Genomic DNA, 57671 nt, shown 5'->3' with positions numbered 1-57671 from the left:
CACGCTTGCGATAAAGTAAATGAATTACGAGCAGCAGATCCGGCGTTTGACAAGGATTATAAGACGCTAGCGTTGATGTTACAGGCAGGTTAGTAGAGTAAGTCTTCACTGTATTTTAGGGAGAAAATATCGTTTATAATATTGAAAATATAAGCAGATAGATGCTCTGTAGATTATAGTCGGTAGACAAGGTATTATTAGACGATTACGTCAAATTTTTATAAAAAATCATTCAAATAAGAGTAACTAAGCATGCAATTATCGATCAATCGAGAATCGTTACTAAAAGCTATCAACTTGATCGCCAAAGCCGCTGATAAACGCCATAATATGGTGATATTGGGTAATATTAAGCTGCAGTTATCAGAGTCCGAGCTTATCTTGACAGCCTCAGATTTAGAAGTGGAGCTGACATCGACCTTGAAATTGCCTGCTGGTGCTTGTGTTGAAGCAGGAACAACGACGCTACCTGCAACAAAACTAAAAGATATTTGTAAGTCTTTACCTGCACAAGCCCAAGTTAACCTAGCGACTCAAGCGAATGAGCGTTGTTTGCTTACCAGTGGCAAGAGCCGTTTCACGCTAGGCACCTTACCAAGTGAAGATTATCCAAGCTTGGGCAATCCTGAAAATATCACGCCGTTGAACATCAGCCGTAGTCGATTGACAGATTTGATTCACAAAACTCAGTTTGCGATGGCAATTCAAGATGTACGTTATTATTTGACGGGTATGCTGTTTGATGTTTCACAGCAGCAGCTGACGACCGTTGCGACTGACGGACATAGATTGGCCTTGGCACGTAGCGTTATAGATGTGAGTGCTGATCTGAGCATGCAGGCTATCTTGCCACGTAAGGCAGTGATCGAGCTTGAGCGTTTGGCGACTGAGCTTGGCAAAATGCTAGGGGATAAGGACAATGCAGTGACGCTGAGTTTTGGGCGTGAGTTTTTGCAAGTGAGCTTACCATTTGGCGATGTAGATAGTGCAGGGCAAGTCAGCCAAAACCTAATGGTGACGTTTACTGCCCGTTTGATTGATGGCAAATTCCCTGATTATCGCCGCGTCATGCCAAGCAATACAGATAAGCTCGCGTTATTTAATCAAGAAAAAATGACTGACGTATTACGCCGGGTTGCGATTTTGAGTAACGAGAAGTCGCGCGGTGTGGTCTTTAATTTTGCCAGTGATGGTATGGTAGAGGTACGTGCCAACAATGCTGAGCAAGATGAAGCCGTGGAGATGATCCAAGCCAAATATCAGGGCGAACCAATGGAGTTATCATTCAATGCTGCGTATCTACAAGATGTGCTAAGTGTTATTCAAGGTGATTTGCAGATGCATATGAGCCAATCGAATGCTTCAGTGTTGGTCAATCAGCTTAATGATGAGTTCCATCAATACGTCATCATGCCGATGCGTATATAGTCTGATTTTTTGCACATCATACAGCATTGAACCGCGCTAGCATCTTTTAAGTATTTACGCGGACAGCTTAAATTTAAATAAACTTTTGCTTGCTTTGAAAGCTGAAAATAATGGGCGGCTATCGATATCATGATTGAACGTCTACAAATATCAAATCTGCGCAACCTCACACAAGTCAACATACATTCTACTGTTTGCAACGTTGTCATCGGTGCAAATGGTAGCGGCAAGACCTCATTACTTGAAGCGATATTCTTATTATCGAGAGGCAAAAGCTTTCGCCATCACCAGCCAAAACGTTATATACAGCATCATCAAAACCATGCAACGGTCTATGCTAAGCTCAATGATAGTCGTACGTTAGCCATTCAAAAACAAGCAGATGCGACAACCATTCTGCGTCTTAATCAAGCGACTGTCTACAATCAAAGTATATTGACTGAGCAGCTGCCCACGCTCCTGATAGATCCTTCAACGATGGATATGTTAGAGCAGGGTAGTGCCAGTCGTCGCCAGCTATTAGATTGGTTGGTGTTTCACATGAAACAAGGTTTTCATCCACAATGGGTCGCCTATCAACGCCTGTTAAAACAGCGCAATAGTTTACTAAAAAAGACTCGTCAATTGACTCAAGTCCAGCTAGCTGAGCTAAAGTCTTGGGATAAAGGACTAAGTAATCATGCGGCATTGATACATCATTATCGTGAGCAAGTATTTACTGAGTGGCAGCCTTATTTTGCCAAAAGTGTTCTGCAATTGTTGCCGTCTTATGCTGAGAAATTGAGTCTAAGTTATAACGCTGGCTATGACACTAATGTCGCGCTTGATGTACAGCTTAATGAGCGATTAGAGCAGGATTTACAGTTAGGATATACCCGTATAGGCAATCATCGGGCTGATATCCACGTACATTGGCGCTCTGATAATACTGTACGGTCTGATGATGTTATAAATAGTCAGGCGACAAATACAAATACAGCGTCCTCAAACCATGAGGTAAATGCTAAATTACCAACTCTAAAAGAGCAGGCAGCAAATGTATTGTCCCGCGGTGAAAAGAAGCTGCTTATTACTGCGCTACGCTTATCACAACTACCATTACTACTCAATGATAATAAAGATAGCGCTTCGTTCGATAATAACTCAACATCGAGAGCGACCCCTGTCGTGCTACTAGATGACATCACCGCAGAGCTAGACGATAGGGCGATAGGTATTCTTTTATCAACATTAGCGCAGCTGCCTTGTCAGGTGTTCATGACCAGCTTGACGGATGATATCGTACCTCTGGTTAATGAGTTGTGGTCAAAACCTAGATTGTTTCACGTGAAACAAGGCCAGATATGGTCTGTTGATTAAATCTGCTGATTAATTCTTAGTCGCTTATCATCACTTTAAGCATTTTCCTGCCTACTTATAACGCCTTTTATGCGTCCTTTACTGAGTATCACAGTCACGACTATTACTTATACTAGCTATTAGGTAGAGACACTGACTCATAAGTCGTAAAACTCCCAGTAAACAGTGACTTACAGACAAAAAAATGCTAAAATAACCCTTTATTTTTGTCCTGTTCTCAGCAATTTATTCGATAGCATCATATAATAGACTTCTATTTTTTATTTCTTTATAAGTAGTTGATAATTAAGTATTTTATTTATTTCAATAGTTTTAACAATGGCTAGAAAAACAAAGACTATTACTAATAAGTAATTTGCCAATTTTATCTCTATGCAGCCTTTTTTAGGCTAACGGTGGTTAGTAGTTTAGCCGCTCATATGCACTCTAAGTGATGAATAATAGAAGTTGGTTTTAAGATGCCATCATGAGGTGCATTTTTATAAGTGCGCTGATAAAAACGGCTGATTATGGCTAGATTAAGGAATGTACATGAGTGATTCATTACCTATTGACCACGAGCAATTGATAGACGACAGTGCTACTGAAGCCGCTGTATCTACTGTAGTTTCAGAAGTATTACCTTCTGATTATAGTTCTAAGGATATCCGTGTACTACGTGGGCTAGAGGCTGTACGCGTGCGCCCTGGTATGTATATTGGTGACACTGACGATGGCACAGGCTTGCATCATATGGTCTTTGAGGTCGTGGATAACTCTATTGATGAGGCGCTGGCCGGTCACTGTGATCAGATTGATATCATCATTCACGAAGACGAGTCTGTCAGTGTGATGGATAATGGCCGCGGTGTACCAGTCGATATCCATCCAGAGGAAGGGGTGTCAGCGGCGCAGGTCATCATGACAGTCCTGCATGCAGGCGGTAAGTTCGATGATAATAGCTATAAAGTCTCAGGCGGTCTGCATGGTGTTGGGGTATCGGTCGTCAATGCGTTGTCTAAAAAGCTTGAGATGAATATCTGGCGTGAAGGCTATCATTACCGTCAGACCTATACTGATGGTGTACCTGACGCTGATATTCAGCAGATGGAAGCGACCGATCAAACCGGTACGCAAATCCGCTTTTATCCAAGCAGCGACGTATTCACCGGCACAGTCTTTGAATATGATATTTTGGCAAAACGCCTACGCGAGCTGTCATTTTTGAACTCCGGTGTGCGTATCGTTCTGACCGATGAGCGTATTGATAAGCGTCGTGAGTTTGAGCATAAAGGCGGCTTACTAGAGTTTGTCAGCTATATCAATGCAGGTAAAGACGGTATCAATGAAGTATTCCATTTTACCAGTCAGCAAGACGATGGTATCAGTGTCGAAGTCGCGCTGCAGTGGACCGATACGTATAACGAAAAAGTATTGTGTTTCACCAATAACATTCCGCAAAAAGATGGCGGTACGCATTTATCAGGTTTCCGCTCAGCCCTGACACGCGGCTTAAACAGCTACATGGATCGTGAGAATTTATTCAAAAAAGAAAAAGTCGCGGCGACTGGCGATGATGCTCGTGAAGGTCTAACGGCTATTGTCTCGGTGAAAGTGCCTGATCCAAAATTCTCAAGCCAGACCAAAGACAAGCTGGTCTCAAGTGAAGTGAAATCTGCTGTCGAATCAGCGATGCATGATAAGTTCAATGATTATCTGCTAGAAAACCCAAGCGCTGGTAAAGCCATTGCTAATAAAATCATGGAAGCTGCTCGTGCGCGTGATGCGGCCCGTAAAGCGCGAGAGATGACTCGCCGAAAGACGACTCTGGATATTGCAGGTCTGCCGGGTAAGTTGGCTGACTGCCAAGAAAAAGATCCAGTACTATCTGAGCTATATATTGTGGAGGGTGACTCTGCAGGTGGCTCAGCGAAGCAAGGTCGTAGCCGTAAGACTCAAGCGATTTTGCCGCTAAAAGGTAAAATTTTGAACGTTGAGCGTGCACGTTTTGACAAAATGCTATCGTCCGCTGAAGTGGGTAACCTGATCACGGCACTTGGCTGTGGTATCGGCCCTGATGAGTATAATCCAGATAAAGTACGCTACCATAAAATCATCATCATGACCGATGCCGATGTGGATGGCTCACACATTCGTACCCTGCTGCTGACATTCTTTTTCCGTCAAACGCCTGAGCTGATCGAGCGTGGCTATGTATATATCGCCCAGCCGCCGCTATATAAAGTGAAAAAGGGTCGTCAAGAGCTTTATCTCAAAGATGATGAGGCGCTAAAAGCGTATCTATTGTCATCAACCATTGATAGTACCAAGCTACATGTTAGTGCGGATGCGCCTGCTATTACAGGGCAAGCGCTTGAATCATTGCTGAATGATTATAACCAAACTCAGCTGATCAAAGCGCGTTTGCAGATTCGCTTCCCAGCGGTCATCTTGGATGCGTTGACGCATACGCCAAAGCTATCCGTTGATATGACTTATGATGAGTCTGCGATGCAGGACTGGCAAAAAGCCATGCAGGCTCAGCTTGACGTCTTTGGTAGTGAGTTAAATCCTGAGATTGAGTTGGTCAATATTCATGCACCGCAGTCACAAGATATGGATTCAGCGGCTGCCGATCTATTGGGTATGACACCTGCAATTGGCACTGAGGCCACAAGCACCGCAGAAGGCGAAGCATCAGACAATGAGGCTTTATCTACTAAGGCGCAGTGGCTACCACGTGTCACAGTCTATGTGCATCAACTGGCACACCATTATCTGTTAGATGCTAGCTTTATCAACTCAAGTGAGTATGGCAAACTGTTACGTCTATCAAGCGAATGGAACACCCTGCTTGAGAGTGATGCCTTTATCCGCCGTGAAGCAAGTGCGGGCACGACTAAAGATATCCCAGTACGTGACTTCGATTATCTCTGGCAGCAAATGATGCTCGACGCGCGTCGTGGTCTGGCTATCCAGCGCTACAAAGGTCTAGGTGAGATGAACGCCGACCAGCTATGGGATACCACGATGGATCCAGAAAACCGTCGTATGCTACGTGTCACTATCGAAGATGCGATTGCCGCTGATCATATGTTTACCTGCTTGATGGGTGATCATGTCGAGCCGCGTCGTGTCTTCATCGAAGAAAATGCGTTAACCGTCTCAAATCTAGATATCTAATTTTGAAACTGATCAGTAACAATGTATAAAAATACCGCTTCGATAGACGAAGCGGTATTTTTGTTTCACATGAAACCTTTTTTATAAAGCTAATCATACCTACTATTCGAGTTAAGAGAAAATACCATGATTGAAGTAGTGCTGCTCGCGATTGCACTCGCGATGGATGCGTTTGCTGTATCGATAGGACTGGGCGCAAAGTCACAGAAACAAAGCCAGCAATATGTACGTCATCTCGCTATTTATGCCGCATTATATTTCGGTATCGCGCAGGGTGTGATGCCGTTCATTGGCTATTTATTGGGTGCAGCGCTACTGGGTTGGTTGGCGGCGGCCGCGCCTTGGATCGGCGGTATCATCTTAATTGCGCTGGGTGGCAAGATGCTGTACGAAGTGCTCAGTGGTGAGGATGACGAAGACGATATTGACGTGGGTAGTAGTGTCATTAATCATCGCACGATGTTTACGCTAGCGATTGCCACTAGTATCGATGCCATGACAGCTGGATTTACGCTAAATTTATTGGCCTTGAACGCGTGGTTCGCTTGCTTGATTATCGCGGTCGTAACGGCTGTGTTTGGCTGGCTTGGGGTTTATTTGGGACGTCGCTCAGGCACATGGCTAGAGGATAAAGCCGAAGTATTGGGCGGTGTGGTACTGATTGCGATTGGTATCAAAGTCATGTTCTTTGGCTAGTCTATTTATAGTCAATCAATATTAAAAGTGGTACAAGGCAGACGAGTGCAAGTACTACAGTAGTAGGCTAAACGAGTCTAACGCTGTAACACTTTAATAGTGGTTCGACTATAGAGTTTCACTTAGCCTTTATGCAAAAAGCACCGCCTTGAATATCAAAGCGGTGCTTTTTTGTTTCACGTGAAACTTAGGCGTATTATGTATTCAACGACTATTCTTCGTCGGTATCAAAGCGCCACGCGAGTACACGAGTGCTCTTTTGACCTTGGCTCATCTCAATGATACGCATTTGCGCGACATTAAGCTGCTTTAATAGTAGTTGTAAAGGTTTCACGTTTTCAGATTTTGATACTAACGTCGTGAACCAGCCGACATGCTCAGCATAGCTTTGGCTCTCTTTTGCCATCTTGGTCAAAAACGCAATCTCGCCACCTTCACTCCACAGCTCTTTATGCTGACCACCGAAGTTTAGGTTTTGCGCCGCGTTACCTGACTTGGTTGAATGACGGCTGATTTGCTCGCTTTCATTTTTGCCGCGATGACGTTGCAGGTTGTGCTGCTTACGACTGTTGGCTTCCATCGCTTCTTCTAATGAGGCGTGAAACGGAGGGTTACACACCACCACATCGAAATAATCTTGACGATCAATGATGTTTTTAAAGATGAACTTAGGCTCAGGCTGTAGCTTTACTTTGACCGCGCTTTTTAGCTTAGGATTGGCGTCACAAATGAGGGCGGCAGTATTGACCGAAACCGGATCAATATCGCTTGCGGTAAAGCGCCAGCCGTAGCTTTGGCTACCGACAATCGGATAGATCGCACTGGCACCCGTACCGATATCAAGGGCGTAAATCTCTTTACCGATCGGCGGTGTGTTGTCGGCATTCACGTGCGTGGTCTGCGCGAGTAAATCCGCAATATAGTGAATATAATCGGCACGCCCAGGGATTGGCGGACACAGATAGCCGTCAGGAATATCCCAAAACTTCACGCCGTAATAGTGCGCCAGTAGTGCTTTGTTGAGAGTACGAACCGCCTGATGATCCGAGAAATTAATCGTCGGCTCGCCTTTAGGGTTAGTGATGGTATGCTCAGCAAGCTCAGGCAACGCGCGAGTCAATACGGCAAAGTCGTAACGACCTTGATGTGGATTGCGCGGATGCAATTGGCCGAGTTTTTTGGCGGTCGCAGGCGATCGGTTTCTGTGTTTACTATTGGCAGGATTACGGGTCATGGGCTTACTTGTCATAATGTCAGGCTACGATATATGGATATAAGTCAGCAGTGTAGCAGATTTCACCGCTCGCAAATAAGTTATCGATGGCCTATCGATGACGCAAGATCAGGTTGAGCCCCAATACGATCATCGCAGACCCCAACACACGGTCGATCCAATGCTCAAAACGCTGAAATCGTCGATGAATTGCAGGGACAGAGAGTAGCATCACCACGGTGCTAAACCATGCCATCTGTAAGACCATCATCCAGACGCCATAAATCGCCAATTGCCAAAGTGGGATGTCTGGCGATAGCACAAGGGTAAAAATCGCCACAAAATAGACAGGCGCTTTTGGGTTGAAGACATTGCAGAAAAATCCACGGCGCAATGTGGTAAAAGTATCGTTAGGCGTTGTAAATTTGGTATGAGTAGAGGCGTCTTGCTTTGCTTGTAAATGCTCAATAGGTGCGTTTTCCTGCGTTACTGACGCTGTTAGTTCTACTGGCTTTTTAGGTTTGGCCTGAATACCTTGCCACCCCAGATAGATCAGATAGCCACCGCCCAGCCATTTGATCGCGGTCAATAGCGGCTGCGAGTGGGCAATCACCGTTGCCAATCCCAGCACCGAATAAATGATATGCACCGACAGCCCCAAGGTAATACCCAGACTACAAATCAAACCAGTACGCCGACCCTTAGCTAAGGTCTGTTGTGAGACCAACACAAAATCAGGCCCTGGTGAGGCGGCCGCCAGCAAGTGAACGCTAGTGATTAGCAAAAACCCATGCCAAAACTCCATAAAACCCTCTATACCTTGATATTTTACCCAACCTAGTCTGAATCATAGTTGCACTTATCACAAATGAGTTCAACTTTTATCTATTATCGCGCCATTCGAGTCATTGCTATCGCTTGTGTTATGGTTATATGCTGTCTATATTAAATGAAGTATTAAAAATAGTCCTATCGACAAATCGCTATAAATAAGCGAGCAAGATTCGACGATATAACTAGGGCGTGTTGAACATTCGCAAATAGGCACTGCTGATCGCTAAAATGGTTCCAGACAAGGCACAAAGCGACGATAATGCAGAGATGCCTTAGCGAGATTTGTAACGCAGTATGGGGCAATTTTAGCATCAGCCCCAACGATAAAAGCAGGGGACAGGACTATTTTTTGCCGCTTCATCGTTAAAAATAAGCGTTTAGAATGACTAAACTTATTATTTTTAACATCGAATCGCCTAAAAAATAGTCGCTGTCAGTGCCATGGTCGAATGTTCAACACGCCCTACTCACTTCATAAAAAAGAACTTTGACAAGGACATCACCATGACGACGGACAGTACTACGCAAGACAACCGCATTACTTATGATACAGACGGCACTATTTGCCTGATTGGGCTAAATCGCGCCAATAAACGCAATGCTTTTGACAGTCATATGATTACCCAGCTATCTGACGCATTGACTCGATATGAAGACGATGAGCATCTACGCTGTGCGCTTATCTTTGCGTATGGCGATCACTTCACCGCTGGGCTCGATCTGGTCGAGCTACAAGATAAGCTAAACGATGGTGTGTTTGAGTTTGATGATAATCAAATTGACCCGTGGGGCATTAGTGGACGCTTACGCACCAAACCTGTGGTGGTGGCGGTCAAAGGCACGTGCTTTACCGTGGCTATCGAGTTGATGCTCAATTGTGATGTGGTCATCGCAAGCGACAACTGTAACTTTGCTCAAATGGAAGTCCAGCGCGGCATCATGCCATTTGGCGGAGCGACGGTACGCTTTGTCGCGGCGGCAGGCTGGCAAAAAGCCATGCCATATCTACTCACGGGCAAAACGTTCGATGCGCAAACGGCTGATCGACTGAACTTGGTCAGTGAAGTGGTGGCAAATGGGACTGAGTACGAGCGCGCATTAACACTGGCGCAAGAGATCAGCAAAGCTGCGCCGCTGGGCGTTAGAGGCGCGCTATCCTCCGCGCAAGATGCGAGCCGCAATGGTGCCGCGACGGCACTGGCTAATATCCACAGCTATTTGCCGCCGCTCTTTCATTCAGAGGATGCCAAAGAGGGCGTGATGGCGATGGTTGAGAGAAGGGAAGCTGAGTTTAAGGGGCGATAGGGAATTTTTAAATGGACATTGAACAAAGAATGTAATCAATTACTTGATGCCAAAAAAGAACATTCTCTTATTTGCTGAGCCGATATCTTCAAAATCTATATTTAGATTATCGGTAATCAGCTTCTTTCTGACATTTTTGGATGCTATTATTAAATCTCGCTCAAATTTGGCACCATTAATAGCTAAGTCTTCACTATAAAAGTTCGTATATCCTGAGATAAGTATTCTAAGATATAAACTAAAATCAACATAATTACCGCATTCTCGTTTAACCTTAGTCATCGATTGAAAACTATTTATTCGTCCTATAGCCTTATGAAAAACTGGTTCAGGAATGTATCGTTGATAAGATTGTAGTCTGGAGTTATAAACTATATCAAAGCCTAGGTATGTGAAATTGTCTTTAGCACCACATATTTTGGTTTTCGGATCTCCAACTTCCTTTTCAATATCTAAACCAATATTTTTAAGGTTTTCTTGAACGTGGTCTTTTAGTTCTTTAGCTCTATCATAAGAGTTACTAAAGATTAGAAAGTCGTCTGCGTAACGTATATACGGTGTGCTGTTCTTAATCATTAAATTGTCAAACTCGTATAAATACATTGAAGAGCACAATGATGCTATAGGCATACCTTGACGAACACCTTTACCACTAAGTTTTTTTAGGTATGCTTCTATCAGTTTTTTGTGCTTTAGATCGCCATAATCTAATTTAGCATCGCAGTATACGAAACTTTTAAGAATAGCAGTTAACTCTTTATCGTCATTTAATCCAATAAACTCTTTTTCAAACTTTTTTACAGCGATTTCTCTATTTATATTGTCAAAAAATTTGACAATATCTGCTTTAATAACGTATCTATACTTGCTCCGATACTCTATAACGTCATCTAAAGCTTTGCGAATACCATGTATGGTTTTCTTGTTTGGTGTTCCTTTATCATCAATATATTCTACTTCTTTGTCGTTATAACCTTTATTCAAGGCATGATCATATTCACAAAATACTTTGTATATTTCTTCATAATGGTCTTTTAAGTATTTAATAAATAGCTTTTGAACGATTCTATCTTGTACTGAGGGAACACAGACCAAACGAGTATTGTCTAATGTCATTACATCGCGTTTAAGACAGTTAGTTTTAGGCAAAATAACAGGGGTGAGATGGTCACAGTTATACTTGAAATCTGATATTTTTTTACAAATACTATCTAAAGCTTTGTCACTAAAATCATTTAAATAATCATTAACGGTGATGTATTGAGTATGGTAGGAGTTGTCGGCTTTCGACTTGTTTTTAGCGAGTTGATTAAGAGTGGATTTAAAATTTTCTTTCACATAAGATGAGAAGTTAACCTTATCTGTCATGATTATCTCCCTTGCTTCTACTTAACAAACCTTTTGCAAAAATTCATATATCAAGTTCTATTAACAAAATAAAGAATTTATGCAAAAGGTCTATTCACTAGATAATCATGACGAAGGTCGAGTGCTCCACGCAAATTATGAGCAAGCTTTCTTAAGCGTTGAACAATGTCGCCACTTAAATATAGCGCACGTTTGGAACGGTACGTCATATAGCTGTCATATGGAATGATAAGCTCATCTACAACAACCTTACAATCAGTTAAATTGTTAACGTCATTTGGAGCCATACCCATCAGTTTTGCGATTTTCTTACGGATTATTTCACTGTTATATATTAACACATACGAGTGTGCAATCGTTATCAATACTGCCACAAATATGTATGCCTTTGTCGCAAATGGTGCTGTTGGCGATAGTGCGCCGTTTATCAGTACCGCTCTTTCAAGCCATAATAGCGGCTCAATAAGTTTATTTAACAGGAAAGCTATTTTCGATATGTTCACCATGTCATCACCATTTGATATTGTTTCATCCTCTTGAGTAGTAGGTAGCAAGGGCAAGAGTGCTCCACGCAAATTATGAGCAAGCTTTCTTAAGCGTTGAACAATGTCGCCACTTAAATATAGCGCACGTTTGAAACTGTACGTCATATAGCTGTCATATGGTGTGACAAGCTCATCAATAACCAGCTTACAATTTGTTAAATTGTTTACGTTATTTAGAGCTAAATAGATAATAGCATTAATATTTACAAATTAGCAAACACTTGTTAATGAAATCGTTATTATTCAAATCTTACCCTCAAACCTCACCTAAATCTTCCAAATCCACATACTCCTTTTTACCATGAATCTTATACATCTTACGGTCGATCTCTGGATACAGGGTAATATCGATCGGTGGTCGGCTGCCACCCATCAGGTAAGTGGCATCGGCATCGCTCTCATTGCGCATCGAATGCGCCGCGCCATGTGCAGGGAAACCGACAAAATCTCCAGCACTCAGCTCATAATGCTCATCACCATAGCGCAGCGACAGCTCACCTGACAGTACATAAATGAACTCATCCGACTCCTCGTGATAGTGATGGGTCGTCGTCTCATCTCCCGCTTCCACCCGTACGAGGTGCAAGCCAAACTTGGTCAGACCAACGATATCACTGAGCGATACCGTATGGCGGATAGCGTGCTCATTGAACTGGTGAATATGCTTAGTCTCAGGCGTGTTATCGATATCGGATTTGGTCAAGACGTATGCTTGCGTGTCCTTAGGCGGCTTTTGTTCTGGTGTCGTCATCATCGGTCTCCTTGATTGATGCTTTGAGTGTATACCACTATTAGCCAATAGTAACAGGTTTTAAAAGGGACGAGATAGGCGTGATGTTGATAATCAGATAGCGGCTTTATATATCCTGCATAAAGCGATTGTTGATGACGCCATTCCTGTTGTACCCTGAACCATTATTTTAAATGAAGGGGAATGCGGGTGTTGTATAACTTTGATGAAGTCATCGATAGACGTGGTACGGGATCGCTTAAATGGCACTATAGCGATGATACGATTCCGCTGTGGGTGGCGGATATGGATTTTAAGGCCGCACCGCCTATCTTAAACGCGATTGAGCAAGCCGTACAGCATGGCATATTGGGCTATACCAAACCTACTGAGGCGCTATATGACGCCATTATCGAGTGGCATGGCAGTCGCTATGAGTTACCACTTGCTAAAGAAAATATTTTGTTTTCCCCGGGTGTCGTGCCAAGCTTAGCGCTGATGATGAACGTCTTTACCGAGGTAGGGGATGCGGTGCTGGTCAATGATCCTGTGTACACGCCCTTTATGAGTAAGGTTGAGCAAAATGGTCGCACGCTCATCACCTCATCGTTACAAGAGAGCGAGGGTAAATATCACTTAAATTTAGCTGATATCGAAGCCAAGATTATCGATCATGATGTGAAGCTATATTTAGTCTGCAATCCGCACAATCCGGGCGGGCGCGTATGGATGAGAGAGGAGCTTGAGGCGCTACTGACGATTTGCAAAAAGCATGATGTAGCGATTGTCAGTGATGAGATTCATCAGGATTTGACCTTGCGCGAGCATACCTTTACACCGTTTTTAACGCTGGCACAAGGCTATGAGCATAAGGTGGTCAGTCTGACCTCAATGACCAAGACCTTTAATATTGCGGGGATTAAAGGCTCGCTGATTTTTTCTAAGGATGCCGCACTGATAGAAAAAATTGACGCCCAGCAGCATCTAAACGATGAGTATGAGCTCAACATGTTCGCCTATGCCGCGATGCACAGCGCCTATCGTGACGGCGGTGAATGGTTGGCACAGCTGCTTGCCTATATTGAGGACAATATTGAGTTTACCTTGCAGTTTTTCGCTGAACATCTACCCAATATCAAGGTAATGCGACCAGAAGTGTCCTATCTGATTTGGCTGGATTGCTCAGCATATAGTCAAGACGACGAGCAGCTTTATGATATTTTACGTGCGGCGAAAGTGGAGCTGAGCGCAGGCTATAAGTATGGCAGTGAGGGGCATTCAAAAATGCGTATCAATGTTGCCTGTCCGCGTATGCTGTTAGAAGCGGGCTTGGCGCGGATGGTGGTGGCGTTTGAGGGGTTGGGGAATTAAGACATTATTGAGAAAATGGGCAATGCCTTATTGCTGACCTAGTGAAACAAGCAAACTATTGATTCTATTAATCGAGATCAAACATGGATGAAAAAGTTAAAGCATCATGGGAGCGTGTACTTCACCCCACGACGCTTAAAAAAAATATCATTACAGCCTCTATATTTTCGATGGGCTTCGAGATGCTCAAGAATAGTATTGTTGAAAAGATAAAAGGCTTTTTTACTAATGGGTTCGATGAAAATGGAATGATTGTTAGCGCTGAGTATAAAGAAAAGGTGCTTGTCTTGAATAGAAGCCGACTCTATGCATCTTTAACGTGGCTACGAGATATGGGTGCCATTGATGATGAAGATTTAGAGAAATTTGAGTATATCGAAAGGTGCCGCAACACCTTAGCTCATGAAATGTTAACATTTGCTTCGTCTGGGATTGACTTTGATGTCACAGAAACTTTTGAAGAAATGGTCGGTTTATTGAGAAAGATAGAGATTTGGTGGTTTGTAAACCTAGATATGGCAATAGACCCAGATGCTTATCCTGAAGATCTAGATTTAGAGCAGGTTACTCCAGGTCCAGTATGGGGTCTTCAAATGCTTATTGACGTTGCGTTAGGTTCAGAGGATGAGGCGCAAAAATACTATAATTACTTTGTCGCAAACTCGGACAAAGTTTAAGATGTGCATTTCCTCGGAATTTTTCAACTCTCCTACAACTAGCTGCGAATGTATGTTGAATTGTACAAAATAGTATGGTCTAAATTTTCAACCACTTCCCAAAGCTCAATCGGTCATAACCATTGAGCCTTAATATCTATACAGTTACTCTATCGGAGATAGCTTACCATGCGGGCTTGAGCGCAGGTACTGTTTGGGCGCTTTCACTTTTGCGGCAAGCTCACCTGCCACGCATCAACAAAACCACCTCTAAACAAACGGTGCATCAGGACAATGCGACGCTTCCAGTTCTTTTTCTGTAGGTGCGCGCAGCAACGTAATCGGCGCTGTCTGCGCCGCTTGCCACTCAATCAAGCCGAGCTCAGCAAACTCACCCAGCCAGCCTGCCATTGCCCAATGTTGCCACTGATCATAAAAGCGATTGGCATTGATAACGATACTGTCCAAGTGATTTAGCGGCGGACGGCAGACGCTGTGCTGCTGATGGTAGACGATTTCGGCAGTCAGATAAAACGGCATGCCGCACGCGCGTGCGCGAAACGCAAAGTCAGTGTCCTCCGCGCCGTAGCCGACATAAGCGGTGTCAAAGCCCCCAAGCGCATCAAACTGCTGGCGCGTGATGGCAAAGCACAAGCTCCAAAACGCCCCGAAGTCCTCGGTCTGCGTCATCGCGGCGGGCGCGAGTGAGTCTGTGGGCGCAAAGTTGGGACGATAAGGGTTGTATACGGAGAGCGCATCTAGCGCGGCATTATTTAGCATCCCAGCTGACAGCGCTGCTGACTCGGCGGCTGACAGCGGGCGCGTCAGATATTTGGGCTGCCCCATCAGCAGCGCGTTAGGATGCGCCGTGAGCTTGCTATACAGTCCAGCGATGCTGTCCGCCGCAACCAGACAATCGACATCTAAGAATATCAGCGCATCGAAGCTCGCGTGCGTGGCGCCGATATTGCGATTGTGCCCGATATCAAAGCGCGCTTGCTTATCGTTGCCATCTTTCGTGGTCGGAATCTGTACGATGTTCAGCGCGTATTCGTTTAGGCGCTTGGGGTCGGCGTCGTCATTGACGATGATGACTTCGGCAGGTGGCGTACTGCTGTTGGCAAGGGCGGCAAGCAGATTGTATAAGTGCGTGTTACGCCCATAGCAGGTAGTGATGACGCTCACAGGCGCGGTCGGTCGCTTCGGGGAGGCTTTGTCGTGATGCATCATAGGCTTAGTTTTTCTTATTATTAAAAGATGATTATTCGGGACGCAGCGCAAGTTTGGGCAACAGCCACTCATTAAACCATGCCTTGGTATCGCTATAGTCGCCAAAGCTATGCATCAATGCGGCAGCTGAGGTGTCCGAGTCAGGCGCTGTCTGCGTAATGGCTGTCGGCGTAGGCAGCTGCCCGTTATTGTTTTGCACCGTTTTACAAAAGTCATTCCAGCTGAGCGCCCGACCTTGCGCAATCAAAGCATTGGCGGTGGCAACTTGCTCGTCATGCGGGCGCGCGTCAGGTTGTACGATAAGCGGCGTCTGCTCGTAATAGACCTGCGCGATGCTGTTCAGCCCGCACGCCATAAACAAGGCATCGCTATGAATGATAAACGGGCGCACGTCTTTGACCTGTGTGGCAATATCGACCAAGTGACGCATGTTGTCACTAATAGGACCGAGCGAGATGATAAAGGCATCGGGCAATAGCTCACGCAATGTGGGCAGGCGCGCATCAATCGCTTGGTGTCCGCCATAGCCTTTTATCACCGTGATGATGGGCGCGCCCTCACGATGCGGCGTAGCATCGTCTGCTAAATCATTGAGTAATGTCAAAAACTCGGAACGGGTTAAATCCGTACTGAGCGCTGTACCGATAAAGTCCAAATGCAGGCTTTTCTTTGGCATCCATGCAGGCGTGTCTATCGCTTCAAGCGCGCGCGGATACGGGGCAAGCATTGCCAGCGCACCTTTAAAAGCCTCTATGTGCGGCGTATCGTCCCGCACGCCAGTCAAACGCACGTACAGATAGGGCATGCTGATCGTGCGGCATAGCATGGCAATTTCCACACTGACATCAATAATCATTAGAGCAATCTGCCGCGCGTGTAGCGCCTGTATCAGCTGATGGCTACGCGTTTGAATGTCGCGATTGCTGACAGGGGAATAGTGTAAGCTCTCAGGCTGCCAGTATTGTCCCGCACGCCCTTTGAGCACATCGTCTGCGCGCTCATCTTCAGGCGCGAGGCGGACGACTTGCGCTTCACTGATATTGCTAAAGCTATAGTCCGCCGCAGACACGCTGGTAAAAACCGTGAACTGCGCGCGCACAGGCTCAGGCAGTAGCGCCGCCAGCTTGTCCGCCTGCCGACAATGCCCCGAGCCGTGATGATGGGCGTAATAGCCGATGCGCATCCCTTAACCCTCAGCGTGCTGGGGCAAGGTGTCGAGACTTGGCGTCGCTTGTGGTGGTGGCATCGAAGGTAAGCGCTTGGTCATGGCAGCACTGGGCTTTTGCGCTGTGGATAGCGATTGTTGTTCTGGTGTCAGCGTTTGATAATACAAATCCAAATAGCCATCGACCATCGTGGTATCGGCACAAAATAACTTGGCACGCGCACGGCACGCCGCCCGTGAGATGTTTTTGATGCTATCAAACGCTTTAATAAAGGCGGCTTTGTCTTCTTTAGCGACCACAATGCCCGTTTCAGACGTGACAATCTCCGCGCACGCACCCACATCAAAGCCAATCACAGGCGTGCCGCAGGCGAGACTCTCTGCCAATATCAGACCATACGGCTCATCCCACGTACTGGTAAACAGCATCGCCGTCGCTTGACTCAAGTAGCGGTTAATCTCTGCTTTGGTTTTGTGACCGACATAGTCGAGCAAATCGCTGCCCTGCTGCTTGTCTTGGAGTAATAACGGCGCGACAGATTGCTCAAAATACTGTGCATTGCTTTTGGGGCCTGCGATAATCAGGCGCTTGCCCGCCGCCAAGCAATATTGCATTGCCAAATGCGTGCCTTTTTCAGGGCAAATACGTCCGTACCACAGATACACTTCGTCATCGATAGGTGTCAGCTGCGCGTCAAAAGAGTCCACATCAATACCGTTATACACCACTTTAGATGGCACAAATTCGGCAAACAGTTTTTGCTGATAGGTACTAATCGAGGTGAATTGCGTATCGGTGCCCAGTTGTAGGGTCAATAATGCCAAGCGCAGCTGCGGAAAAATCGGCGTATGAAAAGTGGTAAAAAAGCGCTTGCCAAAGACCTGACCCATCATCATCGGAATATGATGCAAGCTGTGATTGTGTACCACATCAATCTCGCCGCGTTCGTCACGCTCGATGATATCGCGAAGCGCATGTTGATAGGTGATGTATTGGTACATCTCCTCGCGCCCCATCGCCACCGACTCATGCTCGTTTGGATAGACCATCGCCTCAAATTCTTGACGCGACAATAGCGGTACAAGGGTCGCCTCCGTCTGACTGTCAGCATGCGCGTAAAGCAGCACCTCGTGCCCCGCCGCAACCAGCTTATCACATAGCAAATGCGTAATCATCTCAAGCCCGCCTGCGTAAGGCTCAGCAATCGGGTATAAAGAATGCGCAATGATAGCAATGCGTAAGGGTCGCTTCTGCGGCGTGACAGAAGCAGTGGGTAAAGATAAAAGGGTCATAATATTTCCTATGGCGGCGCTTATTCATCATCGTTATGGCCGCCGCTGTTATGGTTGTTGTTATTGAAAATAAAGGTAAAAGTCAGGATAAAAATGTGCGCAAAATAAAAAGTAAAATAAAGGTTAAAAGTTGATGGTCTGCTTATCTTGTACGCGATCAGTCGTCTTGATAAAGGGCATTTTTTGAATGTTTAGTGGCTTTACATATTCTGTATTTAATAAGGGAAAAGGTGCTGATGGTTCTGATAAAGAACGCAGGTACTCGGCCTCGCTGGCAGTGCTGTAATTGGCTAAGGCAAGTCTTGCGGCAATGAGTTTTAAACCAAAGACGGTGAGCGCACAGACAAATAGTATCGGGGAATAAGCCGCAGACAGCGGTGATACCAACAGGGCAGTGAGTGCATTTAATATCAATAGTAATTTGGGTAAGGCACGGCGATTGGCGTGCTTTAGCGCTGATTGCGTGGCATCAGGAGCGATTTTTGGGGTACACACAAAGGGCTTTTGCCGTCCCCACAATACAGGCAACCAGCACAGCGCACCCACTTCCCAAAAGTTTAAATGCATCAGCCATGTACGTAAGCGTTTAGGAATAGAATGTCGATAGCCGCGCTGCATTTGCTGGGTGAGTGGCGCTTGGTCGTGCAAATACGCCCATAAACGGCGCAGTAAAAATACGCCGTAACCTGCATAGATGACAGCCAAAATCGGTAACGCCCATGTGCTGTCGTGCCCCACTATCAAGGTGAGCGCCATCAGCATCACGGTGATAAGCTGAAGCAAGATTAAAATCCCTGTGCCGTTGACCCATGCACTGAGCTGCGACAAGTGCGCGCGCTGATAGCGGCGCTGCTCAGCTTTGCTGTGTTTGGTTGTCGCCATACTCGCGGCATACGTCGGATGCAGACGACGTAACAATGGCGCGGCAAGATAGCGACAAAAAATCTGCATATTGCCATATACCCAGCGCTGACGCTGTGCCAATAAATCACACAAGGTTGCGGGCAGCAGTCCCGTTGCAATCACTGTAGGAATAAAGGCGCTACGCATATCATGCTGATGCATGAGCACCCCCATCTGCGCGTCTTCGGTGATTGATGCGCCCGACCAGCCGCCCAGCTGCTGCAAATCACGACGGCGAATGACCGCATAGGTGCCTGTCGATAAGGCGCGTATACGATTGCGCGGCTGATATAGGTGATGGTTAAAGTAATGATTCAGCTCGCTGTGAATGTCCTCAAGATGGGCGCTGCGATAAAACTGCGGAAACTGTAATAGTGTGTGCTCAGGATAGTCGTTAATGGCTTGTACCATCGCCTCACGGGCATGCGGCAATGCTTCATAATCGCTATCCACCACCACGATATGACTACAGCGTCTGTCCATCCACGCCAGCGCCAAGTTAAGTGCACCCGCTTTGTAGCCTGCAATCTCATCAATATGATAAAAGCGCACGTTGAGCGCGGCATCTAGCGATTCACAAAAGGCGGCCAGTGGTTGATAAAGAGATTTATCCGTATGGTTATTATCAATAATTAAGATTTCATCCACTGCCTGTTTGACAGCCAATAACGACTTAATGGTTGCAATCACAATCTCAGGTGGCTCCGCTCGTGTCATTAGCTGGAAGCTAAAGGCAATCGTGGCAGTAGTCGACTGAGATGATACGGGCGCAAAAACTGTATCTTGCACACCGTGCATCATACGAGACGCAGACGTTAAAGGAGTCATAATCTTTTATTCTTATCGTTATCGAGCTGTGGACGTTGGAAACAGGGGCAGCAAATAGCGCTTTGGTTTTAATGAAATATTTAATTGGCGCTTGAGAGAACAAATTCATAGTAATACAAAGCTTGGTAACATATTGATTATTAAGTGTTAGTTTCTGCACTATCTCGTAATGTTACGTAAGTTTTTCAGTCATTAACTTAAGAAATTTAGTGAAGCATCGAAAATATAGAGATACACACCTATAAAATAAGGTTTTATAAAAGGTTTATAGCGATAGGCGTCAAAAATCTGTCTTAGTCATGTCCTTATGTTGAGTGCGTCAACGCTTGAAAAAAATAGTTAAGAATAAACCGCATATCAACCGCCATTCATGGCGCTAAACTTGTTAAAATAGGGCACCAATTTTTTATTGATGGATACTCACCTTATGACGACCGCATCATCGACGCCAACTATCAAGCAAGACCGCATTTTAATCCTCGATTTTGGCTCGCAATACAGTCAGTTAATCGCCCGCCGTGTGCGCGATTCTGGGGTATTTTGTGAGATGTTCCCTTATGACATCGACACTCAGCGTATCATCGATTTTGGCGCAAAAGGCGTCATCTTATCGGGTGGCCCTGAGAGTGTGCATGCGGACAATAGCCCGCGTATCAATGACGCGGTGTTTGAGCTCGGTGTACCAGTACTTGGCATTTGCTATGGTATGCAGGCGATGGCAGATCGCTTCGGCGGGCAAGTTCATGCCAGTGATATTCATGAGTTTGGTGCGGCGACCATCGAAGTAAATGGTCACTCGCAGCTGACTGACGGTATCGAAGACAGCAAGACTGACGGCGCGGCTGCCAAGCTAAACGTTTGGATGAGTCATGGTGATAAAGTCATCAAAGCGCCTGAAGGCTTTGACATCGTTGCTAGTACGCCAAGCTGCCCGATTGCGATTATGGCTAATGATGACAAGAAATACTACGGTCTACAGTTCCACCCAGAAGTGACGCACACCCTACAAGGTCAAGCGCTGCTAGGTCGTTTTGTCCATCAGATTTGCGATTGTGCTGGTGAGTGGACGCCAGACAATATCGCTGATATGCGTATTGCACAGCTCAAAGAGCAAATCGGTGACAAGCAAGTATTGCTCGGACTATCGGGCGGCGTGGACAGCTCAGTCGTTGCAGCACTACTGCACAAAGCCATTGGCGATCAGCTGACTTGTGTGTTTGTGGATAATGGTCTCTTGCGTCTGCATGAAGGCGATCAGGTCATGCAAGTTTTTGCAGAAAACATGGGCGTCAAAGTCGTCCGCGTCGATGCCGAAGAGCGCTTCTTAACCGCGCTGGCTGGCGAGAGCGACCCAGAGAAAAAGCGTAAAATCATTGGTAAAACCTTCATCGACGTATTCGCTGATAGTGCGCGTCAAGTGAGCGAGCAGAGCGATGGTAAAGTTGTTGAGTTCTTAGCACAGGGTACGATTTACCCAGACGTGATCGAATCTGCTAAGTCACATCAAGGTAAAGCACACGTCATTAAGAGCCATCATAACGTTGGCGGTTTGCCAGATGACTTGGCGTTTGAATTGGTTGAGCCGTTACGCGATCTATTTAAAGATGAAGTGCGTAAACTTGGTATCACCCTTGGTCTACCAGAGAAGATGATTTACCGTCATCCATTCCCAGGGCCAGGTCTAGGCGTACGAATCCTTGGCGAAGTGAAAAAAGAATACGCTGATGTCTTGCGTTTGGCAGATGCTATCTTTATGCAGGAGCTGGAGCGCTCTGGCTGGTATGACAAAACCGCGCAAGCCTTTGCGGTATTCCAACCAATCAAATCAGTTGGCGTGGTCGGTGATGGCCGCCGCTATGCGTGGGTGATTGCGCTACGTGCCGTTGAGACGGTGGACTTTATGACCGCGCGCTTTGCCCATCTACCGTATGATTTGATTGAGACAGTATCGAATCGCATCATGAATGAAATCGCTGAGGTCTCACGCGTGACGTATGATGTATCGAGCAAGCCGCCGGCGACGATTGAGTGGGAATAATCTCTACTCAGTATTTAGCTGAAATAAAAAACACTCAACTTGGTTGGGTGTTTTTTGTCTAAATTCCTGTATCAGGTGGTATAGGGTTATTTTCTTCGTACGAAAGATAGTCAAAATCGATACGTTGATATTGGCGTAAAGTACCTACAGAAATTTTAAATTCAGTGCCTACTTTAGGAACAGAGACGTCCATTCCTGCATCTTTTAATATATCGGCATATTCATTAAGTGCATCAGTAGCAGAAGCAATAGACTGATCATTAGAAGCTATACCTAACAAATTAACTGAATAAGTTTCTTCATCCTTAATATCTCGATTTGGATAAATATCAACATATATACCAGTTAGATATTCATTAGCTCGCTTAGCAATCTTTTTTCTTTTACCTTTTTTATCAGAAGACGCGATTAGCTGATCGAATTTAGTAGGTAATGCTGGTCTTTTATAACGACCAGCTAGCCAATCAATATACTGATTTAGGTTCCCTTCTAAAAAGTTAATTGAAGAATCAGGTTTAAATTCTTCAAGAAGTGACTTTTTTATTTGAATTTTTTCGTGAGCTTTTAGCTCTAAAATAACCTTCTCATCAGAGCTGTTTGAGTTGGCTTCTATATGCAATATTCTAGGATGACGATTATGGCTATACTGTTTATTAAACGCTTCAGCTGATAAAGGCCGGACAATAGAGAGCTCGATGTATTCTTCTTGCGAGGAGGCAACGTCGCATGATTGCGAGGCAACAACCAACAAGTTGTTAGCAGATATAGTGAACGTACTATCTATATCACCTATTAGCTTTGCAACTGTTTCAGGTTTGACAAAGCTGCCTTGTCGCCATCCTAATGCTTCGAGTATACGCTGCATTTAAACCTCTAAATTAAACCTAATTCAGGCGTCAGTGATTGATGAGCAAGACGTCGACCTGCAAAAATTATTTTTTCTCTATCAAGCTTTTCGTCTGTTAACATTTGCATCACGCTAGTAGAACCTAGGATAGGGGTAAACAGCTTTTCTTTATCAGTAGGAAGCTTGTTATAACTCCAGTCTTCTGCGATAACGCTTAACTCAAACACTCTTTGTCTATCTTTTTCTTTACTAATCCCTTGCTTCTCCCAGTTGTACAGTGTTTTTCTTGAGACACCAACAAGCTTAGCAAGCTCTTCATCACTCAAATCAAAATACTCTTTTATTGTCGAAAGCTGAGACTGGCGAGTATTGTACTTAACATTAATACTTGATCCGCTTGCTTGGCTCATTTTGTCAATTATATAACGACTGTTATCGTAACTGGTTGATTTCTTAAAAGCATAGGCTGGAGTAGTGGCAAGAATAGAAGCGCCTATAAAAGCGGTAGTAATGTTCTTATTTATCCAGCTATTTGCTCCATAACTGTTTTGTCTCATTTCCATGCCTCCTTGGCTTGTTCTGTTGTTACATTCCAAAATGCTTTTCGACTGATTTTATGCATGTGTGATAGCTTACTAAGTATTAATCCTTTATTAAAATCTAGTGGACCGGACTCTTCTTCCTGAGCATTCCATACATGGTCGATATCCAATAGTAGTCTTTTGACAGGCTTATCAGAAGATTTTTCTATTGCAATGGGTAAATTCTCTGCATCAGGCCAAACTAAAACTTTATCCTCACCGTATATCGAACGAATAAAAATAGCCCCTTCTGTGGTTCTCCATAAAGTTTCATTAGTCTGTCTTAGTAAGCTCCCTGACAGTTTTAAATCATCGTTGTTGTATAGTCTAGGCTGAACAAAATCTTCTATTGAGCCTTTGCCTTCAATGTTAAAAATGGTATCGCTATAACGTAAGCCAAGACCTAAACAGAGGCTTGGGTTAATAACATCTATAATAGTTTGTAATAAGAAATCACAGTTCTCTTCAAATCCATTAAAGCGTTCATATTCACTAGTCATAAACAATAAACGATTCTGGTTAACCGAAGCTGCGGTATGACTATTTTTAGAGATAAACTCCCAGTTGGCTTGAGCCTCTAAGCTTATACCGTTAGGCGACACCGTAATTTCTTGGGTCTCAGTGTTCCTTAGAATTGGTAGCTTATTTCTCAAAGCATCTTGAATCTTAGGTATGTATTCCTTTATACCTAGTATAGGAGAAAATCTAAATTCTGCTAATACAAAGACCAAAGGTTGATTTGATAACTTTTTATAGTCACACATGTTGAACTCTCAGTAAGCTGATAAGTCTATTTAAAGTTATTATATAATACACACTATGTGTAATTAGTTGTGTAATTTTTGGAAAACAATTGAGAATTCCAAAAAAAAGCAGCACCCCGAAAGAGCACTGCCATCATCTAAAAACTCATTTCTCTAAACCAATAACTTAACCCCGCACATTCACCACATAACGCCCAACCACCTTACTCGAAATAAAGCGATCTAAGTATTCAGGCGTTTGCTCAAGGGTAATTTCTTCAGCATAACCCTCAAGGTCAGGCAATTTCATATCGGTTGAAACGCGCTGCCAAATCGCTTTTTTGTCCTCAAGGGGGATAAGTACCGAGTCGACACCCAATAATGACACTGCTCTGGTGATAAATGGCATGACCGTCATCGAAAACTCCGCACCGCCCGCTAGGCCGCAACTGGTCACTGCGCCGCCCGCTTTGGTTTGCTTGAGCAAATTAGCTAGATAATCGCCACCGAGTGTATCAATGGCATTGGCCCACAGCTCACGGCCGATAGGTTTGCTACCGATTTCATTGATCGTATCGCGATGACGGACTTCGCTTGCGCCAAGATTTTTTAGATAATCGCTTTGTTCAGGCTTACCTGAGAAGGCGATAACCTCGTAGCCCAATTGACTTAATATAGCGATACTGATACTACCGACGCCGCCCGTTGCGCCCGTGACGGCGACTGGTCCGTCTTCAGGTTTTGCGCCCATTTTCTCAAGCTTTTGCACGCTTAAGGCTGCGGTTAGGCCGCCAGTACCATAAATCATTGCTTCTTTTAATGTTAATGATTTTGGACATTCTATCGCCCAATCAGCGGGTATCGAGATTATCTGGCCAAGCCCGCCTGCGGTGTCCATGCCGAGATCATAGCCGAATACCAACACTTCTTGCCCTGCGCTAAACGTGCCTGATTTGTCACTGACGACGACACCTGCCGCGTCAATACCAGGGGTATGCGGATAGTTTCTGGTGATTCTTTTATTGCCCGTGGCTGACATGGCATCTTTGTAGTTCAATGATGAATAATGCACTTCGATGAGCAAGTCATTCTCTGGTAAGTCACTGACTTTGCGCTCGTGAATGCTTTTTTTGAATTCACCGTCGTTAGTTTCTTCAACGACTAAGGCTTTAAACGTTTTCTCGTTTGACATAGTGATATCCCTATTACGTTTTATTGTTTATGTTCATGAGTCATGGCTTAACTATCGCATGCTTCATTATCTCATGACTGCAAAGCCATTAAAGCAAAAAAATCCCACTGTACTTTAGGATAAATACAAACGGGCTTCTTGTTATTTTATGCTACCTCTGATGATAATAGTCGTTGAAAGGTTAGTGTGTAAATTATAGTTTTGACAATACTTTAAAGTTACTAAGGTTTTAATAGTACCTTACCTTTTTTGCCAGATTGCACATCACCTGAGACGGCTTTGGTAATCTCATCAAGCCCATAAACCGCTTCAATTGGTAATTTTAGATTGCCGTTGGTCGCGCGCTCTAGTAGTTCATCAATCAGACGCTGTTTGTTGTCCAGATCCATTTCTTGGCTAGTTTTGCTGCCCCAGAAGCCTTTGACGATAGCTTGCTTAAAGATCAGGCTGCCAGCGTCTAGTTGCATTGGTTTACCTGACATAATACCAAACGAGACCAACGTGCCGTTGCTACCGAGTAGCGATAGCAGCTCATTGCTTGATTCGCCACCGACGGAGTCCACAGCAGCGGTGATCTTGTCCTCACCGATGATAGCGCGGACTTGGTCTTGCCAGTCATCATCAGTAGTGACGACATTGTTTTTGATATCTAGCGCGGTCAGCTCTTCTAACGAGTCTTTGCTACGCACGAGATTAATGGTGTTCACACCGCGTGCCGCTGCCAGCATGGCTAGTGTTTTACCAACAGCACCATTAGCCGCATTATGGATGATCCATTGTCCACTATCTACTTCTAGGAATTCAAGAAGCATCAAGGCGGATAATGGCATAGCAATCAGCTGCGCGGCCAGTTCGTCTTCGATGCTATCAGGGATGACAAACACCATAGTGGCAGGGGCGACAAAATACTCTGCCCACGTTTCGTGCACACTGGCACAGGCCACGCGCTGACCGATGCTTAAGTCTGTGACCTCATCACCGACCGCATCAATAATTCCTAACGCTTCACTACCGCCAACCGCTGGCATTTCTGGCTTGTAGCCGTATTGCCCGCTGACCGTTAGCATGTCGTGGTTATGAATGGGGGAAAGGATGGTTTTGATACGTACTTCGTTGGCAGCAGGCTGCGGCATAGGACGCTCGCCCACGCTCAGTACGTCGGAAGGTTTGCCAAAGTGATCATAAGTAGCAACGCGCATAAATTATCCTTAATCAATTATTTGTTATTATGTGTGTGGGTCCCAGACCAGCACGTTATGGTGTAGCTATCGTACTGTGTGATCTGGTTTAAATATAATCAGTATGGATCATACTATAGATAACAATAGACTGGTCGTCTAGTAAATAGATGATAACGTTATGTATGGTTTTGTTTCAGGTGGATTAAATGCTCAGTCATTGTCTTGACAGCATAGATATGGATTGCTGCATTTGATAAAGATGAGCAGTCGCCATACTGATCATGTACAGACATAGTGCTTGAGCCGTCAATGACACGGCGCTATATGGAAAGAGATTGACTATATAGAATAGAGGCTTAATAAAATAGCGGCTTAATAAAACTCAATGCGACTAAGGATGTGCTCCTGCACCATATAAGCACAAAAATACGCGCTGGGCCACGCCACGATAAAGACCAATCCCCACGAGTGCATCAGCTCGGTAAAAAAACCGTCAATATAGCCCACCTTTATAAGCAATAATACGGTTGAGATGATGAGTGACATCATCATCGCCATAAGACCAGTAAAGATCAGGCGATAGTATTTGCGGCGGGTGCGTATTCTGATGGTGGGGAAGTTGGCCATAGTTTCGATTATCCTACAAGTGATAGCAGTGCTCATGATACTCCGTGATGACGGACTGGTAAAATCGTTATTATCAATCGTCAGGTTTGCTATAGATTCATAACCATCTTTTTATCTTGAGAAAAACAATATCTCTAGATAATGCGCTCTTCTAGAGAGCAACTTTTGCTACGATAATCTATGATAAGTAAGACTAAACGATAAATAGGAAAATAGCGCTATTGGATACGCAGTTTACGATGACCCAAGATTTTTATAAGCAGCGTCTGACAGATAGCGGTTTGCAAATGGTGATACCTCAAGAAGACGCAAGGGTAGAGGTGCACCGAATTATCTATGAGGAGCTGTGCCAAGGGCAGTTATTGGATAGCTCAAGAGAATATTATCAAAGGATCATTGAGCAGTTAGCTGATGCAGGCTGCGAGGGCGCGATCTTGGGCTGTACTGAGATTGGCATGCTGATTAAGCAAGCTGACAGCCCCATCCCTGTGTTTGATACCACCGCTATCCATGCGCGAGCTGCGGTAAGGTTTTTAGTGGATAAGGCAGTCGGCTAAATACTGCAAAGATAGCATAAAGCCTGCTGCGACCGTTTAGCCTTTATCGTAAGTTGGTTAATGGCTATCATGAACCTTTTTGTGCACTTTGACGATACGGCGCAGCGGTAACCGTCTCCATGGTGTCGTTGGTAGGGCAAATAGCAGCATGGTTTTGGCGATAGACCCTTTGGTAAGGTCACGCGATTTATTAGAGGGCGTACTCGTGTCGCTTAAGGTGCATCCTTATATGCCACTTTGATTGGGCTTTGATGAGTGTCAGTTGGGTTTAATTGAGAATAGATAGTGAGCTTAGGGTTGTAGTTATAACCACTACTGCTATAAAGCGCTCCTATTATAAATGACAATGCTTAAGCTATCTTGGCTAGAAAGGTAAACAAGAGCTAACGATAGTCTTGTTTATAGGCATAAGAAATAAGGGTTTGACTAGAAAGTTATAAATTAAAAAATCTAGGCACAAGTTTAGCGCTAAAATCAAAGTCAGATTTTGTTTCCACCTTAATTCTAAACAAGGATGTCTTTATGCTATTTAAACGCTTAGGCCTTGCCGCACTATTTAGTCTCTCTATCGTAGGCTGTACCACAGCGCCCAATACGCTTGCCGTTAACACTACCCAAAAAATTATCCAATATGAGCGCAATAAGTCTGATCTGGATGTCAAATCATTTACGCTAACTTCTGGCGACAAGTTAGTTTATGCCGAAAACGCCAACCTAACAGGCGAGCCCTTACTCCTTATTCACGGTTTTGGTGGTAATAAAGACAACTTCACCCGTATCGCTGATGAGTTAGAGGACTATCATCTGATCATTCCTGATCTGCTGGGTTTTGGTGAATCGAGCAAACCTATGAGCGCAGACTATCGCTCACAGGCACAGGCCACGCGCTTACATGAGCTGTTGCAAGCTAAAGGATTGGCAAGCAATATTCACATCGGCGGTAACTCGATGGGCGGCGCGATCAGTGTCGCGTATGCTGCACAGTACCCAAAAGACGTCAAAAGTCTGTGGCTTGTCGATAGCGCAGGGTTTTGGTCAGCAGGCGTGCCAAAATCGCTTGAGGGCGCAACCCTTGAGAACAACCCATTGCTGATCAATAGCAAAGAAGACTTCTACAAGATGTACGATTTTGTCATGTATAAGCCGCCTTATTTGCCCAAGTCAGTCAAAGCGGTATTCGCGCAAGAGCGTATCAATAATAAGGAGTTGGACGCCAAAATCCTTGAGCAAATCGTCACTGATAGTGTCGAGGAGCGCGCTCAAATCATCGCGAACTATCATATTCCAACGCTCGTGGTTTGGGGTGATAAAGATCAAGTCATCAAACCTGAAACGGTCAATGTGATCAAAGACATCATCCCGCAAGCGCAAGTCATTATGATGGAAGATATCGGTCATGTGCCGATGATAGAGGCAGTAGAGCAAACGGCTGATGACTATGAAGGGTTTCGTGCAACGCTGAAGGGTCAGTAATTCACAAACCTTTTATTAATCGTGTCAGTAAGGCGTCTGTACTTTCGTTTTTGACTAACGTGACGCCTTGCCCTGCCCATAACGACAGATGCTCGGCGTCCAAACGCTTGGCTGCATCCGCCCGCATAAACTTGGTCATGGCATTGAGTTGCGGGTAGGGCGGTAGCGTATCTGCACACTCAAACTGAGCAAAATCACGCAAATAGTTGTTTAATAATCCACGTGCAAGCTTACCTGAGAACAATCTGGTTAAGCGCGTCTCAGTACTGCGTAACCCTTGACTGGCATCAATAAGCGCTTGTTTATACGTATCATTAATACCGCATTGATCTGTGGTCAAAAACGCCGTTCCCATTTGCGCAAGCTCAGCACCTGCCGCTTGTACTGCCTTAATATCCTGTCCCGTCATGATGCCGCCCGCGGCGATCATTGGAATATCCGTGCAAGCGCGCGTTTGACCAATCAATGTCAGCAGCCCCATGGGGTCATTTGCGCTTTGTGGCAGCCAGCCACCGCGATGGCCGCCCGCTTCGACGCCTTGTACGCAGACGGCGTCCGCGCCAATATCCGCCCATGCTTTTGCCTCGTGAGGATGATTGGCCGTACCGACGACACGTGTGCCTAGACTCTGTAAGTGCTGCACTTGCTCGGCACTGATAATACCAAAGGTAAAGCTAGCGACAGGCACGGGGTTGTCATAGAGCACTTGTAACTGGTCTGCAAACCTAAGCGCTGGTCGCTCAGGCAATGAGGTGTCTATCTGGTTTTTTTGATAATATTCGTCTAACCAAGCAGGGATGTCGCTAGTAAAGGTATTAGACTCATGCTCAGACAACACCATTAAATTAATCATAAAAGGACGGTCGGTGCGCGATTTGATGGTATTGATTTGCTCGTTTAACACCTCAGGCGATGTGGTGCCAGCACCCAATGAGCCAAGCCCACCAAAATCACTCACTGTCAGCGCCAGCTCAGGCGTAGTCGCTCCTGCCATTGGTGCTTGGACGATGGGGTAGGTGAGGTTAAGCGTATTGAGTAAGCTCATGAATGGCTCCTTTTTATTAGGATATTTGCATGACTTACTGTAGCAGAGGTAGGCGGTGCGCGTGTTGGATAGTGTTTATTTAGTTGATGAATAGGGTGGTGGGTTTTGGTCATGCTTTTGCATTTGAGATAACTATATAAAGATTAATTCTAAAGTCTAAGAAACTTCAAGTATATTTTTTAAGAAAAATAATACTTCAGGGTATTCAACATTCATTTCGTTAATATCAGATTGTTCAATTATAGTCAATTCCACCTAAAAGTGTTATAAATTAATTATCAAATCCAATTGTTATTATAAAGACCATGACTTACTCACTAGATTTTCGCAAACAGGTACTAAAAAGCTTAGACGAGGGTATGACCTTTGCCGAGGCGGCTGAGTCTTATAATCTGAGCCCAACCACCATACAGAACTGGAAGCGGCGTGTTCATAGTAAAACAACCAGGCAAACCAAGCCCTATAAAATACCAGATGATGTGCTACTTAATGATGTCAAAGAGTATCCCGATGATTACCAGTATGAGCGAGCTCGTCGTCTAAACTGTAGTAAAACAGGCATTCATCATGCCCTAAAGCGCCTAGGCATCAGTCAAAAAAAAGACTTTAGAACATCCAAAAGCCTGTCCAATCAAAAGAGCGGCGTATCAGAATAAGCTTGAGCACTTTAAGCAGCAAGGCTACCCCATTGTATATATGGACGAAAGCGGCTTTGAGGCTGAAACCATTCGCTCTCATGGTTATGCACCGATTGGTAAACCCTGTATCGATAGCTACAACTGGCAAGGTAAAAAGCGAACCAACGTTATCGGTGCTCTCTATGAAAAGATGCTGTTTGCACTAGATTACTTTAAGCACAACATTAACAGCAGCATATTCTACAACTGGTGCAAACAAACCCTAATCCCAAGTCTTAAAACCAAATGCGTGATTGTGATGGATAACGCTCGATTTCATAAGAAGAAGCGCATTCAAAAGCTACTGAATAGGCATGGTCATCGTATTCTATGGCTGCCACCGTACAGCCCTGATTTGAACCCTATTGAAAAGAAATGGGCACAAGTAAAGTTTCTACGCCAAGGCTGGTTGGAAAACGACTTATCCAAGTTGTTTTATGATGTTTGTCCTAACCATAACAATTTTATTTTGAACTGACTATACTAGTTGGTATTTCATTACTTATGACTTCCATAGATATTATTTTAAATAAGTGAATGTAGCTGTATTATGTCCTAATCTTTTCAAATAGACCTCTTGCATAAGTCGTCGCTAGCCCCTACCGCCTCGTTGATAAAGTTTAGTAAATTGGTACTTTTGCAAGAGGCCTAATGTAAATAGAAAGTTATGACCATCTCTCCCTTAGTGTGCCATAAAAGCTTATTATAAATAATCTATATACTGAATTTTTACACAAAAAAAGAGCCAATCATCCAAGCTACCCAAAAGATGACTAAGAAAATTGACACATTTTTATAACTTTACTTCTTAACTTTTGCTATTAATTCAACTGCAACAATACTTTCGCACTCATCAGCAGCTTAACCATATCATCACCGCTAATCGGCAAATTCCAATGACACGCCCTAAACAGACTGACTCTAGCTTTTTACTTCAACGGACTTATCGTTAGTATGACGCCGAATCCATCTGGATCAGTCAACTCGATGCCGTTTTCATTCCAATAAGGATTTTGTGAGGTGATTGGTAGTATATCTGCCTGTTTTGCTCTATCTATAATGGTTTGGATTTCTTCTTCGTTGTCTAAGTAAAACACGATCAAATCATCCCTGTCAGGATGATGGTTTGCTTTATCAGCGGAATAGGTAAACTCCATATGCCAATCCTGATCGGGAAATCCTAAAAAAACACCATCGTAACCATTATGGTCTTTGAAGCCGCCCAGCTTTTCTAGTCCAATAATATTCTGATAAAAATCAATAAGGGTGTCCAAATTATTGGTGTGCCGTGCATATCGAAATTTCATAAGTATCCTTACTCAATCCTAGTCCTGCGGTGGCCATGGACGATCACGATCGCTCTCGATCCATTCGGCGACATAGCCAGTTGGCGGTAGGTCCCAGTCAGACTTGCCCAATGCGGCCAGTACTTGCGCAGTATCGATCACCCGTCCACCTTTGGTCACGCCCGTACGCAGTAGCGCAGAGGAGCAAGGTTTGCCTTTGACCCACATGGATTGTTCAATATAGAGCCAGCGCGCATCGATACCGACGATTTTAGTTTTTAGCGTGACTTTGTCAAAGGCACGAATACGCTTGCGATATTGGATGGTACTGCCAGCGATGACCAGACCCCAACGCTGTTTTAGCAGCTGCGTGCCAAGTCCGCTACGCACCGCAAAATCCATACGCCCCAAATCATACAGCGTGAATACGCGACCGTTATTCATCTCTAAGAAATTATCGATATCCGTCAGGCGACAGCGAAACTGAATCTCGCTGGTCTCTTTTAGAGTTAAGGTATCGCCCTTTTTTACTTTTAAGGCGGCATGAGCGATGGTGCTGGCATAACGGATAAATGGGTACATAAAGTCGTCTCGAAGGTTTAAAGAACAGCATTAAAAGTCGTTAAATTAGGAGCTATTGTCAGGGCTACTTAGGCCTATTTTTTATGTGACTCGACCCCAATCCAATTGAAGTAAGCACTCACCGTTTCGGGTATCCAGTTAATATCAAATTTTGAAGATTTGCCATTAGTATTATTTTTTGCTCGACCTTTATCTGAGCGATAACGCAAATAGCCGATATGTCCACCGTGCTTCGTATCGATAATAGTGACGCAGTCGGAGACATCGTTCGCGGTGGCGGTAAAACCCAAAAAGGGATCGTCTTTGGCGCTAATCAACAATAAGGGTTTTTTGACATCGCGTAAGTAGGGCAGGGCTGAGGCGCTATGATAGTAGTCGTTGTTAGAGCGGTAGCCATGACGCGGCGCGGTAAAGATATCATCAAAGTCGCTGATACGATTGACCGCTTTGATAGAGTCGATCTCCTCTTGAGTAATGTCATTGGCTAAGGCTTTTTTGATAATTGGGTTGAGCAAATAAGGCGTATAAATACGATGACTTAAAAAGCTATGCATACTCAGCGCCGCTGATGACATATCAACAGGGGCGGAGATAACAGCCGCGCCTTTGCAGAGCGCTTTCTCGCCGTATTCGCCCATATATTTTGCCAGTGCATTGCCACCTAAAGAGACACCGACTGCATAGATATTGGCGTATTTTTCGCTTAGGTTTTGCAGCATGTAGTGCACTTCGCCCGTATCACCTGCATTATAAAACACCCGTCCACTAGCTGGAATACCACCACAACTACGAAAATGGGCGACCACAAAGTGCCACCCTTGCGCGTGCATCTGATAAGCCAGAGCGCGGGCATAATGGCTATCGCTACTGCCTTCCATACCGTGGAACAAAACGATTAATGGCGTTTGTTCAAGTTCACAATTTTCTGAGTTTTCTGAATGTTCTATAGGATGCGCATCATAAAAATCGTAAGCAATATCGCTTTCATCCAAAGAGTCTTTTTCGACTTCGCGGCGATAAGTTGGTGCTTTTGGCGCAAAAAACTTGGGCAAGATGCTTTGCAAGTGTGGATTGGTCAGCCAAAAGGGCGGTTTAAAGGGGTTATAGGTAAAGGTTGTCATAGTAGGATTTCTACAGTTGTAAAATAAAAGTATAAATAGAAAATATGAGTATAATTTAGATAGCTAGTTTCAAGTGAAACAAAACAATTTTATAAGACTAAGTCTATAAATCGTTAATTTAACGAATTTGTCATCATACTAAGCTCGCAGCAAGCTTCCAACAGCTTTCGGTGAACGGTTCAGTGAACAGGTGATTACTGTATTATGTAATTAAGCTCAGTTTACTTCTTTAAAACATACTAATCTGTAGGTTCTATCACTCTACCTGCAATCGCTAGTTCAGTTTTTAAGGTCTCAATATCGGCCTCTGCGATAGTTACAGTCAAAGTAACTTGCTTACTATAAGCGACATCATCAACACCACCTTTCAAGCTCTCAACCACATAGCGACACTGAGCTTCAGTCGCAAAGTCCGCTAGTATTTGCACTTGCGTCATCGGCACGTAAGGTTGCAATATCATCTGATCGACTGCTGCTTGGGCGGAGCCTGCATAGGCACGAGTGAGACCGCCAGCACCTAGCTTGATACCGCCAAAGTAACGCACGACGACGATGATCACGTTGCCGATGGACTTATGTTGCAAGACATTTAATATTGGTCGCCCTGCGGTACCACTCGGCTCGCCATCGTCATCAAAGCCTGCGCTGGTGGTGTTGTCAGGGTCGCCGATGATATAGGCCCAGCACCAATGGCGCGCATCAGGATATTGCTCGCGCAGCTGTTCCACGTGAAACATCGCTTGCTCACGCGAGCTGACAGGATAGGCATGAGCGATAAACTCAGATTTTTTGATCTCAAGCCGCGCGGTCACGGGGTTTTTTAAGGTTTGATAGCTCATATTGCATCGATGGTACACTTAGGGTTAGATGGGATATGTTAAACTGACACCACTATAACAAAACCCTATATGACTAAAGGTAGTAAAAAGTATGCGTCTCGATAAATTTATCAGTAAAGCCACTGAGCTGTCACGCAAAGAGTCCAAAAAAATCCTCCACGCCTCTGAGATCACCGTCAATGATGAGGTGGTCAAAGACCCTGGCCTACATGTCGATATTATCAATGATGAAGTGCTGTGGGCAGGCGAGCCGCTCTCGGTGGCGACGGGTAATCGTTATATCTTGCTGCATAAGCCTGAAGGCTTTGAGTGTACGTTAAAGGCCAAAGAGTATCCTATCGTCACCGAATTGATTGCCGTACCAGAGCTAGGCAGTTTACGTATCGCAGGTCGCTTAGATGTCGATACCACAGGCGCACTGCTGCTTAGCGATGATGGCGGCTGGCTACACCGTGTCACAAGTCCCAAGCACGAGCACGCCAAAGTCTATGAGCTAACGCTTGCTGATCCTATGAACGAGGAGGAGCAAGCCCGCGCAATCAAAAAGGTGGGCGAAGGTATCTTGTTAGAGGGCGATTATGAGCCGACCAAACCGGCTACCCTTGAGTTTATCGATGAGACCCATGCGCGTCTAACCTTGGAGCAAGGCAAATACCATCAGGTCAAACGCATGATGGGCTACTTTGGTAATAAAGTCGTTGCGCTGCACCGCGCCAGTATCGGTCATATCAATCTAGACGGCTTAGAGAAAGGCGACAGTCGTTTCTTAACGCCAGAAGAAGTCGCCAAGTTCTAGCCACTGACCTCTTTAGTATGCGCATCCATACTACTGTTTAAGTTATTATTTTAAATTCATCAGCAGCCACGACACCGTGTGCTGCTTTTTGTTGTCAGCTATTTATGTTTGTGATTCTCTTTTACTATTTCTGCGGTCTGCTTGTGTTGCCTATCTCTTAAAGTTGGGTAGCCATTTTGCAAAATTGCGCCGCTAATCATTTGTGTAAACCTTCCTTGTGATACAGTCTGTCTGATATCTCAATCTATTTTTTTACATAATATTATGATGAGCAATCAAGATAGATATTATCAAGTACAGAATTTATGAGTTATTAACGAGGACTGCTTTTGTGAAACTATCTGCCTTTAATTCGGTAAGCCTGATTAGCCTTGTACTACTCGCAACCACGGCTTGTGCTCAGTCAAACTCAGCGGATGCGGCGAGCACCCAATTGAACCAAAACAATCAAAGCATGCAGACGAGCAAAGCGGTAAGTGCAACTGTTGATAAACGCTTGCGCCAAGTGCTAACCCAAGCCGGTATCAAAACGCAGATTACCTCCATTGCGCCGTCCAAATTACCCAATATGTATCAGGTAAACTTGGCTGAACAGCCGCCGCTGCACATCACAAAAGACGGTCGTTATGTCATCCAAGGTGAGTTAAAAAAGAATTCAAGCAAGCGGGTAGTGACCAAAACACCAGTACGCAGCACGAGTGCGCAGGTAGGCAAGCCTGTCAGTGCAGCAGTCAAATCGGTGCTGCTCAAAAATACGCGTGCGCTCAAAAACATGAGTGCAAAAACGCCGTTCTTTTATACCGCAGTACCCGGCGTGATTTGGGGCGCAACGCTAGAAGGGGTGCCTTTCTTATTATCGGACGATGCGCAGTACATCACTGACGGTGAGATATCAGTGATCGAAAACGGTCAGTTTATCGGGCTCGATGAGAGTTTTGAGCGGCGCAAAAACCAATCGGTGTTTGCGATATTGGATGAAAGCCAACTGATTATTTATCCAGCCACCACAACTGAGAAGGCGGTGATTTATGTGGCTGATGACGTCAACTGCCCGTATTGCCGCCGATTTCATCAGCAAATACCCATGCTCAATGCCAAAGGAGTGACGGTCAACGTCATCGGCTATCCGATATACGAGCAGTCCCCTGAGCAAATGCGCGGTATCTGGTGCCAAGGTAGCGAAAACAGTCGCCGTCAGGCATTTGATAAGGCGATGCTACAAGGAGAGATGACACCTGCATCAGCGAGCTGTAACGTCGATCACGTGACGCCCAATCGCGAAAAAGCCGCTGGACTGGCGGTGATAGCAACGCCTGCCATTTACCGTGAGGACGGTGTACTATATCAAGCAAGCTTCGAGAGTCCTGAGTTTTTAGAATTTTTGGGTATCGAATAATCACATTGGTGTCGTTCACATTTTAGTGAATAAAGATTTTAAATCACGTCACAAAAAACCGCTTTATGAGCTGATTCATAAAGCGGTTTTTATCGTTTGACTTATCAAAATTTTGAATATCAAAAGCGATCTCAACTTGTTTATGGCAAGACAATATCGACGATCTTCCACTCAATCAAGCCTTGGCGCTGCATCTCTATCGTGAGTGGATAGCCTTTGACTTGACCGCTGATAGCAAAGCAATTGATACCGCAGTAGCTCAATGTTGGCTTGTCGCTATCGTTGCCTTGTGCCGCCTGCTGCTCGAGCTCCGCCGCTTGTTTTTTCATGACTTGCTGGATTTGGCTCTTGACCACCGCATCGACATCGCCGTGCTGAACAATCAAGCTTTGAATGAGGTTTCTGAGATCGACCTGATCGCTTGCGATGGCCCATGCCGCCGCCAGCTCTTTGGTTGCTGTATTGGCTTGACCCTGAGTGTTAATGACCTTTTCGATATTTTGCGGCGTGATGGCACCATCGACGGCCTTTGTGATAAAGCCATCGGCTGCTTGGGTTAATGCGTCTCCGCCCAACTCAGCAATCAGTGGGTACTTTGTCATGGTCGTGGCAAACTGGTCAGTCAGCTGATGTTGGATGCTTGGACGCACTTGCTCGTAATCAATGGTCGCTGCGATAGCGGCACCGTCTTTGGCATCGTAGGCATTTTTGAGCTGATAAGCACTGTAATAAGGGGAGCCTGCATAGATTGCTACGGCAATCACGATTAATAAAACAATCAGCTTTTTCATAAGACGGGGAACCTTGTCGCAAACGTCATGGGTATAAATGACCGTAGATATGGCGATAAATACTAGCACGACTCGTCATTATTCAGGTATGAAAAGCTTTGTAATAATCTTAATAAATCGTGTATACCGCCGACTCAAGACCTCAACTATGAATTTCATGACTTAAGCGCTTGATAAATCAGCAGACCATCTCCATAAATAGCGCAAACTTTTTATAATTGATTTGGCTAAGTAGCCCCCACCGTATTTTTCGTTACATGCACATATTATCATCCTGTGACATTGTGGTTTGCCATGTTTCACATGAAACGTTGCTGTGTGATTGTGTATGAGATGAAGGCCGTTAATGGTAAAAGCTGATCAAGGCTAACGAACTGACGAGCTGGTGGTGCTACGAAGACGATAGGAGAAACCATGAGTAAACGCGATTTTTATGAAGTATTAGGTGTCAGCAAGACCGCTGACAGCAAGGAGATTAAGCGAGCCTACCGCAAGCTTGCCATGAAATATCATCCAGATCGCAACTCTGATGACCCTGATTCTGAAGACAAATTCAAAGAAGCCTCAATGGCTTATGAAGTACTGAGCGATGAAGAAAAGCGCTCAGCGTATGACCGCATGGGTCATGCTGCCTTTGAAAATGGCATGGGTGGCGGTGCAGGCGGCGGCAACTTCCAAGACATCTTTGGCGATATTTTTGGTAACTTTGGCGATATCTTCGGTCAATCACGTGGCGGTGGTGGTGGACGCACGCGTCGCGGCTCTGACTTGCGCTATGTGATCGAGCTGACATTAGAAGAAGCAGTACGCGGCTGCAAAAAAGAAATCAGCTTCACCGCGCCAGCGCCATGTGACACTTGTGATGGTAAAGGTGCCAAAGATGCCTCTGATGTCGTGACCTGTCAGATGTGTCATGGTCAGGGTCAAGTGCGCATGCAGCAAGGTTTCTTTGCCGTGCAGCAGACTTGTCCGCAGTGTGGCGGCTCTGGTAAGCAAATCAAAAACCCTTGCCCTGACTGTCATGGCAATGGCGTCAAAGACAAATCACGCACGCTAGAAGTATCTATCCCAGCGGGCGTCGATGATGGTGATCGCGTCCGTCTGGCAGGTGAAGGCGAAGCTGGCGCCGCAGGCGTACAGAACGGCGACTTGTATGTCGAAGTACGTGTCAAACCGCACAACGTCTTTACTCGTCAAGGCGCGGACCTCTATATGGATGTACCAGTCAGTATCACGGATGCCGCACTTGGTAAAGAAGTTGAAATCCCAACCTTGGATGGTAAAGTAAAAATCAAAGTGGCAGAAGGGACGCAGAGTGGCAAACTGCTACGTGTACGCGGCAAAGGCGTGACGCCAGTACGCACCACGATGAAAGGCGACTTGATCTGCCGTGTGGTCATCGAAACCCCTGTCAATCTGACTCGTGAGCAAAAAGATCTATTGCGTCAGTTCCAAGATACGTTAGATGATGACAGTAAGCATCAGCAGTCGCCACATAAAAAATCATTCTTTAAAAAGATTGGCGATTTGTTTGACTGATTATTTAACTAAGACAGACTGTTTCTAGATAGCCATACTGAGAGTAAGCCCAAAGGTTTCACATGAAACCTTTGGGCTTTTTCTTATGCTGATAAAAAACCACTCAGTTAACGATATTTGTTAAACTGACGATAAATGATATCCAAAAATAACCCACCAAATATAAAGTATGTAAGGTAGCGATATGAGTCAAGAAACAACAGAACAAACCATCAAAGTTGGTGTGATCGGTGCAGGTGGTCGTATGGGTCGTATGCTTATCGAAGCGGTACAAAATAATCCTAAGACCATCCTGAATGCAGCGATTGAGCGCCAAGGATCGAGTCTCGTCGGCGCGGATGCAGGCGAGGTGGCAGCTATCGGACGTTTAGAGGTGCAAATCGTTGACGTGCTAGAGGCTGTAATTAATGACATCGATGTGCTGATTGACTTTAGCTTGCCTGATGCGACTGAAAAAAACATGCAAGTTTGTGCCGAGCATAATGTCGCGATGGTCATTGGCACGACAGGATTTAATGAGGCGCAAGAGCAGGTATTGGCAAAAGCCAGTGAAAAAATCGCTATCGTCTACGCAGGTAACTATTCAACCGGCATTAACCTGTCATTGAAACTACTTGGTATGGCAGCCAAAGCATTTGGCAATGAGGCTGACGTAGAGATCATCGAAGCGCATCACAAACACAAAATCGATGCACCATCTGGCACGGCATATATGATGGCAGAAGCCGTCGCAGAGGCGCGCGGACAGAATCTAAAAGACGTTACCATCTACGGACGTGAAGGACAAACGGGTGAGCGTGAGTCGGGCACAATTGGTATTCATGCCGTACGCGGTGGAGAGATCGTCGGCGACCATACGGTGATGTTTATCGCTGATGGTGAGGTGGTTGAGATTACTCACCGCGCACGAGAGCGCATGACCTTTGCCGCAGGTGCTGTACGTGCCGCAACTTGGGTGACTGAGCAAGCCATTGGGCAATATGATATGCAAGATGTGCTGGGTCTAAATGATTAGAGCGCATTGACGATGACTTAAAAAAGGTGAGGAGATGCAGGTGAGTCGTATACGTATAAAGCACGAATTGGCTAGTACCATTCTTAAGGTGAATATTACCAAAAATATAAGCTTGCCCGCGTTTGCCCTAAGTCTGGCTGTCCTACCAATCACCGTACAAGCCAGTAACGTCCAAACCTATGTGATTGACACTTATGGCGGCGTGTCGCTACTGCCAGTGGTAAGGCAACAACTCAATAGTAGCGCTGATGGCGGCACCGTCAGCATCTACCAAGGTAAGCTAGTACTAATAACAACACCCCACAATTATCAAATGATACAGCAGCTACTCACGCAGATTGACCGTCAGCCACAAGCGCTCACAGTCGCTGTGCGTGTTGGCAATAGCAGCAGTGTTCAGGATAATATTCGTCAGGGTCAGGTTATTATTACCAAGCGCAATATTCAGGGATCGGGTGTTTGGAATCAAAGTAACGGCCAGAAGCAAAGCAGCAGTTTATATCAAGTACAGACGCTTTCTGGTAGTGCCGCTAGTATCAGTACCGGCACGCTCTATTCATTGACGCAGAACTATCGTGCCACTATTCAACCAAATTATCACTATCCCATTGACCGTCAGCCAAGCGCGCAAATTGTCATTCAGCAGCAGGTACTACTGCCAACGACGCAAGGCATTGCTGTCACACCGCGTCTACTACCGAATGGTCAAGTCGAAGTGAGGTTGTCACAAGTTGAAGAGCGACTGGCGCGATCCAACTCATCCTACAATAGGTACGGCACGAGCAGTAATAGCATTCAAAGTCAAAGTCTGAACAATACAATCATTGTGCCGCGCGGACAATGGGTGACGATCGGTGAGATTTCACAACGCTCAACCAGCAGCGGCAGTCGAACGACCAATAGCATTAATAGTGTACCGATAGCTTTATTGGTTCAATAGCTCATTATGCAAATGGCTAAATACAAAAAAGCGCGGTGTTATTAATAGCACCGCGCTTCTCTATAGATGATAGGTTCAAACCCTAGTCAATATAAACCACTTCAAGCGGCGGAAATCCATTGAACTCAACTGATGAATACGAGTTGGTATAAGCACCCGTGGTGAGCCAATAGATTTTGTCACCAATCTCAAGCTCCTCTGGTAACTGATAACCTGCTTCTTCGTACATGATATCGGTTGAGTCACAAGTTGGCCCTGCCAATACGACTGTCCCTTCACTGGTAGACGTTTCCATCTTGGGAGTATAAACAGGATATTTGATGGCTTCGCCGAGCGTCTCGATTAAGCCTTGGAATAAACCAACATCCGTATAGACCCAGCGCGCCAAATCTGTGTCTGATTTGCGAGAGATCAGTACCACATCACTCACCAAGACACCTGAACCACCAACGAGTGAACGACCTGGTTCTAAAATAATCTCAGGCATCTCATCTGCATCGTAGTCATCAGTCAAATAGCTGGTAATCTCTTCTGCATAGACCTTAATAGGATTGACTTCGCTGATGTAGTTGGTTGGGAAGCCGCCACCTAGATTGATCATTTGTAGCTTGATGCCTTCTTCGTTCTTCATCCAGTCAAACATATATTTAACTTTGGCTAATGCATCATCCCATGCCGCAACGTCTTTTTGCTGGCTACCCACATGGAACGAGATACCATAAGGTACCAAGCCAAGCTCGCGCGCCTGAATGAGTAAATCAATGGCCATATTAGGGTGACAGCCAAACTTACGAGATAATGGCCATTCTGCTGTCTCTGATCCTTGTACCAATATGCGCACAAATACTTTAGAACCAGGTGCGTGTTTGGCGATATTTTTAAGATCGGCTTCTGAATCAGTCGCGTACAGATCGATACCTTTTTCAAAAGCATACTTAACATGGTCGGCTTTTTTGATGGTGTTGCCATAAGAGATGCGTGATGGCTCAACACCGCAATCAAGCACACGATCCAGCTCATAGATAGAGGCACAGTCAAAGTTGGAGCCAAGCTTTGCCAGCAGATTGATGACTTCAACCGCAGGACTGGCTTTCATCGCATAATGCAGTTTGGCATTCGGGAACAGGCTGACCATCTCATGATATTTGGTCTCGATACGACTTAGGTCGACCACTAAAAACGGGGTCTCACGACCCTCAGCAGCTTTGGTAAATTTCTGCCAGCTGGCAGGGTCAAAATATTGGTCAATTTTGATCATGGTCATAGTAGTAAACCTTTGGTGAGAACAGTATCTGCTAAAAAATTGGCACCATCTAGTGGATATCAGAGAGTAACATCCACTATAGGCATCATTATGTAAAGGAGAAAGAGATTAAGAACTGATGGGTTGTGACTGCTGCTCAGCGGACTGGGCGCCTTGCTTTTCGCGTATCTTGAGGACTTTACGAACTTTATCACGGGCACGTGTCTGTTTCAAACGAGACAGATAATCGACGAATATCACGCCGTTGAGATGATCCATTTCGTGTTGGATACAGACGGCAAGCAAGCCTTCTACCACCTCATCAATGACGTCGCCGTTTTCGTCTAATGCTTCGATACGTACTTTCTTAGGGCGCTCGACTTTGTCGTAGACATCTGGGACCGAAAGACAGCCTTCTTCGTACGGTTGTTTTTCTTCTACCAATGGCGTGACCTTTGGGTTGATAAATACTCTTGGGGCACTTTTGTCTTCAGACAAATCCATCACGATGAGCTGAATATGACGATCGACTTGGCTTGCAGCAAGGCCAATGCCCTGAGCATCATACATTGTCTCAATCATGTCTGAGATTAAGGTTTTGATTTCAGCAGTCACTTCCTTGACTGGCTTGGCAATCGTGCGCAAGCGGGGATCTGGGTAACTTAAGATAGGGAGTAGTGCCATAACGCTCACCTCAATGATAGGGACAAAATAGGGTTGATATTATAAGATAAATGGGGACAAAAGTAATGCTTATCAATACTTTCCCGTCTATATCAGGTCTCATGCATTCACAAATTAAAGATTTTTATAGGTATCTGGACACAAAAAAGCCTCACTTAACGCAAGGCTTTTTTGTAGATATTCTATCTAGTCGGTAATTATGCACGGCGTTTGTTTACAATCATTTCATACAAAAATAGCAAAATGATCGCACCGATAACTGAGAAGATAAGACCAGTAAAACCGCCATCTGCGTTGATACCAATTAAGCTCGCTAAGAAGCCACCTAACATGGCACCGACGATACCCAATACGATCGTCATGATCCAGCCCATAGGGTCACTACCTGGCTTAATAGCACGTGCCAATAAACCTGCAACCAAACCGACGATAATCATCCAAATAAAGCTCATGTTATTCTCCTAAATTATGAATATTTATAATATGTTGCTAATTTAATAACTCCATTGTAAAGATTCCTCAAACGCAAGAGTAAGCAAAAAATGTTACCTGTGTAGGGCCTATGTGAGGAAAAAGTCAGATTTGCTATTACGTAGGTGCAATAGGTAAACGGAAGGTTACAAAGGTAGCCATGGTGCTAACAGAATGGCGTATCAATCATTTAGCCACGACAGAAGAATTTGATAAGGATAGGGAATTAAATAAAAAAAGCGTAGCCCGTCTATGAGACAGCCACGCTTTTGTTTAATACTAATTTTTTAGATACTAATTTTAGGGTTTAGGGTTTAGGGTTTAGGGTTTAGGGTTTAGGGTTTAGGGTTTAGGGTTTAGGGTTAAATCAATCGTTTATTTATCACGCAATGCCGCTAATAGACGCTGATGAATCCCCTCAAAACCACCGTTGGACATCACGACTATTGCATCACCTGCTTGAGCATGACTACTGATATGTTCAATAATAGTATCGACACTAGACATTACGTGCTGGTTAATGATGGAGTCACTTGTAGCCGTGGCTTGTTCGATGACTTCTCTCAAACCCCATTCCAGTCCCGCTGGCTCATACCACAATGTATAGTCAGCGAGGGCAGCTGACTCAGCCAAGCTGTCTTGGTGAATACCCATTTTCATGGTATTACTGCGCGGCTCAATAATCGCCCAAATACGTCTGCCAGCCAGTTTCTTTTTGGCACCGTCTAATGTTGTGGTAATCGCAGTAGGGTGATGGGCAAAGTCATCAAAGACTAAGACATCGTTTACATCACCGATCAACTCCATCCGCCGTTTGATACCAGCAAAAGCCGATAATGCGGCGCAAGCGGTAGAGATGCTGACACCGACATCATAAGCGGCCGCGACGGCAACCAAGGCATTATTGACGTTATGAATACCACTCATGCCCCAGTCGATGACAGCTACTTCTTTATCAGCAGCAAAACTGACTTGAAATTGACTGCCATCTTCGCGAATGAGTTCCGCTTGCCAGTCGCTATTGTTTTTAAGCGTACGGTCGTTTTTACTGGTATTAGATGCGGTCGTATCGATGACAGCAGTACGCCAGATAGGGGTCCAAACGCCTTTTGCTAACGTATCTTCTAAGCTAATAATTGCTGCAGGCATGATAATTTTTCCAGTGCTTGGAATCATACGTACCATATGATGAAACTGCGTTTGGATCGCATTCAAATCAGCAAAAATATCGGCGTGATCAAATTCTAGGTTGTTCAAGATAGCGGTGCGCGGACGATAATGAACGAATTTTGAACGTTTATCAAAAAACGCAGAATCGTACTCATCAGCTTCAATGACAAAATAACCAGAAGGGACTGTCGTATCATCGTCAGTTTTTTCTGCTCCTAGATAGCTGCTGTGTGCAAATACCTGCTGTAAGTGCTCATCAGTGGTATTGACCAGTGGCACACCGCCAATTAAAAACCCTGTATCGACACCAGCGTAATGCAATATCCAAGCAAGCATGGTTGTCGTTGTTGTCTTACCATGAGTACCAGCAACCGCTATCACGTGGCGCGATTGCAGCACTTGCTCTGACAAAAACTGCGGACCTGACGTGTAGCGCAGACCCGTATCTAGCATATATTCAATCACATCCATGCCACGCTTCATCGTATTACCAACAACGACCAAGTCTGGCGCTGGTTGCAAATGCTTTACGAGATAGCCTTCTTCAATAGTGACGCCCGCATTTTCAAGTTGGGTAGACATAGGAGGATATACGTTGGTATCTGAGCCAGTAACGGTATGCCCAAGTTCACGCGCTAATAATGCTAGCGAGCCCATAAAAGTACCACAAATACCAAGAATATGAATATGCATAGACGTTCCGTAAGAGCTTGAATAAGTGAAATAGAGAGAGTAAAAATAAAGTTTTGAGTGCTGAGCTGTTATCAATCGTGACTAACGTTTTAATCAGTCATTGCCATGGCAGTAGTCTGGCAGACAAGCGATCATTGTAAAGTAAATGCTGGTCGATGACCAACAAAAAACGCCTAACAAGTAGGCGTTATCTAGCTGATAAATGCTGTCTTATTTGGCAGCATACCAAGCACTTGCTGTCTATTTACGTGACAACGTATAGTCATTATTTAGGTTTTTTTGCTCATCTATCAAAATCAGATGATTGTCTTGAATATAATAAGACTCAATATGTTTGTCTTCATATACAATGGTAATTTTGTCTTTATCTTGACGATAGACGCCAGACTCAAGTAACGGTGCGCGCTGTTGTTCAGCATCGTGATGGGTGCTGGATTTTAGTACAGAGCCATCAGAAAATAGGTTCAAAGTGACATCGATACTATCGCAGTCTTCACAAGGCACCATACCACCATAATCACCCATTAGCGTGGCTTGTAGCGCACTACTGTTCGATTCTGAGTGTATAGTAGAAGGGTGCATATGCCCCTCATTACTGGATTGAGCAGCAGCAATAAGTGATTGCCCTTCTGTAGATTCATTCAAACTGTCATCAGGATTTGACTCAGACATACTATCGCTTTCTATCTCTTCTGATGTGCTCTGCGGAGCAGACTCTGCTGATGCGTCGACAAATGAAGCTTTAGTCCTCATGTCTTGATCAGAATTCGAGGAGGCACTATCACAGCCTATCAATAGCACACAGAGTGGTACCGCTAATAAGGACGGTCCCCAGCGTCTAATGACAGTAGATGTGGTAAAGCAAATAGGTGCAAGATATATCATGGTCATACCAAAAACAGTTTTTGAATAGCGTTTTTAAAAATCACCTATGCCACTGGCAACCGTTATCAAGATAATCTTGTTGCCAAAAAAGAGAGACAAGGGGTCGTATAAACGTTGCGATAATATAGATATTGGAATTTGAGAGCGTATCTGATCTTTGAAATATAGACAATTTATCGCTCAAAAGCGATGGCGCTCTCATAACTGCTCACTAAAACTACCCACTGAAAAAACAGGCTGTCTAAAGGTATCAAAGGGTTACAGATATATCTGTGGACTTTTTGTTGTGTTCAATATGCTTGGTATAGCAAAGTAGGCTCTATCGGTTTGTCTAACGTAGGTAATAAAGGAGGTTTAACAGTCGCAGATAATAAAGCAGACATTGCATAGCAGAGTATGAATGTCTGTTTAGAAAGAAGTGATAACGGTAAAATATAAAGTGATTTTAATGAACTATCGAGCGATAGACTGATTGGTGATAGGTCGCACGATACGCCACAACATCACCCCATGCGCTACAAGAAGTACGCTAAATAGGATCAACGACAGCTCAGGGATACTAAGTCCGACAAACGTCCAATCGATAGAAGCACACTCACCAGAACCTGCAAATACTTCTTTGAGCACTTGCAACATAGGCAAGGTATCTAGCCAATAGTCCAAGCCTGGGCCGCATGACGGTACTTGATCGGCAGGTAGGTGCTGTAGCCAAACATGGCGTATAGCCACAGCAGTAGACCAGCCAATACCTGCCAAACTACCAAGCCATAATAGCAACTTCACCACTTTGGATTTTGGATTAAATAATGCTGATATCAGCGCAAAACCGCCCATGACTATTAGACCAATACGCTGAAAAATACAGAGCGGGCAAGGCGAAAGCCCTAGATGGCGCTGTAAATAAAACAGTGCAAAGCTCATGCCTATTATGGCCATCAATACTAAAAATATTTGTAAGTTACGATAAGTGGTCAGCTGTCGCATGGTGCGTTACTCTTATGGTTTCATCTATACAGAGGTTAGGATGCAATCAGGTTTAGCGATACTGCTGTAAAAAGTCCATAAAGTCTTCTGTCTCAGACTTCTCAATCTCAGCCTGCTGCAAGATAGACTTTTCTGCCAATACTTCGTATTTCGCTTGGGTGTTTGGACTGAGAGTCTGCTGCAATAATGACTCGCGATGCTGCTGCGCTAATGTAAAACCAAGCTGCCATAGACTACCTAAGCGTTTGCTATCAGAGTTTACTTGGGCGGAGATCGTCGACTCAGAATGTCCGGCTTTGCCTTGCATCAATGCCACTGCAGCACGGTAGTCATTGCCACCATAATGAGCATCTAGCAATGCAGCAAGTGGCTGCATACGCTCTAGATGCATCAGCATCCAGCCCTCAAGCGATTGCTCTTGACCGTTATTGATGATGTGCAGACCTTCACGGCGACCTTCGTTGACCACACGCTCTAGATTAATAGCGAGTGCTTCTTCTTCTTCAGGCAGCAAATCAGGTGAATCGCTGAATAGACAGTAGAGCGCCATCACTTCTAAAAAGCAAGCACTAGAGAGACGAATACCAACATCGCTATAAGGATCGAGATCAATCGCACGAAACTCAACATAAGCAATACCGCGACGCTCAAGCGCTTCGGTTGGTGTCTCACCACTCATCGCAATTTGCTTAGGACGGATAGGGCTATAGTATTCATTTTCTATCTGAAGGATATGATTATTGATCTGAACTGGGTTGCCATCTTCATCTTCCAGACCAAGCTTGGCAAAGCTCTCATGCGGTGTTTGGATCGCGCGGCGTAGTCCAGCGACATACTCTGGCAAATAGTTATAACGAATATCTAGCTGCTCTTGCACGCTATTGGTATAGCCAAGTTTGCCCATACGCAGGCTGGTGGCAGTCGGTTTATAGTAGGTTGAGTCATTTAGACGCTCTAGATCATGCTCACGCCCAGCAACAAAACAAGGACATACGCTTGGACTTGCACCCAATAAATACAACACAATGCTGGTCAGTCGCTTAAAGTTGCGAATAAGCCCTAGGTATTTCTCGTTTTTGAATTCTGTTAGCGTCTGCTCTTGTGCCGTTGGGGTTTGCGCTTGCCACGTTTCAAAGAGCGTGTCACCAAAAGATAGATTGTAATGTAACCCTGCGATGGTCTGCATACGGCGACCATAACGGATACCAAGACCACTGCGATAAAGGGTTTTTAGCTTACCTGTATTAGAGCTACCATAATCAGCCAGTGGAATATCTTCATCTTTAGAAGACAACATACAAGGCATAGATAGCGGCCACATCAGCTCGCCGTCAGGCATGCCTTGATACACCAATACATGCAATTGACGCAGCATATTGAGTGTCTCTTTTGGCGAAGCTTTTGGTTCGGTGATAAGCTCAAGCAGACTTTCTGAATAATCGGTTGTAATAAAAGGATGAGTCAATTTTGATCCGAGTTTGGCTGGATGCGGCGTCTGTGCCAAAAAACCATCAGGCCTCACGCGCAGTCCTTCTTTTTCGATACCGCGGAGCATACCCGTTAAATGCTGGCTGCCAAACCAATTGGGAATGTCAAAATTAGCAAAGCTACTCGCAAAATTACTCATAATAGTCATCTATTGTTATTCATTATGGCAGATCAAAACACGATGGGCGTTTGTCCATAAAAGAGGTAAATGTTGGGTCAATAATTCCGTCAGTTTAGCTCAAAGCCGTATTGAAAACCACGAACAATTACAAATACGATAAGCTTTGAGCAGGACGTTTGGGCTAGATTTTTCTCAGTATTTTTGATGAAATTGGTCAGCACGGATACTTTGCGGATTCATCAATATTGGCAAAAAAGCATCTATCTCAAAGATAGATGCTTTGATCGCGATGCTGCAAGTCATCCAATACGGCTTTGGCGCATGATCACAGGAATGTTGAGACGCAATAAAGGCATAGTATCGTTGGGTCATAGAGCCAAATCGCGAAAACCTAAATTGAGAATGACGAGCCACAGCCGCAAGTGGTGGTGGCATTGGGGTTGGTCACGACAAAACGTGCGCCTTCTAACCCTTCAGTGTAGTCAACGGTAGAGCCTTGCAAATATTGATAGCTTAGCGAGTCAACAACCAAGGTCACATCACCATTATCAAAATTGGCATCGTCTTCATTTAAGTCGTTGGCAAAGTTAAAGCCATAAGAAAAACCTGAACAGCCGCCGCCCGTCACATAGACGCGTAGCATCAGTTCACTATCACCTTCTTCTTCGCGCAGACGGCGTACTTTTTGTGCCGCACTGTCGGTTAGGCTTAATACCGTAGGATCTACTGGCTGATTTGAGCTTGGATTAAATTGGTTGGCTGATTCGTTCATATCTACCTCAGTTGCTAGGATCAAATGCGGTCGTCGTCCTGTTTGGGTTTGCAACAAAATGATTGCAAATAAAGATACGCACGGCGTTTGATTTAATTGGGCGCTGTCGTTATGGCAAAGCTATTGGTGCATTATAAGCTGTTTGTGCGATATCAATACGGTGTTTGTGCCACCAAAGCACTTTATTGATGATAAGCACTTATCTTTAGCAGTATATCATAATGGGAGTAGCGATTCGCTTGTCAAGAGTCATCGTCCTTACCAAAACTGATGAATCAAAACTTTTATAGCTATCAAGGTTATACTCATTATGTGTGCGAGAGTATATGGCTGCCAAAGGTCTTATTATAGGGCGTATTGAACATTCGACCATGGCACTGACAGCGACTATTTTTTAGGCGATTCGATGTTAAAAATAATAAGTTTAGTCATTCTAAGCACTTATTTTTAACGATGAAGCGGCAAAAAAGAGTCCTGTCCCCTGCTTTTATCGTTGGGGCTGATGCTAAAATTGCCCCATACTGCGTTACAAATCTCGCTAAGGCATTTGCATTATCGTCGCTTTGTGCCTTGTCTGGAACAATTTTAGCGATCAGCAGTGCCTATTTGCGAATGTTCAACACGCCCTAGTCATTCGTATCGATAGGCTGACAAGGATTATATAATCTAGGGTCATTGGCATAAATACTTAATTTTAAAACACTTCGTTTTGAAATAGTTATTTAATTGTTTGCCTATGCGGCAAGCGTTTGAAATAATAGCCGCCAGTTGGCATACCCTATGTGTGTTTCTTATTGCCCTATATTTATATTATTGCTGAGATGAAGAAATTATATGATCGAATTTAAAGACGTTGGTGTTCGCCGTGATGGTCGTGAATTGTTTGCAGGTGCAAGCTTTCAGCTACATCCAGGTCATAAAGTTGGCTTAACAGGCAACAACGGCACCGGCAAATCGACTTTATTTGCCTTATTGTTGACGCAAATGGGCAAAGGCGATACCGAGGTCACGCTCGATAAAGGTGAGGTCAGTATTCCTGATAGCTGGCATGTCGCGCATATGGCGCAGGAAGTCGGAGCCAGTGATCAGACGGCAATTGATTACGTGTTGAGCGGTGATGAGCAGTGGTATGAGATCAATGCAGCGCTCAATGACTTAAGTAGCGTCAGTGATGAGCAAATTGGCGTCTTGCATCAGCAGTTCGATGAAATCGATGGCTACCGTACGCCAACCAAAGCGGCACAAATCATGGCAGGCCTTGGGTTTAACACCAGTCAGCACGAGCTGCCTGTCTCAGGGTTTTCAGGTGGCTGGCGCATGCGCTTAAACCTCGCCAAAACTTTGATGAGCCGCGCTGATCTGATGCTACTCGATGAGCCGACCAACCATTTAGACTTAGACGCCATTCTCTGGCTTGAGACTTGGATCAATGCTTATACTGGACTGGTCATCGTCATCTCGCATGACCAAGCGTTTTTGGATGCTACCGTCGGTCATATCTTGCACGTCGAACAACAAAAAATAACCCTTTATACGGGTAATTATCAACAGTTCATTCGCACCCGTCACGAGCGCATGGCGCAGCAGCAGCAAGCCTTTGAGAAGCAAGAAGCGACCCGCGCCCACTTGGATGATTTCATTCGTCGTTTCCGTGCCAAAGCCAGTAAAGCCAAGCAAGCCCAAAGCCGTATCAAACAGCTAGAGCGTATGGCAGAGCTCTCACCAATGATGGCTGATAACCCATTCTCTTTTCGCTTTTATGAACCGGCAAACATGAGCTCACCGCTGATTGAGCTGACCCATGCAGATATTGGCTACAGCGAGACGCCGCTACTGCGTGATGCCAATGTGCAAGTGACGCCGGATACGCGTATTGGCCTATTGGGCATGAATGGCGCAGGTAAGTCGACCTTGATTAAAGCCTTGGTCGGCGAGCTGAAAATTTTGTCAGGTACTTACCGCGTGTCCGATACCTTAAAACTTGGCTACTTTAACCAGCATCAAATGGATATCTTGGATGCCAAAGCCACGCCGATAGAAATGCTGCGCCGCCTAGCAGGCAAGACCTCTGATGCCGTGTTACGCTCATTTTTGGGCAGCTTTGATTTTCGCGGAGATCGTATCGATACGCCAAGTGAGCTATTCTCTGGTGGCGAGCGTGCGCGTCTGACGCTAGCATTGATCGTTTGGCAACGTCCCAACGTCCTTGTACTCGATGAGCCAACTAACCATTTGGACTTACAAATGCGCCAAGCATTGACGATCGCCTTGCAAGGTTTTAAAGGCGCGGTGGTATTGGTGTCGCATGATCGTGAGTTAATTGCCAATGTCTGTGATGAGCTGTATCTGGTTCATGATGGCAGAATTGACGAGTTTGACGGTGACATCAGTGACTACGGCAAATGGCTGGCAGAAAAGCGTAAGCAAGAAAACGCATCAGACAAAAGTAGCAGTAAGAAGAAAAGCAAGAAAGAGAGCAAAAAATTGGTTTCACGTGAAACAGGCAATAGCCAAGTGACCAATCAAGTGAGCAATACAGCACCTGATAATGCATCAAAAAGTAACACTGCGACCCCAGCGCTTAGTAAAGAAGAACAACGCAAATTAGCCGCTGAACAGCGTAAACGTACTGCACCTATCCGCCGCGAGATAGAAGAGACTGAAAAAGCACTTGCCAAGATTGAAGGGCAGCTTGCAACGCTTGAGGAAAAGCTAGCTGATACCAAGTTGTACGAAGAAAGCCGTAAGGCGGACTTACTGGTCTTATTGAATGAGCAAACCGCACTACAGCAGCAGCACAGCGATAACGAAGAAAAATTGCTGCTATCGATGACGACGCTAGAAGAGATGGAAGCGGAATTTTAGTAGCAAGTTATATGAGATTTGGCTGTTAAGCGATTTTCGTCGTAAGTAATCAAACATAAAAAAGGGAGGGCATCAGCCCTCCCTTTTTTTACATCGTTTTTACATCGTTTTTACATCGTTTTTACATCGTTTTTTGCAACATTATTCTTTACGGTATTTACCATCACCGTAGGACAGTACTTTCATTGTGGTCGTACAAAGCTGGCAATCGATTTGACTAGCAGCAGCTTTCGATAAATCAAGAATACGGCCTCGAATATAGGGGCCTCGGTCTGTGATTTTGACCACGACACTTTTTTTTGTTTTTTGGTTGGTCACTTGAACTTTTGTGCCAAACGGTAACGTGCGATGGGCAGCGGTTAGTGAGTTCATGTTAAAGATACTACCACTTGCAGTGCGTTTACCATGAAACTTGCTGCCGTAATAACTGGTATTGGCCGCAAAAACTGTGGTACTCAGTAATAGTGATAACGTGACAACCAAAGACTTAATTAAATATGACATTCATGACCTATAAGCAATTTATGAAATAGACAGCGATGCTTGCCTATGTTGTCATACCCCTATGAGTATGAATAAGGAGGGGATTTTACAAGATATAGATTGTCAAACTATTACAGCCGTGTAAAAAACTCACGAGGTCAAATGCTTGTTTTTTAAGGGAAAAATATCATTTTTGACTAAAAATAATGGAAGAATGAGTACCGAGCATAGACTTATAGAGAATAATTCTTATTAAGAAGTCAACAAGAGACCAGAAAGTAAATAACAAAATGCAAATAATTGATATATAAATACGAATACTATCGATATAGTAAGTTTTGACCGCGAAAAGCCTACCGAAAACAGTCTGTTTTATTGTAATAAAAGCTTTCTATTTTATTACTAAACTGTAAAAAAAACCAAAATTATTGATTGCTTTAGGCTGTTTGAGAAAACTGGTCATATCGTATGGCGAGTCGTTAAGAAAAACATGGTGGTTCATGGCTGTTAAAAAAACAGCGGTTGGAATATTTTAGTAATATAAACAACAATCATTGAGTAAAAAAGTCGGTCTCATCACTTTTAGTAATCATTAGGCGGCTTTATTTTTGTCTTTATCTTATATTTTTCAATTTTCGTTACATCAATAAAAGTCAGTGATATAAAGCATTCTAGGAAGTCATCTAGAGCAATATTTACTATAGAGATATATTTCTATAAGTTTTATTACAAAAAAGTTGCATAAAAGAGACTTTAAGATTAGAGTTTTCGACCCAACAAATATTAACTAATGGAGTCACGTATGAAAAAAGTTGTTGCTGTGGCATTGCTCGCTGTTTTGACATCAGGATGTGCGACGCAAAACTATCTTGTGTCTTCATCGACTGCACCGACAGCCGCTACAAAGGCTGATGCTGATAAAATGCAGACTTTCTTTGTCAGCGGTTTGGGTCAAGAACAAGACATTGATGCGGCCGAAGTTTGCCAAGGCAAAGAGAATGTGGCTAGTATCCAAACGCAAAGCAACTTTATCAATATTGCGCTAGGTTTTATATCTTCAGGTATCTATACCCCACGCCAAGTCCGTGTTTACTGCAAGTAAGGAATAATGAATATGAAAAAACTACTAACAATGGCAGTGATGGGTTCAGTATTATTGGTATCAGGTTGTGCAACCCAAACAGGTCTTATTCAACCAACTCAAAATACCACTCCAGAATATACTAAGTCACAGACCTTCTTTATTGGCGGTATTGGGCAAGAACAGACTGTAAACGCTGCTGAAGTATGCGGCGGCGCACAAAATGTTGCCAAAGTTCAAACAGTACAAGAAGCCAAAGACATCGCACTAGGTTTGGTCACTTTTGGCATTTATACCCCTCGTACGGCTAAAGTTTTCTGTCGATAAGAGACGCTATCAATACCTCACATCATTTATTTTGACCATTAATTGATCGATGTTGAGCGCTGTATCTTAGAGCCGTTAAAAAAAGAGCAAACAGTCATTGTTTGCTCTTTTTTTTGTGGTGAGTATTGGTCATCAGTGATGACAGAGATGCTGCAATGAATGGGTAAGATTACTGGTAATATTTTTATAACGGTGTTTATTTTGATTATTGCTATCATAAAGTATGGACTATAAAAAATGACTATACCGAACACTAATATTGATCGATATGATCCATTCTACAGTTGGCATTTCGGTATGACTGATATGTTTTTATGTTGAGGAAAATAACATGGCAGAAAAAAATTACTATGACATTTTAGGGGTCAAGAAAGACGCCACAGACGCCGAGATCAAAAAAAAATACCGTAAGCTTGTGCGTCAATTCCATCCTGATGTCAGTGATGATCCAGACGCGGATAGTAAGATTGCTGAGATTAATAACGCTTATGAAACCATTAGAGATAAAGACAAACGTGCCGAATACGATGCGATGTTGGACAACCCGTTCGCTGGACAAGGTGGTGCAGGCGGGTTTGGTGGTTTTGGCGGTCAGGCGGGAGCGTCGCAAGGCGGCTTTCGCTGGGAGGATATCAAAGGCCAGTTCGGCGATGGCGAAGCATTTGGCGATGGCGGCTTTCGTTTCGATGATATTTTTTCAGCGTTTGGTCGCGGGGCGCGTGGTTCAGCCGGTGGTCGCTCTCAAAGCCAAGGGTTTGACCCTTTCGGTGGCGGTTTTGGGACGCAAGATAGTAAAGGTCAGGACCAGCATGCCGAGATTACAGTCGATCTGTCTTCGGTCTATCAAGGGGACGACTATAGCATCAAGTTAAACGTTCCTGTGCGTCAGCCTAATGGCGAGGTGAGCTACGACAACAAAACGCTCAAAATTAAAATTCCAAAAGGCATTACTGATGGCAAGCAAATTCGCTTGAGTGGGCAAGGTGCTGCTGGCAGTAGCAACGGCAAAAATGGTGATTTGTTCTTAAAAGTAAAAATCCGCCATGATGACAATATCCGTATCGAAGGTGCAGACGTTTACCAGACTGTCAATATCGCACCATGGGAAGCCGCATTGGGTGAAAAAATTAATGTCAGCACGCCAGCTGGCAAGCTTGGTGTGACCATACCCAAAAACAGTAAATCAGGTAGCAATCTGCGTCTAAAGGGCAAAGGTATCCCTGCCAAGCAAGCGGGCGATTTATACTTGACCTTAAATATTATTAACCCTGATGTCAGTAGCGATGCGGCAAGACAGGCTTATGAGCAGCTCAAGCAAGCCTTTGCCGACACCACTATCAACCGTTAATCCATGCGCTTGATGGTCGACATTCATCATGATAGTCAATAGTGAGTCATCAAGATGAATGCACCAAGGATGAAATAAAGAGAAAACGAGGATAATAGCTATGAAACACTCGCCTGAATTTACCGATATCATTATGAGCTTAGATGAGCTTGTCTCTGCTTGTGGCCAAGAGCGCCAATGGGTCATCGAATTGATTGAAGAAAGTATTATTGAATACGATGTGCCAGAACGTGAGCAATTCACTGGCTATCAGCTGACAACCGTGCGCCGTGCCTCACGACTCAGCCGTGATTTTGATGCCAGCGTGCCTGCCATTGGCTTGATACTTGAGCTGTTAGATGAGGTTGAGCAGCTGCGTCAATTCAAACGTCAGTCTGAGCGCCAAACGCCTATCATAGAGGTTGAGATCGACAGTATAAAGTAGTTAAGACCTAAAAATACCGCATAAAAAAAGGCCTTTATTAGGCCTTTTTTTATCGACAGAAAATGCTTTGCTAAAAATTAACGTGAATAAGTAGGATCAGCTGCTGCGGTAAATAATACATCAGTTGACGAGTTCAGAGCCGTCTCTGCCGAGTCTTGAATCACACCGATGATAAAACCAATGGCAACCACTTGCATGGCGATGTCGTTCGGTATGCTAAATAAGCTCGCTGCCAAAGGAATCAGCAGCAACGAACCACCAGCAACACCAGAAGCACCGCAAGCACTAATCGTCGCCACCAAACTCAATAGAAGCGCTGAAGCAAAAGACACCTCAATGCCCAAGGTGTGAGCGGCAGCAAGGGTTAACACGTTGATGGTAATCGCCGCACCCGCCATGTTGATAGTTGCTCCTAGCGGGATGGTCACTGAGTAAGTATCTTCGTGCAATCCAAGCTTACGCGCTAGGTTCATATTCACAGGAATATTGGCAGCCGAACTGCGCGTAAAGAAGGCTGTAATTCCTGATTCGCGTAGACATCTGAACACAAGTGGATAAGGGTTTTTGCCCGTCTTAACAAACACGATAATAGGGTTTGCGACCAAAGCGATAAACAGCATACAGCTGATCAGTACCATCAAAATACGGGCATAGCCTGCTAGCGAGGCAAAGCCTGTCTCAGCGACCGTACTGGCAACCAGACCCAAAATACCAAAAGGCGCTAGGGCAATAATCCACTTGACCACTTGCGAGATGGCATCGGCAAAGTCACCAACGACATGGCGGGCTGTGTCGCTGGCTTGGCGTAGTGCAAAACCAATGATGATGGCCCATGCCAAGATACCGATATAATTGGCTTCTGCAATGGCATTGACCGGATTGGCAACCAAATTCATCAATAGGTTGGTCAATACTTCTTTTAGGTCGGCGGGGGGAACTTGCGCGATATCGGCGTTGACCAATACCAGATCAGTGGGGAACAAAAAGCTGGCACCAACGGCAGTTAAGGCAGCCAAAAAAGTGCCAAACATATACATGATGAGCACAGGCTTGACATAGACTTCATTGCCACTGCGATGTTGGCTAATCGCCGCCATGACCAAAATGAACACAAGTATAGGCGCTACGGCTTTGAGCGCGCCGACAAATAGCGTACCAAGTAGCCCTATGGCGATACCGATACTTGGTGCTAGCCAACCGATCAGGACCCCCAACACCAAACCAATAATAATGAGCGGCACCAGCCCAATACGCTGATACATCGCAATCAATGAACGCAT

The 57671-nt window shown here is 44.7% G+C and carries 55 protein-coding genes (1 of these 55 running past the window's edge); 23 read left to right on the top strand and 32 right to left on the bottom strand.

Annotated features, from left to right (window positions below):
• From dnaA to GYK50_RS00255, 5 genes are all read left to right on the top strand, one after another.
• A protein-coding gene (gene dnaA / locus GYK50_RS00275; protein WP_212564057.1) for a chromosomal replication initiator protein DnaA crosses the window boundary here: on the top strand, positions 1 to 93 show its 3' portion. It extends 1353 nt beyond the left edge of the window; the window shows 93 of its 1446 coding nt (coding positions 1354–1446); the start codon falls outside the window, past its left edge; the stop codon is at positions 91 to 93.
• A 159-nt stretch (positions 94 to 252) separates the two neighbouring features.
• Complete coding sequence (dnaN, locus tag GYK50_RS00270; RefSeq protein WP_186475341.1) at positions 253 to 1428, top strand: DNA polymerase III subunit beta; 1176 nt, start codon at positions 253 to 255, stop codon at positions 1426 to 1428.
• A gap of 129 nt (positions 1429 to 1557) precedes the next feature.
• A complete protein-coding gene (gene recF, locus GYK50_RS00265; RefSeq protein WP_212564056.1) occupies positions 1558 to 2787 on the top strand; it encodes a DNA replication/repair protein RecF in 1230 nt (409 codons plus the stop codon).
• A gap of 531 nt (positions 2788 to 3318) precedes the next feature.
• Entirely contained in the window at positions 3319 to 5949 is a 2631-nt protein-coding gene (gyrB, locus tag GYK50_RS00260) for a DNA topoisomerase (ATP-hydrolyzing) subunit B (protein ID WP_212564055.1), read from the top strand.
• Positions 5950 to 6075: 126 nt separating this feature from the next.
• Positions 6076 to 6645: a manganese efflux pump MntP gene (locus tag GYK50_RS00255; RefSeq protein ID WP_212564054.1), complete on the top strand. Its 570-nt coding sequence runs from the start codon at positions 6076 to 6078 to the stop codon at positions 6643 to 6645.
• A gap of 211 nt (positions 6646 to 6856) precedes the next feature.
• On the opposite strand, the gene rlmF is transcribed toward GYK50_RS00255, so the two are convergent.
• Together rlmF and GYK50_RS00245 are read right to left on the bottom strand one after the other, a co-directional pair.
• Positions 6857 to 7894 carry a 23S rRNA (adenine(1618)-N(6))-methyltransferase RlmF gene (gene rlmF, locus GYK50_RS00250; RefSeq protein ID WP_212564053.1) on the bottom strand — a complete coding sequence of 346 codons (1038 nt, stop codon included), beginning with the start codon at positions 7892 to 7894 and terminating at the stop codon, positions 6857 to 6859.
• Positions 7895 to 7970: 76 nt separating this feature from the next.
• Positions 7971 to 8663 carry a LysE family translocator gene (locus GYK50_RS00245; protein WP_212564052.1) on the bottom strand — a complete coding sequence of 231 codons (693 nt, stop codon included), beginning with the start codon at positions 8661 to 8663 and terminating at the stop codon, positions 7971 to 7973.
• A 533-nt stretch (positions 8664 to 9196) separates the two neighbouring features.
• On the opposite strand from GYK50_RS00245, the gene GYK50_RS00240 reads away from it, so the two are divergent.
• Positions 9197 to 9997 carry a crotonase/enoyl-CoA hydratase family protein gene (locus GYK50_RS00240; RefSeq protein WP_186475338.1) on the top strand — a complete coding sequence of 267 codons (801 nt, stop codon included), beginning with the start codon at positions 9197 to 9199 and terminating at the stop codon, positions 9995 to 9997.
• A gap of 39 nt (positions 9998 to 10036) precedes the next feature.
• Here the strand turns inward: GYK50_RS00240 and GYK50_RS00235 are convergent, their stop codons facing one another.
• The 3 genes from GYK50_RS00235 to GYK50_RS00225 form a co-directional block, all read right to left on the bottom strand.
• Positions 10037 to 11365: a reverse transcriptase domain-containing protein gene (locus tag GYK50_RS00235; RefSeq protein ID WP_186475337.1), complete on the bottom strand. Its 1329-nt coding sequence runs from the start codon at positions 11363 to 11365 to the stop codon at positions 10037 to 10039.
• Between the two features lie 77 nt (positions 11366 to 11442).
• Positions 11443 to 12015: a hypothetical protein gene (locus tag GYK50_RS00230; protein ID WP_186475336.1), complete on the bottom strand. Its 573-nt coding sequence runs from the start codon at positions 12013 to 12015 to the stop codon at positions 11443 to 11445.
• A gap of 151 nt (positions 12016 to 12166) precedes the next feature.
• The gene (locus GYK50_RS00225; protein ID WP_212564051.1) at positions 12167 to 12661 is read right to left on the bottom strand and encodes a cupin domain-containing protein; all 495 of its coding nucleotides are present in this window, start codon (positions 12659 to 12661) and stop codon (positions 12167 to 12169) included.
• Between the two features lie 183 nt (positions 12662 to 12844).
• On the opposite strand from GYK50_RS00225, the gene GYK50_RS00220 reads away from it, so the two are divergent.
• Together GYK50_RS00220 and GYK50_RS00215 are read left to right on the top strand one after the other, a co-directional pair.
• The gene (locus GYK50_RS00220; protein ID WP_093070223.1) at positions 12845 to 14011 is read left to right on the top strand and encodes a MalY/PatB family protein; all 1167 of its coding nucleotides are present in this window, start codon (positions 12845 to 12847) and stop codon (positions 14009 to 14011) included.
• Between the two features lie 83 nt (positions 14012 to 14094).
• Positions 14095 to 14688, top strand: a complete 594-nt coding sequence (locus GYK50_RS00215) for a hypothetical protein (RefSeq protein WP_093070221.1) — start codon at positions 14095 to 14097, stop codon at positions 14686 to 14688.
• A 249-nt stretch (positions 14689 to 14937) separates the two neighbouring features.
• Here the strand turns inward: GYK50_RS00215 and GYK50_RS00210 are convergent, their stop codons facing one another.
• From GYK50_RS00210 to GYK50_RS00195, 4 genes are all read right to left on the bottom strand, one after another.
• Positions 14938 to 15897 carry a glycosyltransferase family 2 protein gene (locus GYK50_RS00210; protein ID WP_186475334.1) on the bottom strand — a complete coding sequence of 320 codons (960 nt, stop codon included), beginning with the start codon at positions 15895 to 15897 and terminating at the stop codon, positions 14938 to 14940.
• A 31-nt stretch (positions 15898 to 15928) separates the two neighbouring features.
• The gene (locus tag GYK50_RS00205; RefSeq protein ID WP_212564050.1) at positions 15929 to 17080 is read right to left on the bottom strand and encodes a hypothetical protein; all 1152 of its coding nucleotides are present in this window, start codon (positions 17078 to 17080) and stop codon (positions 15929 to 15931) included.
• 3 nt (positions 17081 to 17083) lie between these two features.
• Positions 17084 to 18355, bottom strand: coding sequence for a glycosyltransferase (locus tag GYK50_RS00200; RefSeq protein WP_212564049.1), 1272 nt, complete (start codon positions 18353 to 18355; stop codon positions 17084 to 17086).
• A 123-nt stretch (positions 18356 to 18478) separates the two neighbouring features.
• The gene (locus GYK50_RS00195; RefSeq protein WP_093070213.1) at positions 18479 to 20086 is read right to left on the bottom strand and encodes a glycosyltransferase family 2 protein; all 1608 of its coding nucleotides are present in this window, start codon (positions 20084 to 20086) and stop codon (positions 18479 to 18481) included.
• 427 nt (positions 20087 to 20513) lie between these two features.
• Here GYK50_RS00195 and guaA point away from each other — a divergent pair, with 427 nt between their 5' ends.
• Positions 20514 to 22124, top strand: coding sequence for a glutamine-hydrolyzing GMP synthase (gene guaA / locus GYK50_RS00190; RefSeq protein WP_093070211.1), 1611 nt, complete (start codon positions 20514 to 20516; stop codon positions 22122 to 22124).
• A 58-nt stretch (positions 22125 to 22182) separates the two neighbouring features.
• Here the strand turns inward: guaA and GYK50_RS00185 are convergent, their stop codons facing one another.
• From GYK50_RS00185 to GYK50_RS00160, 6 genes are all read right to left on the bottom strand, one after another.
• The gene (locus GYK50_RS00185; protein WP_186475330.1) at positions 22183 to 22989 is read right to left on the bottom strand and encodes a hypothetical protein; all 807 of its coding nucleotides are present in this window, start codon (positions 22987 to 22989) and stop codon (positions 22183 to 22185) included.
• Positions 22990 to 22997: 8 nt separating this feature from the next.
• Positions 22998 to 23528 (bottom strand): hypothetical protein, encoded by a 531-nt coding sequence (locus GYK50_RS00180; RefSeq protein ID WP_093070207.1) that lies wholly within the window; start codon positions 23526 to 23528, stop codon positions 22998 to 23000.
• Positions 23525 to 24316, bottom strand: coding sequence for a TIGR04255 family protein (locus tag GYK50_RS00175; RefSeq protein ID WP_093070204.1), 792 nt, complete (start codon positions 24314 to 24316; stop codon positions 23525 to 23527). Before GYK50_RS00175 ends, GYK50_RS00180 begins: the two co-directional genes overlap by 4 nt.
• A gap of 166 nt (positions 24317 to 24482) precedes the next feature.
• Entirely contained in the window at positions 24483 to 25487 is a 1005-nt protein-coding gene (locus GYK50_RS00170) for a YhdH/YhfP family quinone oxidoreductase (RefSeq protein WP_093070203.1), read from the bottom strand.
• A 221-nt stretch (positions 25488 to 25708) separates the two neighbouring features.
• Complete coding sequence (locus GYK50_RS00165; RefSeq protein WP_093070201.1) at positions 25709 to 26686, bottom strand: zinc-binding dehydrogenase; 978 nt, start codon at positions 26684 to 26686, stop codon at positions 25709 to 25711.
• A gap of 354 nt (positions 26687 to 27040) precedes the next feature.
• Positions 27041 to 27331, bottom strand: a complete 291-nt coding sequence (locus GYK50_RS00160) for a DUF2798 domain-containing protein (RefSeq protein WP_228724654.1) — start codon at positions 27329 to 27331, stop codon at positions 27041 to 27043.
• 164 nt (positions 27332 to 27495) lie between these two features.
• On the opposite strand from GYK50_RS00160, the gene GYK50_RS00155 reads away from it, so the two are divergent.
• Both GYK50_RS00155 and GYK50_RS00150 read left to right on the top strand, forming a co-directional pair.
• Positions 27496 to 27852, top strand: coding sequence for an aspartate/glutamate racemase family protein (locus GYK50_RS00155; RefSeq protein ID WP_223335369.1), 357 nt, complete (start codon positions 27496 to 27498; stop codon positions 27850 to 27852).
• A 522-nt stretch (positions 27853 to 28374) separates the two neighbouring features.
• Positions 28375 to 29325 carry an alpha/beta hydrolase gene (locus GYK50_RS00150; RefSeq protein WP_093070199.1) on the top strand — a complete coding sequence of 317 codons (951 nt, stop codon included), beginning with the start codon at positions 28375 to 28377 and terminating at the stop codon, positions 29323 to 29325.
• Between the two features lies 1 nt (position 29326).
• Here GYK50_RS00150 and GYK50_RS00145 read toward each other — a convergent pair whose 3' ends face one another.
• Entirely contained in the window at positions 29327 to 30370 is a 1044-nt protein-coding gene (locus GYK50_RS00145) for an NAD(P)H-dependent flavin oxidoreductase (RefSeq protein ID WP_186475329.1), read from the bottom strand.
• Between the two features lie 305 nt (positions 30371 to 30675).
• On the opposite strand from GYK50_RS00145, the gene GYK50_RS00140 reads away from it, so the two are divergent.
• Positions 30676 to 31026: an IS630 transposase-related protein gene (locus GYK50_RS00140; RefSeq protein ID WP_186474644.1), complete on the top strand. Its 351-nt coding sequence runs from the start codon at positions 30676 to 30678 to the stop codon at positions 31024 to 31026.
• On the top strand, positions 31001 to 31525 hold the full coding sequence (locus tag GYK50_RS00135) for an IS630 family transposase (RefSeq protein ID WP_186475459.1): 525 nt from the start codon (positions 31001 to 31003) through the stop codon (positions 31523 to 31525). Before GYK50_RS00140 ends, GYK50_RS00135 begins: the two co-directional genes overlap by 26 nt.
• A gap of 451 nt (positions 31526 to 31976) precedes the next feature.
• Here GYK50_RS00135 and GYK50_RS00130 read toward each other — a convergent pair whose 3' ends face one another.
• The 4 genes from GYK50_RS00130 to GYK50_RS00115 form a co-directional block, all read right to left on the bottom strand.
• Positions 31977 to 32354: a VOC family protein gene (locus GYK50_RS00130; protein ID WP_093071292.1), complete on the bottom strand. Its 378-nt coding sequence runs from the start codon at positions 32352 to 32354 to the stop codon at positions 31977 to 31979.
• 18 nt (positions 32355 to 32372) lie between these two features.
• Positions 32373 to 32915, bottom strand: a complete 543-nt coding sequence (locus GYK50_RS00125) for an acyl-CoA thioesterase (RefSeq protein WP_093071293.1) — start codon at positions 32913 to 32915, stop codon at positions 32373 to 32375.
• Between the two features lie 74 nt (positions 32916 to 32989).
• Entirely contained in the window at positions 32990 to 34036 is a 1047-nt protein-coding gene (locus GYK50_RS00120) for a YheT family hydrolase (RefSeq protein WP_093071294.1), read from the bottom strand.
• A 239-nt stretch (positions 34037 to 34275) separates the two neighbouring features.
• Positions 34276 to 34875 carry a YigZ family protein gene (locus tag GYK50_RS00115; RefSeq protein WP_093071295.1) on the bottom strand — a complete coding sequence of 200 codons (600 nt, stop codon included), beginning with the start codon at positions 34873 to 34875 and terminating at the stop codon, positions 34276 to 34278.
• Between the two features lie 91 nt (positions 34876 to 34966).
• Here GYK50_RS00115 and GYK50_RS00110 point away from each other — a divergent pair, with 91 nt between their 5' ends.
• Positions 34967 to 35671, top strand: coding sequence for a pseudouridine synthase (locus tag GYK50_RS00110; protein ID WP_093071296.1), 705 nt, complete (start codon positions 34967 to 34969; stop codon positions 35669 to 35671).
• A 331-nt stretch (positions 35672 to 36002) separates the two neighbouring features.
• Positions 36003 to 37067 carry a disulfide isomerase DsbC N-terminal domain-containing protein gene (locus tag GYK50_RS00105; RefSeq protein ID WP_093071297.1) on the top strand — a complete coding sequence of 355 codons (1065 nt, stop codon included), beginning with the start codon at positions 36003 to 36005 and terminating at the stop codon, positions 37065 to 37067.
• A gap of 140 nt (positions 37068 to 37207) precedes the next feature.
• Here the strand turns inward: GYK50_RS00105 and GYK50_RS00100 are convergent, their stop codons facing one another.
• On the bottom strand, positions 37208 to 37858 hold the full coding sequence (locus GYK50_RS00100; RefSeq protein WP_093071298.1) for a DUF2939 domain-containing protein: 651 nt from the start codon (positions 37856 to 37858) through the stop codon (positions 37208 to 37210).
• 414 nt (positions 37859 to 38272) lie between these two features.
• Here GYK50_RS00100 and dnaJ point away from each other — a divergent pair, with 414 nt between their 5' ends.
• The 3 genes from dnaJ to GYK50_RS00085 all read left to right on the top strand — a co-directional run bounded on the left by dnaJ (position 38273) and on the right by GYK50_RS00085 (position 41352).
• Positions 38273 to 39397 carry a molecular chaperone DnaJ gene (dnaJ, locus tag GYK50_RS00095; protein WP_071002636.1) on the top strand — a complete coding sequence of 375 codons (1125 nt, stop codon included), beginning with the start codon at positions 38273 to 38275 and terminating at the stop codon, positions 39395 to 39397.
• Positions 39398 to 39581: 184 nt separating this feature from the next.
• Positions 39582 to 40412, top strand: coding sequence for a 4-hydroxy-tetrahydrodipicolinate reductase (gene dapB / locus GYK50_RS00090; RefSeq protein WP_212564048.1), 831 nt, complete (start codon positions 39582 to 39584; stop codon positions 40410 to 40412).
• 34 nt (positions 40413 to 40446) lie between these two features.
• Positions 40447 to 41352, top strand: coding sequence for a hypothetical protein (locus GYK50_RS00085; protein ID WP_093071300.1), 906 nt, complete (start codon positions 40447 to 40449; stop codon positions 41350 to 41352).
• A gap of 82 nt (positions 41353 to 41434) precedes the next feature.
• Here the strand turns inward: GYK50_RS00085 and GYK50_RS00080 are convergent, their stop codons facing one another.
• The 9 genes from GYK50_RS00080 to erpA all read right to left on the bottom strand — a co-directional run bounded on the left by GYK50_RS00080 (position 41435) and on the right by erpA (position 49863).
• Positions 41435 to 42610 carry a type III PLP-dependent enzyme gene (locus GYK50_RS00080; RefSeq protein WP_093071305.1) on the bottom strand — a complete coding sequence of 392 codons (1176 nt, stop codon included), beginning with the start codon at positions 42608 to 42610 and terminating at the stop codon, positions 41435 to 41437.
• A 114-nt stretch (positions 42611 to 42724) separates the two neighbouring features.
• Positions 42725 to 43279 carry a peptide deformylase gene (def, locus tag GYK50_RS00075; protein WP_212564047.1) on the bottom strand — a complete coding sequence of 185 codons (555 nt, stop codon included), beginning with the start codon at positions 43277 to 43279 and terminating at the stop codon, positions 42725 to 42727.
• Between the two features lie 197 nt (positions 43280 to 43476).
• The gene (locus GYK50_RS00070; protein WP_058024727.1) at positions 43477 to 43731 is read right to left on the bottom strand and encodes a GlsB/YeaQ/YmgE family stress response membrane protein; all 255 of its coding nucleotides are present in this window, start codon (positions 43729 to 43731) and stop codon (positions 43477 to 43479) included.
• 394 nt (positions 43732 to 44125) lie between these two features.
• A complete protein-coding gene (mpl, locus tag GYK50_RS00065) occupies positions 44126 to 45613 on the bottom strand; it encodes a UDP-N-acetylmuramate:L-alanyl-gamma-D-glutamyl-meso-diaminopimelate ligase (protein WP_212564046.1) in 1488 nt (495 codons plus the stop codon).
• A 240-nt stretch (positions 45614 to 45853) separates the two neighbouring features.
• On the bottom strand, positions 45854 to 46366 hold the full coding sequence (locus GYK50_RS00060; RefSeq protein WP_284718899.1) for a copper resistance protein NlpE N-terminal domain-containing protein: 513 nt from the start codon (positions 46364 to 46366) through the stop codon (positions 45854 to 45856).
• 585 nt (positions 46367 to 46951) lie between these two features.
• Complete coding sequence (locus GYK50_RS00055) at positions 46952 to 47482, bottom strand: disulfide bond formation protein B (RefSeq protein ID WP_093071303.1); 531 nt, start codon at positions 47480 to 47482, stop codon at positions 46952 to 46954.
• Between the two features lie 52 nt (positions 47483 to 47534).
• Positions 47535 to 49109 carry a glutamate--cysteine ligase gene (gene gshA / locus GYK50_RS00050; RefSeq protein WP_093071306.1) on the bottom strand — a complete coding sequence of 525 codons (1575 nt, stop codon included), beginning with the start codon at positions 49107 to 49109 and terminating at the stop codon, positions 47535 to 47537.
• Between the two features lie 174 nt (positions 49110 to 49283).
• Positions 49284 to 49463 (bottom strand): hypothetical protein, encoded by a 180-nt coding sequence (locus tag GYK50_RS00045; RefSeq protein WP_143007441.1) that lies wholly within the window; start codon positions 49461 to 49463, stop codon positions 49284 to 49286.
• Positions 49464 to 49482: 19 nt separating this feature from the next.
• Positions 49483 to 49863 (bottom strand): iron-sulfur cluster insertion protein ErpA, encoded by a 381-nt coding sequence (gene erpA / locus GYK50_RS00040; protein ID WP_058024722.1) that lies wholly within the window; start codon positions 49861 to 49863, stop codon positions 49483 to 49485.
• An 834-nt stretch (positions 49864 to 50697) separates the two neighbouring features.
• Here erpA and GYK50_RS00035 point away from each other — a divergent pair.
• Positions 50698 to 52728 (top strand): ATP-binding cassette domain-containing protein, encoded by a 2031-nt coding sequence (locus GYK50_RS00035; RefSeq protein ID WP_212564045.1) that lies wholly within the window; start codon positions 50698 to 50700, stop codon positions 52726 to 52728.
• Between the two features lie 141 nt (positions 52729 to 52869).
• On the opposite strand, the gene GYK50_RS00030 is transcribed toward GYK50_RS00035, so the two are convergent.
• The gene (locus GYK50_RS00030; protein WP_058024720.1) at positions 52870 to 53232 is read right to left on the bottom strand and encodes a septal ring lytic transglycosylase RlpA family protein; all 363 of its coding nucleotides are present in this window, start codon (positions 53230 to 53232) and stop codon (positions 52870 to 52872) included.
• Positions 53233 to 54013: 781 nt separating this feature from the next.
• Between GYK50_RS00030 and GYK50_RS00025 the strand changes: the two genes are divergently transcribed.
• The 4 genes from GYK50_RS00025 (at position 54014) to GYK50_RS00010 (ending at position 56391) form a co-directional block, all read left to right on the top strand.
• Positions 54014 to 54313 (top strand): Bor family protein, encoded by a 300-nt coding sequence (locus GYK50_RS00025; RefSeq protein WP_058024719.1) that lies wholly within the window; start codon positions 54014 to 54016, stop codon positions 54311 to 54313.
• 12 nt (positions 54314 to 54325) lie between these two features.
• Positions 54326 to 54619, top strand: coding sequence for a Bor family protein (locus GYK50_RS00020; protein WP_071002625.1), 294 nt, complete (start codon positions 54326 to 54328; stop codon positions 54617 to 54619).
• Between the two features lie 331 nt (positions 54620 to 54950).
• Positions 54951 to 55967 (top strand): DnaJ C-terminal domain-containing protein, encoded by a 1017-nt coding sequence (locus tag GYK50_RS00015; RefSeq protein ID WP_212564044.1) that lies wholly within the window; start codon positions 54951 to 54953, stop codon positions 55965 to 55967.
• A gap of 100 nt (positions 55968 to 56067) precedes the next feature.
• Positions 56068 to 56391: a chaperone modulator CbpM gene (locus GYK50_RS00010; protein WP_071002623.1), complete on the top strand. Its 324-nt coding sequence runs from the start codon at positions 56068 to 56070 to the stop codon at positions 56389 to 56391.
• Positions 56392 to 56468: 77 nt separating this feature from the next.
• Here GYK50_RS00010 and sstT read toward each other — a convergent pair whose 3' ends face one another.
• Positions 56469 to 57671: a serine/threonine transporter SstT gene (gene sstT, locus GYK50_RS00005; RefSeq protein WP_212564043.1), complete on the bottom strand. Its 1203-nt coding sequence runs from the start codon at positions 57669 to 57671 to the stop codon at positions 56469 to 56471.

The organism is Psychrobacter pacificensis (genome assembly GCF_018336615.1).
GTDB classification, from domain to species: domain Bacteria; phylum Pseudomonadota; class Gammaproteobacteria; order Pseudomonadales; family Moraxellaceae; genus Psychrobacter; species Psychrobacter pacificensis.
The sequence above is the reverse complement of the archived record's forward strand: the minus strand, read 5'-3'. Positions and strand labels throughout refer to the sequence as shown.

Bases quoted from the DNA above. Each gene is read 5' to 3' on its own strand.
- GYK50_RS00220 (WP_093070223.1), top strand. From the start codon at position 12,845: ATGCGGGTGTTGTATAACTTTGATGAAGTCATCGATAGACGTGGTACG.
- GYK50_RS00150 (WP_093070199.1), top strand. From the start codon at position 28,375: ATGCTATTTAAACGCTTAGGCCTTGCCGCACTATTTAGTCTCTCTATC.
- GYK50_RS00045 (WP_143007441.1), bottom strand. From the start codon at position 49,463: ATGACCCAACGATACTATGCCTTTATTGCGTCTCAACATTCCTGTGAT.
- GYK50_RS00030 (WP_058024720.1), bottom strand. From the start codon at position 53,232: ATGTCATATTTAATTAAGTCTTTGGTTGTCACGTTATCACTATTACTG.
- GYK50_RS00020 (WP_071002625.1), top strand. From the start codon at position 54,326: ATGAAAAAACTACTAACAATGGCAGTGATGGGTTCAGTATTATTGGTA.
- GYK50_RS00255 (WP_212564054.1), top strand. From the start codon at position 6,076: ATGATTGAAGTAGTGCTGCTCGCGATTGCACTCGCGATGGATGCGTTT.
- GYK50_RS00180 (WP_093070207.1), bottom strand. From the start codon at position 23,528: ATGAGACAAAACAGTTATGGAGCAAATAGCTGGATAAATAAGAACATT.
- guaA (WP_093070211.1), top strand. From the start codon at position 20,514: ATGACGACCGCATCATCGACGCCAACTATCAAGCAAGACCGCATTTTA.
- gshA (WP_093071306.1), bottom strand. From the start codon at position 49,109: ATGAGTAATTTTGCGAGTAGCTTTGCTAATTTTGACATTCCCAATTGG.
- GYK50_RS00165 (WP_093070201.1), bottom strand. From the start codon at position 26,686: ATGCGCGTTGCTACTTATGATCACTTTGGCAAACCTTCCGACGTACTG.
- GYK50_RS00120 (WP_093071294.1), bottom strand. From the start codon at position 34,036: ATGACAACCTTTACCTATAACCCCTTTAAACCGCCCTTTTGGCTGACC.
- mpl (WP_212564046.1), bottom strand. From the start codon at position 45,613: ATGCATATTCATATTCTTGGTATTTGTGGTACTTTTATGGGCTCGCTA.
- GYK50_RS00205 (WP_212564050.1), bottom strand. From the start codon at position 17,080: ATGCGCATCGGCTATTACGCCCATCATCACGGCTCGGGGCATTGTCGG.
- GYK50_RS00160 (WP_228724654.1), bottom strand. From the start codon at position 27,331: ATGAGCACTGCTATCACTTGTAGGATAATCGAAACTATGGCCAACTTC.
- GYK50_RS00125 (WP_093071293.1), bottom strand. From the start codon at position 32,915: ATGTACCCATTTATCCGTTATGCCAGCACCATCGCTCATGCCGCCTTA.
- GYK50_RS00140 (WP_186474644.1), top strand. From the start codon at position 30,676: ATGACTTACTCACTAGATTTTCGCAAACAGGTACTAAAAAGCTTAGAC.
- erpA (WP_058024722.1), bottom strand. From the start codon at position 49,863: ATGAACGAATCAGCCAACCAATTTAATCCAAGCTCAAATCAGCCAGTA.
- GYK50_RS00200 (WP_212564049.1), bottom strand. From the start codon at position 18,355: ATGACCCTTTTATCTTTACCCACTGCTTCTGTCACGCCGCAGAAGCGA.
- GYK50_RS00130 (WP_093071292.1), bottom strand. From the start codon at position 32,354: ATGAAATTTCGATATGCACGGCACACCAATAATTTGGACACCCTTATT.
- GYK50_RS00025 (WP_058024719.1), top strand. From the start codon at position 54,014: ATGAAAAAAGTTGTTGCTGTGGCATTGCTCGCTGTTTTGACATCAGGA.
- GYK50_RS00060 (WP_284718899.1), bottom strand. From the start codon at position 46,366: ATGAGGACTAAAGCTTCATTTGTCGACGCATCAGCAGAGTCTGCTCCG.
- sstT (WP_212564043.1), bottom strand. From the start codon at position 57,671: ATGCGTTCATTGATTGCGATGTATCAGCGTATTGGGCTGGTGCCGCTC.
- GYK50_RS00175 (WP_093070204.1), bottom strand. From the start codon at position 24,316: ATGTGTGACTATAAAAAGTTATCAAATCAACCTTTGGTCTTTGTATTA.
- GYK50_RS00215 (WP_093070221.1), top strand. From the start codon at position 14,095: ATGGATGAAAAAGTTAAAGCATCATGGGAGCGTGTACTTCACCCCACG.
- def (WP_212564047.1), bottom strand. From the start codon at position 43,279: ATGGCACTACTCCCTATCTTAAGTTACCCAGATCCCCGCTTGCGCACG.
- GYK50_RS00195 (WP_093070213.1), bottom strand. From the start codon at position 20,086: ATGACTCCTTTAACGTCTGCGTCTCGTATGATGCACGGTGTGCAAGAT.
- GYK50_RS00170 (WP_093070203.1), bottom strand. From the start codon at position 25,487: ATGTCAAACGAGAAAACGTTTAAAGCCTTAGTCGTTGAAGAAACTAAC.
- GYK50_RS00035 (WP_212564045.1), top strand. From the start codon at position 50,698: ATGATCGAATTTAAAGACGTTGGTGTTCGCCGTGATGGTCGTGAATTG.
- dapB (WP_212564048.1), top strand. From the start codon at position 39,582: ATGAGTCAAGAAACAACAGAACAAACCATCAAAGTTGGTGTGATCGGT.
- GYK50_RS00230 (WP_186475336.1), bottom strand. From the start codon at position 12,015: ATGACGTACAGTTTCAAACGTGCGCTATATTTAAGTGGCGACATTGTT.
- GYK50_RS00055 (WP_093071303.1), bottom strand. From the start codon at position 47,482: ATGCGACAGCTGACCACTTATCGTAACTTACAAATATTTTTAGTATTG.
- GYK50_RS00110 (WP_093071296.1), top strand. From the start codon at position 34,967: ATGCGTCTCGATAAATTTATCAGTAAAGCCACTGAGCTGTCACGCAAA.
- GYK50_RS00070 (WP_058024727.1), bottom strand. From the start codon at position 43,731: ATGAGCTTTATTTGGATGATTATCGTCGGTTTGGTTGCAGGTTTATTG.
- rlmF (WP_212564053.1), bottom strand. From the start codon at position 7,894: ATGACAAGTAAGCCCATGACCCGTAATCCTGCCAATAGTAAACACAGA.
- recF (WP_212564056.1), top strand. From the start codon at position 1,558: ATGATTGAACGTCTACAAATATCAAATCTGCGCAACCTCACACAAGTC.
- dnaJ (WP_071002636.1), top strand. From the start codon at position 38,273: ATGAGTAAACGCGATTTTTATGAAGTATTAGGTGTCAGCAAGACCGCT.
- GYK50_RS00225 (WP_212564051.1), bottom strand. From the start codon at position 12,661: ATGACGACACCAGAACAAAAGCCGCCTAAGGACACGCAAGCATACGTC.
- GYK50_RS00185 (WP_186475330.1), bottom strand. From the start codon at position 22,989: ATGCAGCGTATACTCGAAGCATTAGGATGGCGACAAGGCAGCTTTGTC.
- GYK50_RS00015 (WP_212564044.1), top strand. From the start codon at position 54,951: ATGGCAGAAAAAAATTACTATGACATTTTAGGGGTCAAGAAAGACGCC.
- GYK50_RS00085 (WP_093071300.1), top strand. From the start codon at position 40,447: ATGCAGGTGAGTCGTATACGTATAAAGCACGAATTGGCTAGTACCATT.
- GYK50_RS00145 (WP_186475329.1), bottom strand. From the start codon at position 30,370: ATGAGCTTACTCAATACGCTTAACCTCACCTACCCCATCGTCCAAGCA.
- GYK50_RS00010 (WP_071002623.1), top strand. From the start codon at position 56,068: ATGAAACACTCGCCTGAATTTACCGATATCATTATGAGCTTAGATGAG.
- GYK50_RS00100 (WP_093071298.1), bottom strand. From the start codon at position 37,858: ATGAAAAAGCTGATTGTTTTATTAATCGTGATTGCCGTAGCAATCTAT.
- GYK50_RS00245 (WP_212564052.1), bottom strand. From the start codon at position 8,663: ATGGAGTTTTGGCATGGGTTTTTGCTAATCACTAGCGTTCACTTGCTG.
- gyrB (WP_212564055.1), top strand. From the start codon at position 3,319: ATGAGTGATTCATTACCTATTGACCACGAGCAATTGATAGACGACAGT.
- GYK50_RS00210 (WP_186475334.1), bottom strand. From the start codon at position 15,897: ATGATGCATCACGACAAAGCCTCCCCGAAGCGACCGACCGCGCCTGTG.
- dnaN (WP_186475341.1), top strand. From the start codon at position 253: ATGCAATTATCGATCAATCGAGAATCGTTACTAAAAGCTATCAACTTG.
- GYK50_RS00115 (WP_093071295.1), bottom strand. From the start codon at position 34,875: ATGAGCTATCAAACCTTAAAAAACCCCGTGACCGCGCGGCTTGAGATC.
- GYK50_RS00080 (WP_093071305.1), bottom strand. From the start codon at position 42,610: ATGATCAAAATTGACCAATATTTTGACCCTGCCAGCTGGCAGAAATTT.
- GYK50_RS00235 (WP_186475337.1), bottom strand. From the start codon at position 11,365: ATGACAGATAAGGTTAACTTCTCATCTTATGTGAAAGAAAATTTTAAA.
- GYK50_RS00240 (WP_186475338.1), top strand. From the start codon at position 9,197: ATGACGACGGACAGTACTACGCAAGACAACCGCATTACTTATGATACA.